This window comes from Mangrovibacter yixingensis (genome assembly GCF_020523985.1).
Taxonomy (GTDB): Bacteria; Pseudomonadota; Gammaproteobacteria; order Enterobacterales; family Enterobacteriaceae; genus Mangrovibacter; species Mangrovibacter yixingensis.
In genome coordinates, this window is the sequence record NZ_JAIVKM010000007.1 from 1 (window position 1) to 57,671 (window position 57,671).

At 49.0% G+C, this 57,671-nt stretch carries 49 protein-coding genes (1 of these 49 running past the window's edge); 34 read left to right on the forward strand and 15 right to left on the reverse strand.

Annotated elements, in window-relative coordinates; genetic code table 11:
* Window positions 1-288: 288 nt before the first annotated feature.
* The gene (locus LC084_RS18315; protein WP_226572701.1) at window positions 289-978 is read left to right on the forward strand and encodes a FadR/GntR family transcriptional regulator; all 690 of its coding nucleotides are present in this window, start codon (window positions 289-291) and stop codon (window positions 976-978) included.
* A 33-nt stretch (window positions 979-1,011) separates the two neighbouring features.
* Window positions 1,012-2,406, forward strand: a complete 1,395-nt coding sequence (gene mdtD / locus LC084_RS18320) for a multidrug transporter subunit MdtD (RefSeq protein WP_226572702.1) — start codon at window positions 1,012-1,014, stop codon at window positions 2,404-2,406.
* Here mdtD and rbsR read toward each other — a convergent pair.
* From rbsR to kup, 7 genes are all read right to left on the reverse strand, one after another.
* The gene (gene rbsR / locus LC084_RS18325; RefSeq protein ID WP_226573024.1) at window positions 2,403-3,386 is read right to left on the reverse strand and encodes a ribose operon transcriptional repressor RbsR; all 984 of its coding nucleotides are present in this window, start codon (window positions 3,384-3,386) and stop codon (window positions 2,403-2,405) included. The two genes, mdtD and rbsR, sit on opposite strands and share 4 nt — an antisense overlap.
* A 14-nt stretch (window positions 3,387-3,400) precedes the next feature.
* Complete coding sequence (gene rbsK / locus LC084_RS18330) at window positions 3,401-4,330, reverse strand: ribokinase (RefSeq protein ID WP_226572703.1); 930 nt, start codon at window positions 4,328-4,330, stop codon at window positions 3,401-3,403.
* Between the two features lie 67 nt (window positions 4,331-4,397).
* A complete protein-coding gene (rbsB, locus tag LC084_RS18335; protein ID WP_226572704.1) occupies window positions 4,398-5,285 on the reverse strand; it encodes a ribose ABC transporter substrate-binding protein RbsB in 888 nt (295 codons plus the stop codon).
* 26 nt (window positions 5,286-5,311) lie between these two features.
* Window positions 5,312-6,277, reverse strand: a complete 966-nt coding sequence (gene rbsC, locus LC084_RS18340; protein WP_036114049.1) for a ribose ABC transporter permease — start codon at window positions 6,275-6,277, stop codon at window positions 5,312-5,314.
* Between the two features lie 12 nt (window positions 6,278-6,289).
* On the reverse strand, window positions 6,290-7,786 hold the full coding sequence (rbsA, locus tag LC084_RS18345; RefSeq protein ID WP_226572707.1) for a ribose ABC transporter ATP-binding protein RbsA: 1,497 nt from the start codon (window positions 7,784-7,786) through the stop codon (window positions 6,290-6,292).
* Window positions 7,787-7,794: 8 nt separating this feature from the next.
* Window positions 7,795-8,214, reverse strand: coding sequence for a D-ribose pyranase (gene rbsD / locus LC084_RS18350; protein ID WP_110027812.1), 420 nt, complete (start codon window positions 8,212-8,214; stop codon window positions 7,795-7,797).
* 194 nt (window positions 8,215-8,408) lie between these two features.
* Window positions 8,409-10,280 (reverse strand): low affinity potassium transporter Kup, encoded by a 1,872-nt coding sequence (kup, locus tag LC084_RS18355; protein WP_226572709.1) that lies wholly within the window; start codon window positions 10,278-10,280, stop codon window positions 8,409-8,411.
* A gap of 391 nt (window positions 10,281-10,671) precedes the next feature.
* Between kup and ravA the strand changes: the two genes are divergently transcribed.
* The 15 genes from ravA (at window position 10,672) to LC084_RS18430 (ending at window position 25,189) form a co-directional block, all read left to right on the forward strand.
* Window positions 10,672-12,171: an ATPase RavA gene (gene ravA, locus LC084_RS18360; RefSeq protein ID WP_226572711.1), complete on the forward strand. Its 1,500-nt coding sequence runs from the start codon at window positions 10,672-10,674 to the stop codon at window positions 12,169-12,171.
* Window positions 12,165-13,622, forward strand: a complete 1,458-nt coding sequence (gene viaA / locus LC084_RS18365; RefSeq protein ID WP_226572712.1) for an ATPase RavA stimulator ViaA — start codon at window positions 12,165-12,167, stop codon at window positions 13,620-13,622. Before ravA ends, viaA begins: the two co-directional genes overlap by 7 nt.
* An 85-nt stretch (window positions 13,623-13,707) precedes the next feature.
* Window positions 13,708-14,166 carry a transcriptional regulator AsnC gene (gene asnC / locus LC084_RS18370; RefSeq protein WP_226572713.1) on the forward strand — a complete coding sequence of 153 codons (459 nt, stop codon included), beginning with the start codon at window positions 13,708-13,710 and terminating at the stop codon, window positions 14,164-14,166.
* Window positions 14,167-14,257: 91 nt separating this feature from the next.
* Window positions 14,258-14,707, forward strand: coding sequence for an FMN-binding protein MioC (gene mioC, locus LC084_RS18375; RefSeq protein ID WP_226572714.1), 450 nt, complete (start codon window positions 14,258-14,260; stop codon window positions 14,705-14,707).
* Window positions 14,708-15,082: 375 nt separating this feature from the next.
* Entirely contained in the window at window positions 15,083-16,972 is a 1,890-nt protein-coding gene (mnmG, locus tag LC084_RS18380) for a tRNA uridine-5-carboxymethylaminomethyl(34) synthesis enzyme MnmG (RefSeq protein ID WP_226572715.1), read from the forward strand.
* A gap of 74 nt (window positions 16,973-17,046) precedes the next feature.
* Complete coding sequence (rsmG, locus tag LC084_RS18385; protein ID WP_226572716.1) at window positions 17,047-17,670, forward strand: 16S rRNA (guanine(527)-N(7))-methyltransferase RsmG; 624 nt, start codon at window positions 17,047-17,049, stop codon at window positions 17,668-17,670.
* Between the two features lie 618 nt (window positions 17,671-18,288).
* A complete protein-coding gene (atpI, locus tag LC084_RS18390; RefSeq protein WP_226572717.1) occupies window positions 18,289-18,669 on the forward strand; it encodes a F0F1 ATP synthase subunit I in 381 nt (126 codons plus the stop codon).
* Window positions 18,670-18,677: 8 nt separating this feature from the next.
* Window positions 18,678-19,496 carry a F0F1 ATP synthase subunit A gene (gene atpB / locus LC084_RS18395; RefSeq protein ID WP_226572718.1) on the forward strand — a complete coding sequence of 273 codons (819 nt, stop codon included), beginning with the start codon at window positions 18,678-18,680 and terminating at the stop codon, window positions 19,494-19,496.
* Between the two features lie 50 nt (window positions 19,497-19,546).
* Window positions 19,547-19,786 (forward strand): F0F1 ATP synthase subunit C, encoded by a 240-nt coding sequence (gene atpE / locus LC084_RS18400; RefSeq protein WP_000429386.1) that lies wholly within the window; start codon window positions 19,547-19,549, stop codon window positions 19,784-19,786.
* 61 nt (window positions 19,787-19,847) lie between these two features.
* Entirely contained in the window at window positions 19,848-20,318 is a 471-nt protein-coding gene (atpF, locus tag LC084_RS18405; RefSeq protein WP_036114010.1) for a F0F1 ATP synthase subunit B, read from the forward strand.
* A gap of 14 nt (window positions 20,319-20,332) precedes the next feature.
* Window positions 20,333-20,866 (forward strand): F0F1 ATP synthase subunit delta, encoded by a 534-nt coding sequence (atpH, locus tag LC084_RS18410; RefSeq protein ID WP_226572720.1) that lies wholly within the window; start codon window positions 20,333-20,335, stop codon window positions 20,864-20,866.
* Window positions 20,867-20,878: 12 nt separating this feature from the next.
* The gene (gene atpA, locus LC084_RS18415) at window positions 20,879-22,420 is read left to right on the forward strand and encodes a F0F1 ATP synthase subunit alpha (RefSeq protein ID WP_226572722.1); all 1,542 of its coding nucleotides are present in this window, start codon (window positions 20,879-20,881) and stop codon (window positions 22,418-22,420) included.
* 51 nt (window positions 22,421-22,471) lie between these two features.
* The gene (atpG, locus tag LC084_RS18420; RefSeq protein WP_226572725.1) at window positions 22,472-23,335 is read left to right on the forward strand and encodes a F0F1 ATP synthase subunit gamma; all 864 of its coding nucleotides are present in this window, start codon (window positions 22,472-22,474) and stop codon (window positions 23,333-23,335) included.
* A gap of 31 nt (window positions 23,336-23,366) precedes the next feature.
* Entirely contained in the window at window positions 23,367-24,749 is a 1,383-nt protein-coding gene (atpD, locus tag LC084_RS18425; protein WP_226572727.1) for a F0F1 ATP synthase subunit beta, read from the forward strand.
* A gap of 20 nt (window positions 24,750-24,769) precedes the next feature.
* A complete protein-coding gene (locus LC084_RS18430; RefSeq protein ID WP_036113995.1) occupies window positions 24,770-25,189 on the forward strand; it encodes a F0F1 ATP synthase subunit epsilon in 420 nt (139 codons plus the stop codon).
* Window positions 25,190-25,569: 380 nt separating this feature from the next.
* On the opposite strand, the gene LC084_RS18435 is transcribed toward LC084_RS18430, so the two are convergent.
* Complete coding sequence (locus LC084_RS18435; protein ID WP_404808689.1) at window positions 25,570-27,744, reverse strand: right-handed parallel beta-helix repeat-containing protein; 2,175 nt, start codon at window positions 27,742-27,744, stop codon at window positions 25,570-25,572.
* A gap of 328 nt (window positions 27,745-28,072) precedes the next feature.
* On the opposite strand from LC084_RS18435, the gene glmU reads away from it, so the two are divergent.
* From glmU to LC084_RS18480, 9 genes are all read left to right on the forward strand, one after another.
* A complete protein-coding gene (gene glmU, locus LC084_RS18440) occupies window positions 28,073-29,443 on the forward strand; it encodes a bifunctional UDP-N-acetylglucosamine diphosphorylase/glucosamine-1-phosphate N-acetyltransferase GlmU (RefSeq protein ID WP_226572728.1) in 1,371 nt (456 codons plus the stop codon).
* A gap of 187 nt (window positions 29,444-29,630) precedes the next feature.
* The gene (glmS, locus tag LC084_RS18445; RefSeq protein WP_226572729.1) at window positions 29,631-31,460 is read left to right on the forward strand and encodes a glutamine--fructose-6-phosphate transaminase (isomerizing); all 1,830 of its coding nucleotides are present in this window, start codon (window positions 29,631-29,633) and stop codon (window positions 31,458-31,460) included.
* Between the two features lie 113 nt (window positions 31,461-31,573).
* Window positions 31,574-32,047, forward strand: coding sequence for an OsmC family protein (locus LC084_RS18450; protein ID WP_226572730.1), 474 nt, complete (start codon window positions 31,574-31,576; stop codon window positions 32,045-32,047).
* A 275-nt stretch (window positions 32,048-32,322) separates the two neighbouring features.
* The gene (gene pstS / locus LC084_RS18455) at window positions 32,323-33,366 is read left to right on the forward strand and encodes a phosphate ABC transporter substrate-binding protein PstS (RefSeq protein WP_226572731.1); all 1,044 of its coding nucleotides are present in this window, start codon (window positions 32,323-32,325) and stop codon (window positions 33,364-33,366) included.
* Between the two features lie 70 nt (window positions 33,367-33,436).
* Entirely contained in the window at window positions 33,437-34,396 is a 960-nt protein-coding gene (pstC, locus tag LC084_RS18460; protein WP_226572733.1) for a phosphate ABC transporter permease PstC, read from the forward strand.
* Window positions 34,396-35,286 (forward strand): phosphate ABC transporter permease PstA, encoded by an 891-nt coding sequence (gene pstA, locus LC084_RS18465; RefSeq protein WP_226572735.1) that lies wholly within the window; start codon window positions 34,396-34,398, stop codon window positions 35,284-35,286. Before pstC ends, pstA begins: the two co-directional genes overlap by 1 nt.
* Before the next feature lie 59 nt (window positions 35,287-35,345).
* Window positions 35,346-36,119 carry a phosphate ABC transporter ATP-binding protein PstB gene (gene pstB, locus LC084_RS18470; protein ID WP_036113974.1) on the forward strand — a complete coding sequence of 258 codons (774 nt, stop codon included), beginning with the start codon at window positions 35,346-35,348 and terminating at the stop codon, window positions 36,117-36,119.
* A gap of 117 nt (window positions 36,120-36,236) precedes the next feature.
* Window positions 36,237-36,962: a phosphate signaling complex protein PhoU gene (gene phoU, locus LC084_RS18475; RefSeq protein ID WP_226572737.1), complete on the forward strand. Its 726-nt coding sequence runs from the start codon at window positions 36,237-36,239 to the stop codon at window positions 36,960-36,962.
* 221 nt (window positions 36,963-37,183) lie between these two features.
* Window positions 37,184-38,506 (forward strand): substrate-binding domain-containing protein, encoded by a 1,323-nt coding sequence (locus LC084_RS18480; protein WP_226572739.1) that lies wholly within the window; start codon window positions 37,184-37,186, stop codon window positions 38,504-38,506.
* A 69-nt stretch (window positions 38,507-38,575) separates the two neighbouring features.
* Here the strand turns inward: LC084_RS18480 and LC084_RS18485 are convergent, their stop codons facing one another.
* Window positions 38,576-40,984, reverse strand: a complete 2,409-nt coding sequence (locus LC084_RS18485) for a DUF2309 domain-containing protein (protein WP_226572742.1) — start codon at window positions 40,982-40,984, stop codon at window positions 38,576-38,578.
* The gene (locus LC084_RS18490; protein WP_226572743.1) at window positions 40,984-42,354 is read right to left on the reverse strand and encodes an NADH-quinone oxidoreductase subunit L; all 1,371 of its coding nucleotides are present in this window, start codon (window positions 42,352-42,354) and stop codon (window positions 40,984-40,986) included. Before LC084_RS18490 ends, LC084_RS18485 begins: the two co-directional genes overlap by 1 nt.
* Before the next feature lie 109 nt (window positions 42,355-42,463).
* On the opposite strand from LC084_RS18490, the gene LC084_RS18495 reads away from it, so the two are divergent.
* Together LC084_RS18495 and LC084_RS18500 are read left to right on the forward strand one after the other, a co-directional pair.
* A complete protein-coding gene (locus LC084_RS18495) occupies window positions 42,464-43,345 on the forward strand; it encodes a LysR family transcriptional regulator (protein ID WP_226572744.1) in 882 nt (293 codons plus the stop codon).
* Between the two features lie 533 nt (window positions 43,346-43,878).
* Entirely contained in the window at window positions 43,879-44,904 is a 1,026-nt protein-coding gene (locus LC084_RS18500) for a virulence RhuM family protein (protein WP_226572745.1), read from the forward strand.
* Between the two features lie 279 nt (window positions 44,905-45,183).
* Here the strand turns inward: LC084_RS18500 and mnmE are convergent, their stop codons facing one another.
* From mnmE to rpmH, 5 genes are all read right to left on the reverse strand, one after another.
* Window positions 45,184-46,551, reverse strand: a complete 1,368-nt coding sequence (mnmE, locus tag LC084_RS18505; RefSeq protein WP_226572746.1) for a tRNA uridine-5-carboxymethylaminomethyl(34) synthesis GTPase MnmE — start codon at window positions 46,549-46,551, stop codon at window positions 45,184-45,186.
* 130 nt (window positions 46,552-46,681) lie between these two features.
* Window positions 46,682-48,322, reverse strand: a complete 1,641-nt coding sequence (gene yidC / locus LC084_RS18510; protein WP_226572747.1) for a membrane protein insertase YidC — start codon at window positions 48,320-48,322, stop codon at window positions 46,682-46,684.
* Window positions 48,323-48,324: 2 nt separating this feature from the next.
* A complete protein-coding gene (yidD, locus tag LC084_RS18515) occupies window positions 48,325-48,582 on the reverse strand; it encodes a membrane protein insertion efficiency factor YidD (protein ID WP_226572749.1) in 258 nt (85 codons plus the stop codon).
* Window positions 48,546-48,905: a ribonuclease P protein component gene (gene rnpA / locus LC084_RS18520; protein WP_036113957.1), complete on the reverse strand. Its 360-nt coding sequence runs from the start codon at window positions 48,903-48,905 to the stop codon at window positions 48,546-48,548. The genes yidD and rnpA overlap by 37 nt, the downstream gene beginning before the upstream one ends.
* Before the next feature lie 14 nt (window positions 48,906-48,919).
* Window positions 48,920-49,060 (reverse strand): 50S ribosomal protein L34, encoded by a 141-nt coding sequence (gene rpmH, locus LC084_RS18525; protein ID WP_000831330.1) that lies wholly within the window; start codon window positions 49,058-49,060, stop codon window positions 48,920-48,922.
* 607 nt (window positions 49,061-49,667) lie between these two features.
* Between rpmH and dnaA the strand changes: the two genes are divergently transcribed.
* The 6 genes from dnaA to LC084_RS18555 form a co-directional block, all read left to right on the forward strand.
* On the forward strand, window positions 49,668-51,050 hold the full coding sequence (gene dnaA, locus LC084_RS18530) for a chromosomal replication initiator protein DnaA (protein ID WP_226572751.1): 1,383 nt from the start codon (window positions 49,668-49,670) through the stop codon (window positions 51,048-51,050).
* Window positions 51,051-51,054: 4 nt separating this feature from the next.
* Window positions 51,055-52,155, forward strand: a complete 1,101-nt coding sequence (dnaN, locus tag LC084_RS18535) for a DNA polymerase III subunit beta (protein WP_064597262.1) — start codon at window positions 51,055-51,057, stop codon at window positions 52,153-52,155.
* A 326-nt stretch (window positions 52,156-52,481) separates the two neighbouring features.
* Entirely contained in the window at window positions 52,482-53,555 is a 1,074-nt protein-coding gene (recF, locus tag LC084_RS18540) for a DNA replication/repair protein RecF (RefSeq protein WP_226573027.1), read from the forward strand.
* Window positions 53,556-53,582: 27 nt separating this feature from the next.
* Window positions 53,583-56,000: a DNA topoisomerase (ATP-hydrolyzing) subunit B gene (gene gyrB, locus LC084_RS18545; protein ID WP_226572753.1), complete on the forward strand. Its 2,418-nt coding sequence runs from the start codon at window positions 53,583-53,585 to the stop codon at window positions 55,998-56,000.
* Between the two features lie 137 nt (window positions 56,001-56,137).
* Window positions 56,138-56,956, forward strand: a complete 819-nt coding sequence (gene yidA / locus LC084_RS18550) for a sugar-phosphatase (protein ID WP_226572755.1) — start codon at window positions 56,138-56,140, stop codon at window positions 56,954-56,956.
* A 68-nt stretch (window positions 56,957-57,024) separates the two neighbouring features.
* Window positions 57,025-57,671, forward strand: the 5' portion of a protein-coding gene (locus tag LC084_RS18555; protein WP_226572757.1) for a DUF3748 domain-containing protein. The gene runs 619 nt beyond the window's last position; only the first 647 of its 1,266 coding nucleotides appear in the window; it begins with the start codon at window positions 57,025-57,027; its stop codon lies beyond the right edge, outside the window.

Consider the following 57,671-nt stretch of genomic DNA (forward strand, 5'->3'; position numbering starts at 1 on the left):
CGCGGGCTGCGTATATTACGCTTTCCCGCTGCAGAGTCAAGCATTTATTTTCACTTAACTTTGCCTGACAGGCCGGTTTGTTTGCCGTTGTGCCGTGTCAGTGGTGGCGCATTATAGGGACTCTGCTCAGACAGGCAAGTAAAAATTTAAAAAAATTAACTAAGCGCACTTTTTTTCACCACCCCGATGAGAAATTCAGCAAATATGCTGTTATTTGCTGAATTAAACGCCATGAAAGAGTGCCGAGTGGCATACTAAAGCAGTCAAGATGCCTGAGGATTACCCCGCATGTCATTAAATGCACAACAACTGGCGGCCCAAAAAAACCTTTCCTGGGTACTGGCCGAGAAATTAGCCCGCAAAATACTGACTGGTGAGTATGAGTCAGGATCTATTTTACCTGGCGAAATGGAGTTAGGTGAACTGTACAGCGTCAGCCGAACGGCGGTGCGTGAAGCTGTAAAAACCCTGGCTGCAAAAGGTATGGTGCTTCCCAGACCACGTATTGGTACGCGGGTTATGCCCCGCAGCAACTGGAACTTCCTCGATAAAGAGTTACTCACCTGGTGGATGACCCAGGATAACTTCAGTGAAATAGTTAATTACTTCCTGATAATGCGTAATAGCCTTGAACCCCAGGCCTGTGCGCTGGCGGCAAATAATGGTACCGGTGAGCAAAAAGCCCGCCTGGCATCAACAATGGAAGATATGAAAGCACTACGAACTAAATATGATCGCGAAACATGGGTAGATATAGATACTACTTACCACGAACAAATTTACATCATGAGCGGAAATCCATTTCTTTCTTCTTTTGCGAACCTGTTCAGGTCTGTTTATTACAACTATTTTTCTTCTATTGCTAACAATGAAGTTATCAAACTCGACAGCCATCAGGCTATTGTCGACGCAATCATAAAAGGCGACAGTCAACAGGCGTTCATTGCCTGCCAGGCATTGCTGGCTGAAGATAAATAACCATACACCAGGCGTACAAACAGCAGGATTGGTATGCTCCATAAAGCTCGAAGCATGTCTGGCTTGCCATGGATAGCCGCGATGGCTTTCTTTATGCAGGCGCTTGACGCAACTATCTTAAACACAGCGCTTCCGGCTATTGCTCACAGCCTGAATCGTTCTCCCCTGGCAATGCAATCGGCGATTATCAGTTACACGCTGACTGTCGCCATGTTGATTCCTGTTAGTGGGTGGCTGGCAGACAGATTTGGTACACGCCGGGTTTTCATGATTGCTGTCACCTTGTTTACACTGGGTTCACTGGCATGCGCGCTATCCGGATCTCTGGGCCAACTGGTCATCTTCCGTGTCATTCAAGGGGTTGGTGGGGCAATGATGATGCCTGTAGCCAGGCTTGCACTATTGCGTGCTTACCCACGCAGTGAACTGCTTCCAGTTTTAAACTTTGTCACTATGCCCGGTCTGGTGGGCCCGATTTTAGGACCTTTACTGGGAGGGATTCTTGTTACATGGGCGAGCTGGCACTGGATATTTCTCATCAATATCCCGATAGGAATTATGGGGCTGCTTTATGCCAGAAAGTACATGCCCAATTTCACGACACCCCCAAGGCATTTTGATCTGCCAGGGTTTTTGTTATTTGGCCTGAGTTTGGTTCTTATCTCCAGTGGTGTTGAGTTATTTGGTGAAAAGATTGTTGAGCCCTGGCTGGCTGGCAGTATTACGCTGGGAGGAATCGCATTACTGCTAGGGTATGTGACTCATGCTCATAACCATCCGGCACCACTGATTGCCTTGCCTCTATTCAGAACACGCACATTCTCGGTAGGTATTTTGGGCAATATAGCCTCCCGCCTTGGTACCGGGTGCATTCCTTTCCTGATGCCGTTAATGCTTCAGGTGGGGTTTGGTTTCCCGGCGTTTATAGCTGGTTGCATGATGGCTCCAACAGCTGTTGGGTCTATTCTGGCAAAATCGACAGTGACACAAGTGCTGAGGAAATTCGGCTACCGCACCACACTGGTGGGAATTACCATTTTTATTGGCTTGATGATTGCCCAGTTCTCCCTGCAATCACCCGGTATGGCTCTATGGGAACTGATTTTACCACTGTTTATTTTAGGCATGGCAATGTCCACACAGTTTACGTCCATGAACACCATTACACTTGCCGACCTGTCTGATGAAGATGCCAGTAGCGGGAACAGCGTTTTGGCCGTTACACAACAATTATCCATTAGCCTGGGCGTGGCAGTCAGTGCTGTAGTTTTACGCTTCTATGCCGGATTTCCGCACCTTGATACCATTGCACAATTCCACCATACGTTTATGACGATGGGGTTGATCACAATGCTGTCTGGCGCCGTCTTTTTAATGTTGAAGAAGAAAGACGGGAGAAATTTAATTGCCAGAAAAATGCATGACTAGGCGGAACCTCTGATGATGAGTTCTGGCGTAAGCTGTAAACGCTGCTGCTGCTGTGCTGGTTCAGCCATACGATGAATAAGCACATCAATTGCCAGCTCACCCAATTCATCTTTTGGTTGATGAATAGTGGTGAGTGGCGGAGTCATATACTGCGCCAGTTCAATGTCATCATAGCCAATAACTGCCATATCCTGAGGCACAGACACTCCTGCCTGATACAGAGCCTGATATGCGCCAACGGCCATCGCATCATTACCGGCAAAAACAGCGTCAGGCCGCTCAGGTAACGCAAGTAATGACTGCATAGCCTGGTAGCCACCAGAAAACTCAAAATCACCGGTAATTTCATACCCTTCAGGGATAGTTAACCCAGCACGGGACATGGCAGCACGGTAACCGTCAAGACGGAGGCGGGAAGGTGTTTTATCTAATGGACCAGTAATGCAAGCGATACGCTGGTAGCCTTTGTCAATAAGGTACTGAGTGGCCATGTCGCCTCCCAGTAATGAGTTATCCTGAATCAGATCACTGGGGCCACTAAATGGCTCCCAGTCCATCATCACAATAGGAATTGCCGGGTAACGCGCAATAATAGCGGGGGAAGGTTGGTGTGTTTCAGTACACAATAACAGTAACCCATCGACACGCTTTTGCAGCAATGTTTCCAGGTTGCGGTTCATACGCTGTTCATTGCCCTCGGTATTACACAGCACCAGACTGTAGCCCCGTTCGAAACAACTCCGTTCCACGCCACGAACCAGTTCCGAATAAAACGGGTTGGTACTGGCGGTAATCAGCATTCCGATAGTACGGGTCTGGTTCAACTTCAGGCTTCTGGCCAGAGCCGAAGGCGCGTAGTTAAGCTGTTTGACAGCCGACTCGACCTTTTCACGCACCGGGTCACTGACATAGCGGTCATTGTTGATGACATGAGAAACCGTTGATGTGGAAACCCCCGCCAGCCGCGCCACATCTTTCATTGTCGCCACAAAAACTATCCTTGCTCAGAAAGAAAACGGTCAATCTCTTCACGCCATGGTACCGATGGCTGAGCCCCTTTGCGGGTTACCGCAATGGCGGCAGCGGCATGACCAAAACGAATGGCGTCCTGCAACTGTTTCCCTTCAATCAACGCAGTAACCAGCGCGCCATTAAAGGTATCACCAGCGGCAATCGTATCTACGGCTTTAACTTTGAATCCGGCAATACGTTCATTAATACTTCCGTCACTTACCCACACACCACGGCTTCCCATGGTTATCATGACGATACCAATGCCTTTTTCATGTAGCTTTTGTGCGGCTTTGGAGGCATCAGCTTCTGTTTCAACACGAATACCGGTTAATTTCTCTGCTTCCGTTTCATTAGGGGTAATAATATCCACCAGAGCCAGTAATTCATCAGAAAGTGGGCAGGCTGGAGCTGGGTTAAGAATAACAGTGGTATCGTTCTGATGAGCAATACGGGCAGCAGTAAGTACACTTTCCACTGGGGACTCCAGTTGCATCAATAATGCTGATGCACTGGCAATCAGTGTATTGTGCTTTTCTACCCGCTCAGGCGTTAGTGCGCTATTGGCACCTGCATGAATACCGATAACGTTCTCACCCTCCTGGTTTACGAAAATAAGCGCTACCCCAGTAGATTCCCCATCAACAGAATCAACCGGCGAAACATCAATGTTGTCGCTGGCTAACTGCTGACGTACTTGCTGACCAATATCATCGCCCCCAACACAAGCGATAAAAGAAATATTCGCGCCACTGCGGCCTGCAGCAACGGCTTGGTTGGCACCTTTGCCACCAAAGGCAACCTGATAATGCTGACCAGTTACTGTTTCCCCAGGCGTTGGGAACTGCGCAAGGTTAAGAATATGGTCCGCGTTGATACTCCCCAGAACAACAAGCTTCTCAGTGGTCTTCATTATCAGGATGTCCTTTTTAGTTGCGCCACCTTACAGGTGGCGCTGCCATGCTTTTCTTAATGTCGTGTTATTTGGTAACCAGTTTCAGATCCACCGGAATTTTAGCTTCAACTTTTTCGCCTTTAAGCACTTTATCTGCCGTTTCAACGCCGATAACGCCAATTTGCTCAGGCTGCTGGGCAACTGTGGCACCCATTTTTCCACTTTCAACCGCTTTGATACCGTCATCGGTGCCATCAAAGCCAACAACTAATACACCTGATTTCCCTGCGGTTTGCAGAGCACGTAACGCACCCAATGCCATTTCATCATTCTGCGCAAACACGGCCTGCACATCAGGATGCGCAGTCAGCAGGTTTTGCATAACGTTCAGGCCTTTTGTACGGTCGAAGTCTGCAGGCTGGCTGGCAAGAACATTAAATTTATGAGCAGCAACCGCCTGGGCAAAACCTTCACCACGTTCGCGCGCAGCAGAAGTCCCGGCAATCCCCTGTAACTCAATAACTTTGGCGTTATCGCCAAGTTTTTTCGCAATAAAGTCACCCGCCATTTTCCCACCAGCAACGTTATCAGAAGCGATGTGGCTAACAACAATGCCCTGGTTTGCCACACGATCAAGGGTGATAACCGGGATTTTAGCCTGGTTAGCCATTTTCACTGCGTTGCCCACAGCATCGGAATCAGTTGGGTTAATCAGCATCAGTTTAGTGCCACGTACTGTCAGATCCTGTACGTTAGCCAACTCTTTCGCCGGATTGTTTTGAGAATCCAGAATCACCAGGTTATAACCCAGTTTATTCGCCTCTTTTTGAGCACCGTCTTTCAGGGAAACAAAGAAGGGATTATTCAGAGTAGAAATAACCAGTGCGATGGTATCTTTTGCCATGGCATTTGCACTCACTGTCGCGCTCAAAGCAACAGCAGAAACGAGGGTTGCCAGTTTTTTCATATTCATATCAAGATGTCCTGTAGAGTAATGAATTACTGCTTTTTGTTGTCCACCAGCACCGCCAACAAAATTACAACCGCTTTGACGATCATCTGGTAATAGGAAGAAACACCTAATAAATTCAAACCATTATTCAGGAAGCCCAAAATCAGCGCGCCGATAAGCGTTCCCATAATGCGCCCTTTCCCGCCAGCAAGGCTGGTCCCACCGAGCACCACAGCGGCAATCGCATCTAATTCATACCCCGTCCCGGCAGTAGGTTGAGCAGAAGAAAGACGCGCGACCTCAATAATGCCAGCCAGAGAAGCCAGAAGGCCACACAGGGAATAGACAATAATCTTTACTTTATCAACACTAATCCCGGACAGACGGGTTGCGGCTTCATTACCACCCAGCGCATAGATGTAACGGCCCAGGCGCGTATGGTGCAACATATACCATGCAGCAGCGAACACGATTGCCATAATCCATACTGGCGTTGGGATACCCAGTGGGCGACCAATACCAAACCAGCCAAACAAGTCTGCGTTATCGGAAAACCCTGTGTTAACCGGGCTACCATTGGTGTACACCATGGTCACCCCGCGCAGTAACAGCATCATGACCAGTGTGGCAATAAACGCCTGCACCCGCCCTTTCGCAACAATCACCCCGGTAACGCCACCAATAGCCGCACCCAGCGCCAGAGCAGCAGCGATGGCAACCAGTGAATTGACTTCAATCCCCACAATGGATGCTGCCACAGCCCCCGTTAACGCCAGTAACGAACCAACGGACAAATCAATACCAGAGGTGAGGATAACCAGCGTCATCCCGACGGCCATAATGGCGTTCACGGAGGTTTGCTGGAGAATATTAAACAGGTTGTTTACTGTGAAAAAATTAGGGCTCATTGTAGATACAATGGCAATCAGCACCAGGAGCGCAATCAGCGATTTTTGCTCCATCAGCCAGGCCTTACTGAACCAACGACGGGATGGAATAGACTGGGTACTCATTTTTTGCTCCTGTTACACACGGGTAAGCTTGCCAACGGCGGCTGCCATCAAGACTTCCTGAGTGGCCTGCTCGCGTGTAAATACACCACCATGATGCCCTTCATGCATCACCATAATGCGATCACTCATACCAAGCACTTCAGGCATTTCAGATGAGACCAGAATGATGCTCAGCCCTTCCGCCTTAAACTGGTTAATAAGCTGATAGATCTCTTTTTTTGCCCCGACATCCACACCACGAGTCGGTTCATCAAGGATAAGGACTTTAGGGCGGGTCATCAGGCCGCGGGCAATCGCTACTTTTTGCTGATTCCCTCCGGATAAGAAACCAATAACCTGGTTCATTGATGGTGTTTTGATATTAAACAAGCGGATAAAATCACTGACGGCCTGTTGTTCATCTTTATGTTTCAGGCTGCCACCGCCATGGCTGAAGTAGCGCAGGGCAGTCAAAGACATATTCTCTTTAACGGACATCCCCAGCACCAGGCCATCTTTTTTCCGGTCTTCCGAGATATAAACGATGCCGTTCGCCAGGCCATCTTGTGGAGAGCGAGTAACCACCTCATGCCCATCAAGCGTGACATAACCACTGGTACGCCGCAGCGCACCATACAGCACTTTCATAAGCTCGGTACGGCCAGCGCCCATCAGCCCTGAAACGCCCAGGATTTCGCCTTTACGTAACGTAAAACTAATGTCATGCACACCTGGCCCGCACAGGTTATCCACTTTCAGGCGAACATCGCCTGGTGCATTATCAATATGCGGATACTGCTCTTCGAGTTTACGACCAACCATCATTTCTATCAGGCTGTCTTCTGTAAGCGAGCTGACTTCACGTTCGGCAATAAATTGCCCGTCACGAAACACGGTCACATCGTCGCAGATTTCAAAAATCTCTTTCATGCGATGTGAAATATATACAATGCCACGCCCTTGCGCTCTCAGCTCTCGAATGACATGGAACAACGACTCAGTTTCGGTATCAGTCAGGGCATCCGTTGGTTCATCCATAATGATGACTCGGGATTCAAAACTCAGCACCTTGGCGATTTCAACCATTTGCTGGTCGCCGATAGATAAGTCACCCACCAGGTAGTCACTGGTAAAACGTAAATTCAGGTGCTTAAGCAGTGCATCGGCTTCGCGATACATACGTTTCCAGTCAATACGCCCAACCCGGTTAACAAACTCGCGGCCAAGAAAAATATTCTCAGCTACAGTCAGTTGCGGGATAAGGTTAAGTTCCTGGTGGATAATACCAATACCCGCTTCTTGGGAATCTTTAGGCCCGCTGAATGTTGTCTCTTTTCCCAGCCAAAGAAGTTCTCCGGCATCGCGGGAATAGATACCCGTAAGCACTTTCATCATGGTGGATTTACCCGCACCATTTTCGCCCACCAGCCCCATAACTCGGCCCGGCCAGACATTTAATGAAGCACCTGATAAGGCTTTTACGCCCGGGAACGCTTTATCGATCCCTTTGAGTTGCAGTAACGCGTCCATAGAAACCCCTAAAAGGTCACGCCTGCGTGAAGAATAATATTCGCATACGGAGAACACTCCCCACTGCGAATGACCGCCTTACAGTCTGCGGTTTGTTTTTTAAATTTTTCATGAAGGACATAGGTCACTTCAATTTGATTCCCCTGGTGTTGCTGCAGCTGCCTGATTTGCTCAAGCAACGTTTCATGAAGAGTGGGATTGTGTTGCTTAATTTCTTCAGCCAGAGTCACTGCCTCAACCTGCATTTCTTGTATTACCACGCCAAAAACTTGCAAAAAGCCAGGCACACCATGAGTCAATGCCAGATCAATACGTTGGGTTGATGCTGGAACGGGAAGCCCGGCATCACCAATGGCGATAGTATCTGTATGCCCCAGACGGGAAATAACAGAAGAAATGTCAGCGTTCAGTACAGTGCCTTTTTTCATCTTTACACTCCATCAGCGAAACGTTTCGCTGAAAAGAGTTTAACGTCCTGAAAACGGGTTCAACAACAGATGAGTTAAAGAAATGTGATCGCTATCGAAACGTTTCGCTGATTTTAACTACGGCGTAAAGTGAAGCAAGTGACGGGAAAAGGAAGGCAAACACTGGCGTCCTTGCCAGCATCAAAGTACGCGCGTTAGATTTCGACCTGAGTACCCAGTTCGATAACACGGTTAGGGGGAATTTCAAATTGGTCTGGTGCCCGCAAGGCATTACGCTGCAACAAAATAAACAGCTTGCCACGCAACCGCAGATACCACGGGCGTTTTCCGCCAATAATCAAAGACTCATGAGACATAAAGAAAGAGGTTTCCATCATTCGGCAGGTTAATCCTTCCAGGCCGCAACGGTGGAATACTTCTTCAACATTTGGCGTTTCACGCCACCCATAACTGGAGACCACCCGCCAAAACGTGGGGGAAAGCTGTTCAATGGATACACGACGCACATTGTGAACATAAGGTGCATCTTCGGTACGCAGGGTAAGTAAAATCACGCGTTCATGCAGTACCTTATTGTGTTTAAGATTATGCAGCAGGGCGAATGGAATAACATTAAGCGCCCGTGACATATATACCGCAGTACCTGGTACTCGTACTGGCGGCGATTTTTCCAGGGAGGCAATCATAGCTTCCAGAGAGTTGCCATGTTCATGCATCCGGCGTAGCAGGCGAAAACGCTCGCTTTTCCAGGTTGTCATGACAATAAACATCAGCAATCCAAGGGTCAGCGGCAACCAACCACCAGACAACACCTTCTGCAAGTTAGCGGAGAATAAAGGAATGTCGACACACAGTAGTGTCACCAAAATGATACCCACCACAACTTTGTTCCAGTGCCAGTTTTTACGCGCCACGGTACAGGCAAGAATGGAAGTCAGTACCATTGTCCCGGTCACCGCTATCCCATAAGCAGCCGCCAGGTTACTGGAATGTTCAAACCCAATAATTACCAGCACAACCGCAAAATAGAGCATCCAGTTAATAACCGGAATGTAAATCTGCCCCGATTCCCGTTCTGATGTATGGATTATCTTCATGGGCGACAGGTAACCCAAACGTACAGCTTGCCGGGTTAACGAGAATACCCCAGAAATAACAGCCTGAGAGGCAATAACCGTTGCCAGCGTTGCCAGGATCAACAACGGAATCAGTGCCCAGTCAGGCGCTAACAAGAAGAAAGGGTTCTTGATGGTTTCAGGGTTTTTCAGTAATAAAGCCCCCTGACCAAAATAGTTCAATATCAAAGACGGTAACACCACCGCAAACCAGGCGATACGAATCGGCAGTTTGCCAAAATGCCCCATGTCGGCATACAGCGCTTCAACACCGGTAATAGAAAGCACAACTGCTCCCAATGCCAGGAACGACACTTCTTTATGTTCCATAAAGAAACGCACAGCCCAAATGGGATTAATTGCATTAAGAACTTCCGGATTAGCCATAATACTTCTGGCACCTAACACAGCGAGCACAGCAAACCAGGCCAGCATAATTGGCGCAAAAAGTTTGCCAACCATTCCTGTCCCATGCTTTTGAATCATGAACAGCAGTGTCAGAACAATAATAGAAAGAGGAACGATATAGGCATCCAGTGACGGAGCCGCAATTTCCAGGCCTTCAATGGCAGACATAACTGAAATTGCCGGGGTGATAACGACTTCCCCATAGAAAAAACTGCCGCCGATCAGCCCCATAATAACCAGAACTGACGTCAGTTTAGCCGTGGTATTACGCCCGGCAAGCGACATTAATGTCAGTATCCCCCCTTCGCCTGCATTATCGGCACGCATAACAAAAGTCAGATACTTAATGGAAACAACAAAAACCAATAACCAAAAAATCAGTGATAAAAAACCCAATACCGCGCCATATTCAACGCCAAAACCGAACTGACCGGAGAGACATTCACGCAGCGTATAAAGCGGACTGGTACCTATATCGCCGTAAACCACCCCGATAGCCGCCAGTGTGACCGCTGGCAAAGCCTGCTTATTTTCAGTGCTCATAGACTAATCTTTTCGTTTAGATTTAACTCGTGCGCTTAGTCCCTTGGCCCACAAAAAGCGCTCAGTATGCACGATTGTGAGAAAAATCGTACCCCTAAATCGTATCCAGTTAATTTAGCGCAAATAACTTATACACTGATTCCAGGCTTATTTTAGTATCTATAAGAAACAGCTATAGGCCACTATCATCTCAGTAAGGTCTGAATGATGTAGTGAATAACCCGGGCCAGACGTAACAACCATGAAGAAAAACCACGCTGTCTCAGCCCAGTCTTAGTGAAAAACGTTTATCACGAATAACACAACGAAAACCTGGCAATACTGCAGCATACAGAACGAAGCGTATATACTTCCGATACATCGCATTAATCGGGTGAGAAACAGATAAATTATGTCTCAAGCACATTTACTGGCAGAAAGAATTTCACGCCTTAGCCAGGCACTGGAAAAAGGCTTATATGAACGTCAGCATGCCATCAGGTTGTGCCTGCTCGCAGCGCTCAGTGGTGAAAGCGTTTTTCTGTTAGGCCCGCCGGGTATTGCCAAAAGCCTGATTGCCCGCCGCCTGAAGTTCGCATTCCGTCATGCCCGCGCTTTTGAATACCTGATGACCCGTTTTTCTACCCCGGAAGAAGTTTTTGGCCCGTTATCAATCCAGGCATTGAAAGATGAAGGGCGCTATGAGCGCCTTACTCAGGGGTATCTGCCCGATGCAGAGATTGTTTTTTTGGATGAAATTTGGAAAGCCGGGCCGGCGATACTGAATACATTACTCACTGCGATTAATGAACGCCGGTTTCGTAATGGTGCCAGTGAAGCCGCCATTCCTATGCGCCTTCTGGTTACAGCCTCAAACGAGCTACCTGAAGCGGATAACAGCCTGGAAGCACTGTACGACCGCATGCTTATTCGCCTGTGGCTCGATAAAGTACAGGAAAAAAACAACTTCCGGTCCATGCTGATAAGCCATCAGGATGAGCATGAAAATCCGGTAACAGAAGGCCTGCAAGTCTCAGACGAAGAGTTTGCTGAATGGCAAAAAGCCATTACTAAAATCCCCCTGCCGGATAACGTGTTCGAGTTGCTGTTTCAGCTTCGCCAGCAGCTCGAACAACAACCAGAATCCCCTTATATTTCAGACCGTCGCTGGAAAAAAGCCTTACGTTTATTGCAAGCCTGTGCCTTCTTTAGTGGGCGGGAACAGTTGGCCCCTATCGACCTTATCCTGCTTAAAGATTGCCTGTGGCACGATATGGACAGCCTCAAAATGGTCCAACAGCAAATAACGCTTTTGATGACCGGGGCAGCATGGCAACAAAACACATTGCTGAGAGAACTCAGCACTATCCAACAGCAACGGCTGGCACAGCAGCAAAAACAAAGTGAATACAATGCGCTTACCCTGATAAAACAACAGAATACTTTTTTTGGACGGCGCCAAAGTTATTCACTTCCCGAGGGGCTGGAAGCAACCACGCTGACACTGGTGCTCCAAAAGTCACTCAGGCTGCATGATATGAATGTCATTCATATTACTCTGGACCGAATGGCGATGGATCAGTGGCTACAGAAAGGCGGTGAAATTCGTGGCAAGCTGAATGGAATAGGTTTTGCTCAACCTTTACAACTTGAGGTCGATAATAAACAACACTTGGTGATTCGTGATGTCAGCATGCAGGGCAGCACGCTGGCTCTCCCGGGGAAACCGCAACAAGGGCTTCCCGATGATATCAGGCAACAACTGGATGACCTCGAAACCCGTTGGCGTAAGCAGCATGCGCTGTTTAATGAGCAACAAAAATGCCTGTTCATTGAAAGTGACTGGTTAGGGCAAATCGAGGCCAGCCTGCAGGATGTAGGCGCGCAAATAAAACAGGCTCGCCAATGCTGACGCTTTCCGCACTGGATACCATGCTGGCCATTAGTGAAACAGGGCTGGTGGAAGAATTAATAGTGACGCTCCTGGCAGCGCCACAGTTAGTTGCATTTTTTGAAAAGTACCCGCGTTTAAAAAAAGCGATTAAAAACGATCTTCCCCGTTGGAAGGATGAGCTTAAGTCACGGTTGAACAGCACATTACTGCCAAAACAGCTCGAACAGGAAGTCATGTTATTCCGTGCGGTTCAGCCACTTTCTACGGCGCAATTCAGCCAACAAATTCATGACATAACCCGGCAACTTACTGAAGTGGATTCGGCGTTTGCGCCTCAAGGGCTGAGTCTTTTAGCTGAAGCACCGCCTGTCACACCAGCATTGCATACCCTCTTTTTACAACGCTGGCGTGTCAGCCTGATCATGCAGGCAACAACACTGAACCACCAATTACTGGCGGAAGAACAAGATCGCCTCATGGCCGAGTTGCTTAAACGCCTGCAACTCACCCGGCAACTGGACCCATTACTTAGCGACAATGATCGTACATCAGGCCGTTTATGGGATATGAGCACCAGTAATCTTGCCACAGAGAATATCAGCCAGCTGATTCAATACAGTGAGTTCTTAAATGCCCAGCCTGAATTAATGCGCCTGGCGGAACAACTAGGCCGGGCAAATGCCGCAAAAAGTGTCCCTAAAGATCATGCACCACCAGAAATGACCCGTGTTATGGTGCGTGAACCGGCTACAGTACCAGAACAAATAGAAGGGCTTCACCAGAGCGATGATATCCTGCGGTTACTGCCGCCAGAATTGGCGGCACTGGGTATCTCCGAACTGGAATATGAGTTTTACCGCCGGTTACTTGAAAAGCAATTGATGACTTACCGCCTTCAAGGTGATGCATGGCGGGAAAAAATCGTCCAACGCCCTTCACACCAGCAAGAAATGGATGAGCAACCCAAAGGGCCGTTTATTGCCTGTGTCGATACCTCAGGCTCTATGGGCGGGTTTAATGAACAATGTGCAAAAGCATTCTGTCTGGCGTTGATGCGCATTGCGCTAAGAGAAGACCGCCGATGCTACGTCATGCTATTTTCCAGTGAAATCATCAGCTATGAACTCACCGCAGAAGATGGCTTGCAGCAGGCAATACGTTTTCTCAGCCAGCGGTTCCGGGGAGGTACTGATCTTGTAGGATGTTTTGAAGAAGTGGTGAAACATATGCAAACTGCACACTGGGCTGATGCCGATGCAGTGATCATCTCGGATTTTATTGCTCAGCGCCTGCCTGAAGAACTCATAAACAAAGTCAGTCAGTTACAAAACCAGCACCACCACCGCTTCCACGCAGTCGCAATGTCGCCTCATGGCAAACCCGGCATTATGCGTATTTTTGACCATATCTGGCAGTTTGACACAGGCCCTGGTACCCGCCTGGCCCGTCAGTTTAAACGCCATTTCTGATAGCGCAGGCATACCCTAACTTCTTTACTTTCTTTATTATGCCTGTAGCTAATACCAATAAAGCTTATCCCGGCTGGAATTGTTCATGGAAAACTACTCTCTCGATAATCTGGATCGCGACATTCTCAAGGCCTTAATGGCTAACGCCCGTACGGCTTATGCTGAGCTGGCCAAACAATTTAGCGTCAGCGCAGGAACCATTCATGTGCGAGTTGAAAAAATGAAGCAGGCCGGGATTATCACCGGAACCCGGGTTGATATCAGCCCAAAACAGTTAGGCTACGATGTATGCTGTTTTATTGGCATTATTTTAAAGAGCGCTAAAGACTACCCCTCGGCGCTAGCCCGGCTGGAAAGCCTTGAAGAGGTGACTGAAGCTTATTACACCACAGGCCATTACAGTATCTTCATCAAAGTGATGTGCAAATCTATTGATGCGCTGCAGCAAGTACTTATCAACAAAATACAGACCATTGATGAGATACAGTCTACGGAAACTCTGATCTCCTTACAGAATCCCATCATGCGGACGATCACCCCTTAATTCATACACGCCAAATACCCATATTATCCACAGGTAGATCCCATGCGATTCACAGCGTACAATACGCCACGGTTTGTTGAAGGCAGGAACCATGGCAGAAATAACGTTGGTAACAGGCAGTACGCTGGGCAGTGCTGAATATGTCGCAGAACATTTGGCTTCATTGCTGGATGCAGACGGGTTCACCACCCAGACACTCCATGGGCCGGAGCTGGGTAAACTCAATCAGTCAGGTTACTGGCTAGTCGTAACATCCACTCATGGTGCAGGTGATCTACCCGATAACCTTCAGCCTTTATATGATGCCATAGAAGCAACTAAACCCGATTTAAGCGGTGTACAGTACGGGGCAATAGGTATTGGCAGCCGTGAGTACGACATATTCTGTGGGGCGATAGATAAACTGGACACCTTATTACAGTCATGTGGTGCTCAGCGTCTTGGCGAACTACTGAAAATAAACATCCTGGAACATGAAATTCCGGAAGATCCGGCAGAAGAATGGCTGCTCTCCTGGAAAAATTTACTCCCAAGTGTGTAAAGATCGCGCAGTTAGCTGTGGATAAATCAGGGTAAAAGCTTGGATCAACCCGTAGTTATCCAATGTACAACGATCGTGTGTTTTTTGGGTTGTGAGTAAGTCATTAAACTGATCCCAGCTTATACGGTATGGGATCACCGATCATTCACAGCTAATGATCTAACCTAATCACCTGTATAAAAAGGTGAAAAATCACTTATCCACAACATCATGCGATCGTAATAAGAGATCATAATAAAACAGATCTCTATATAAAGATCTTCTTTTTAATACCTTCGATCCTGGTGCTTTCTCAATCGACTAAAGTTGAGTAGAATCCCCAGCCCGGGGCAAGAATCCTCTTTCGCAAATTCGCAACAGCGAGGCTTAGTAACCATGTTTTATCCAGATCCTTTTGACGTCATCATCATTGGCGGGGGTCACGCAGGGACTGAAGCAGCAATGGCTGCAGCCCGTATGGGCCAACAGACCCTTTTACTGACACACAATATCGACACTCTGGGGCAGATGTCCTGTAACCCGGCAATTGGCGGTATTGGCAAAGGACATTTGGTTAAGGAAGTGGATGCACTTGGCGGCCTGATGGCAAAAGCGATCGATCAGGCTGGTATCCAGTTTAGGATACTAAACGCCAGTAAAGGCCCTGCTGTCAGAGCAACCCGCGCTCAGGCCGACCGGGTTCTTTATCGCCAGGCGGTACGCACTGCTCTGGAAAACCAGCCAAACCTGATGATCTTCCAACAAGCCGTTGAAGATCTGATAGTCGAAAACGACCAGGTGGTTGGTGCTGTAACACAAATGGGCCTTAAATTCCGGGCCAAAGCAGTCGTGCTGACTGTCGGAACATTCCTTGACGGCAAAATCCATATTGGTCTGGATAACTATAGCGGTGGCCGTGCTGGTGATCCGCCATCGATACCTCTTTCTCGCCGTCTGCGTGAATTACCCTTGCGTGTCAGCCGCCTGAAAACAGGCACTCCGCCACGTATTGATGCCCGGACTATCGATTTCTCTGTGCTGGCTCAACAGCATGGGGACAACCCTGTACCGGTCTTTTCTTTCCTGGGTTCAGCAAGTCAACATCCACAACAAGTTCCTTGCTATATCACGCATACCAACGAACGCACTCATGACGTGATTCGTAATAATCTGGACCGCAGCCCAATGTATGCTGGCGTGATAGAAGGCATTGGCCCTCGTTATTGCCCATCGATCGAAGACAAAGTTATGCGTTTTGCTGATCGCAACGCACACCAAATCTTCCTGGAGCCAGAAGGGCTGACCAGTAACGAAATTTATCCTAACGGTATATCCACCAGCCTGCCATTTGATGTCCAAATGCAAATTGTTCGCTCAATGGAAGGTATGGCGAATGCGAAGATCGTTCGTCCTGGTTATGCCATTGAGTATGATTTCTTCGATCCACGAGATCTCAAGCCGACATTGGAAAGTAAGTATATTCACGGCTTGTTCTTTGCTGGTCAAATCAATGGCACAACTGGTTATGAAGAAGCCGCTGCTCAAGGGTTGCTGGCAGGTCTCAATGCCGGAAGATATTCTGCAGACCTGGAAGGGTGGTCACCACGCCGTGATCAGGCCTATTTAGGTGTGCTGGTGGATGATTTGTGCACGCTGGGCACTAAAGAGCCTTACCGTATGTTCACTTCTCGGGCTGAATATCGCCTGATGCTAAGAGAAGACAACGCGGACTTACGCTTAACTGAGACTGGTCGCGAGCTTGGGCTGGTGGATGATGAACGTTGGGCTCACTTCAACCAGAAATTGGAACATATTGAGCGTGAACGCCAGCGCCTGAAAGAAACCTGGGTTCACCCGGCATCTGAGCACGCAGCTGAAGTAAATTCACTGCTCAAAACGCCGTTGACACGCGAAGCAAGTGGCGAAGATTTGTTGCGCCGCCCTGAAATGACTTACCAGCAATTAACCTCGCTTTCTCAGTTTGCTCCTGCACTGGTTAATGATCAGGCTGCTGAGCAAGTTGAGATTCAGGTTAAATACGAAGGCTATATTGCTCGTCAGCAGGATGAAATTGAAAAACAACTGCGCAATGAGAATACGGTACTTCCTGCCACGCTGGATTACCGTCAGGTTTCCGGTTTGTCCAATGAAGTTATTGCGAAACTCAATGACCATAAACCGTCATCCATTGGGCAGGCATCCCGTATTTCAGGTGTTACACCTGCTGCAATCTCAATTTTGCTGGTGTGGCTGAAAAAACAAGGGCTGCTTCGTCGCACTGCCTAATGCTGATAAGATACAGATAACCATCTGGCCAGGGTTAACCTGGCCATTTTTTTATAGGTAACGTTGTGCTGAATATGCTGAACAAATTATCTCATCTGTTGGATGATGCAGATATTACTCTGTCCTCTCACCAGAAAAGTCAGTTGCTGGCTTATGTTGAACTGCTCAACAAATGGAATAAGGCATATAACCTGACTTCCGTGCGTAACCCTGAAGAAATGCTGGTACGCCATATTATGGACAGTATTGTGGTTGCCCCACATCTGTCAGGTCAGCGTTTTATCGATGTAGGAACCGGTCCAGGGCTGCCTGGCGTGCCTCTGGCGATTGTTTGCCCGGACTCACACTTTACCTTGCTCGACAGTCTGGGTAAGCGAGTTAGGTTTTTGCGGCAGGTTCAGCATGAGCTAAAACTGGAGAACATCACTCCGGTGCAAAGCAGGGTAGAAGATTTTCCTGCAGACCCGGCATTTGACGGTGTCCTTAGCCGGGCATTTGCATCGCTAACTGATATGGTGACCTGGTGTCATCATCTTCCTGCTGAAAATGGCTTTTTCTACGCTCTAAAAGGTGTGTTACCGCAGGATGAGATAGATAGCTTGCCACAGCATTTGGTTGTGGAGAAGGTTATTCCTCTGGCTGTTCCTGAGCTGGAAGGTGAGCGTCACCTGGTGATTATTCGACCAAAAAAAAATTAATATTTATCAAAAAAAGTGGAAATAGGATTGTTTCTTAATGGTTAAAAAAGCCATGCTAAATCAGGGTAATAGTTAGTTACAAGTCACACGAAATTAACATTTTATTTTCTAATTTTTTACTTCACTCTTTTTGTTAACTTTATAAATAGTAAACATGGAAAATATGAGCGAACAAAAGGTATAGTTTGTCGGGAAAGAGTGAAAGTTAAATTTTTTAGTTAAATGTCAATAAAAGGTTTTTATTGTGTTTGGGGCTCTTTTCTAAAAATATTTAAATAATGAACTTGTTTTTCATAAGGATATGTTTTTTGTTTTCCTGTTTATTCTTAAATTGATAAGCAGGAAATTGTTGGATTTGTGATCGGAGACACGCTTTTAACTACGTGGTTACCACTTAATTGGTAATTTTGGTGAACTGACTGAGGTTTGAACAAAACATTAGAAAAAAGGTGTACAGAAAATTATTTAAACATTTGTTCACCTTTTTGCTACTTATTGTTTGAATTCACGTGTCCGCCCCGTATAATTTGCTCGCTTTTTGGAACTTGACTCTGAGCCATAAAGACAGTTTTATACGACTCGCGACATACCTCAAAGGGAGCAGGAGTTATTCACGTTATGTCAGTGTCGCTTATGAGTAGAAACGTAGCGCTTAAGCTTCTGTTCGTTCAACTTTTGGCTTTGATAGCAAGTGGATTGCTTTTTTGCCTCAAAGACCCTGTATGGGGAGCTTCTGCTTTTGGTGGAGGCGTGGCGGTTTGGCTGCCTAACGTAGTTTTTATGATTTTTGCCTGGCGTCATCAGGCGCAAACATTTTCTAAGAGTCGTCTGGCCTGGTCGTTCGCCATTGGCGAAGGCATTAAGGTAGCGGCAACGTTTGCTATTCTGATTGTGGCGTTGGGTGTATTTAAGGCGGTTTGGCTGCCGCTGATAGTGACATGGTTATTGGTGCTGGTTGTACAGATACTGGCGCCAGCTGTAATTAACAACAAAGGGTAAGAGGCATCATGTCTGCAGGAGAAATCTCTACACCGCAGGAATACATAGGTCACCATCTGCATAATTTACAGATTGACCTGCGTACTTTCTCAATGGTGGATCCGCAAAACCCCCCGGCCACATTCTGGACGCTGAATATTGACTCCATGTTTTTCTCAGTGGTTCTGGGTCTGTTGTTCTTGGTTGTTTTCCATCGTGTTGCGAAGCGTGCAACGACGGGAGTACCAGGCAAATTCCAGACAGCGGTCGAATTAATCGTTGGTTTTGTTCATGGTAGTGTCAAAGATATGTACCATGGCAAAAGTAAGGTTATCGCTCCGTTAGCCCTGACAATTTTTGTTTGGGTCTTCCTTATGAACCTGATGGACTTGCTGCCCATCGACTTGCTGCCGTTTATAGCTGAGCATATCCTTGGTTTGCCTGCATTGCGTGTTGTTCCGTCTGCTGATGTGAACGTCACTTTGTCCATGGCATTGGGTGTCTTCGTACTTATTCTTTTCTACAGCATCAAAATGAAAGGCGTTGGTGGCTTTGCGAAAGAGCTGACGCTTCAGCCGTTCAATCATCCGGTGTTTATTCCCGTGAACCTGATTCTGGAAGGGGTCAGCTTATTGTCCAAACCGGTTTCTCTCGGTTTGCGACTCTTCGGTAACATGTATGCGGGTGAGCTGATTTTCATTCTGATTGCTGGTCTGCTGCCGTGGTGGTCACAGTGGTTGCTTAACGTTCCATGGGCAATCTTCCACATCCTGATCATTACGCTGCAAGCCTTCATTTTCATGGTTCTGACGATTGTCTATCTGTCGATGGCATCTGAAGAGCATTAATTTTACTAACACTACTACTGCGTTTTAACTGAAACAAACTGGAGACTGTCATGGAAAACCTGAATATGGATCTGCTGTACATGGCTGCCGCTGTGATGATGGGTCTGGCGGCAATCGGTGCTGCGATCGGTATCGGCATCCTCGGGGGTAAATTTCTGGAAGGCGCTGCACGCCAGCCTGATCTGATTCCTCTGCTGCGTACACAGTTCTTTATCGTTATGGGTCTTGTGGATGCTATCCCGATGATCGCTGTGGGTCTGGGTCTGTACGTGATGTTCGCCGTCGCGTAGTGAGCATTGCTTTAAAAATAAAGCAATATCAGAACATTAACTAGATAAGAGGCATTGTGCTGTGAATCTTAACGCAACAATCCTCGGCCAGGCCATCGCGTTTGTCCTGTTTGTTCTGTTCTGCATGAAGTATGTCTGGCCGCCATTAATGGCTGCCATTGAAAAACGTCAAAAAGAAATTGCTGACGGACTTGCTTCAGCCGAACGAGCTAAAAAGGACCTTGACCTTGCACAGGCCAACGCGACCGACCAGCTGAAAAAAGCGAAAGCTGAAGCTCAGGTCATTGTTGAGCAGGCGAACAAGCGCCGTTCTCAGATTCTGGAAGAAGCAAAAGCCGAAGCAGAACAGGAACGTAACAAAATCGTGGCACAGGCTCAGGCCGAAATCGACGCTGAACGTAAACGTGCCCGTGAGGAATTGCGTAAGCAAGTCGCTCAACTGGCTATCGTTGGTGCCGAGAAGATTATTGAACGTTCCGTGGATGAAGCTGCTAACAGCGACATCGTTGATAAACTGGTCGCTGAACTGTAAGGAGGGAGGGGCTGATGTCTGAATTTGTTACTGTAGCTCGCCCCTACGCCAAAGCAGCTTTTGACTTTGCGGTTGAACACCAGAATGTGGATCGCTGGCAGGAAATGCTGGCGTTTGCCGCTGAGGTGTCCAAGAACGAACAGGTGGCTGAGCTGATTTCAGGTGCATTGGCACCTGAAACGTTGGCTGCGTCGTTTATCGCTATTTGTGGTGACCAGGTAGATACTCATGCCCAGAACCTGATTAAGGTAATGGCTGAAAATGGGCGTCTGTCGGTTCTTCCTGATGTTCTTGAGCAGTTTGTTCTGTTGCGCGCAGCCCTTGAGGCCACCGTTGAAGTTGATGTGACTTCAGCCAGCGCGTTAAGCGAAGAACAGCTTTCGAAAATTAGCGCCGCGATGGAAAAACGTCTGTCTCGCAAAGTGAAGCTGAATTGCAAAATTGATAAGTCTGTAATGGCAGGTATTGTCATTCGTGCGGGCGATATGGTCATTGACGGTAGCGTCCGTGGTCGTCTTGAACGCCTGGCAGACGTCTTGCAGTCTTAAGGGGACTGGAGCATGCAACTGAATTCCACCGAAATCAGCGAACTGATCAAGCAGCGCATTGCTCAGTTCAACGTGGTGAGTGAAGCTCACAACGAAGGTACTATTGTTTCTGTAAGTGACGGTGTTATCCGTATCCACGGCCTGGCCGAGGTAATGCAGGGTGAAATGATCTCTCTGCCGGGTAACCGTTACGCTATCGCACTGAACCTGGAGCGCGACTCCGTAGGTGCAGTTGTGATGGGTCCGTATGCTGACCTTGCCGAAGGCATGAAAGTTAAGTGTACTGGCCGTATTCTTGAAGTACCGGTAGGTAATGGCCTGCTGGGTCGTGTTGTTAACACCTTGGGTGAACCTATTGATGGTAAAGGCCCGGTTGAGCACGATGGCTTCTCTGCTGTTGAAGCTATCGCGCCTGGCGTTATTGAACGTCAGTCCGTCGACCAGCCTGTTCAGACCGGTTATAAATCTGTCGATGCCATGATTCCAATCGGTCGTGGTCAGCGTGAATTGATCATCGGTGACCGTCAGACTGGTAAAACCGCTCTGGCTGTCGATGCCATCATTAACCAGCGTGATTCCGGCATCAAATGTGTGTACGTGGCTATCGGCCAGAAAGCGTCCACCATTGCAAACGTGGTTCGTAAACTGGAAGAACATGGCGCACTGAAAAACACCGTTGTGGTTGTTGCTTCTGCGTCTGAATCCGCCGCACTGCAATACCTGGCACCTTATGCCGGTTGTGCAATGGGCGAATACTTCCGTGACCGTGGTGAAGACTCCCTGATTGTTTATGATGACCTGTCCAAACAGGCTGTCGCTTACCGTCAGATTTCTCTGCTGCTTCGTCGTCCGCCTGGACGTGAAGCATTCCCTGGCGACGTATTCTATCTGCACTCCCGTCTGCTGGAACGTGCTGCGCGTGTAAACGCTGAATACGTAGAAGCCTTCACTAAAGGTGAAGTTAAAGGGAAAACCGGTTCACTGACCGCATTGCCGATTATCGAAACCCAGGCGGGTGACGTTTCCGCATTCGTTCCGACCAACGTAATTTCTATTACCGATGGTCAGATCTTCCTGGAAACCAACCTGTTCAACTCCGGTATTCGTCCGGCAGTTAACCCGGGTATCTCCGTATCCCGTGTGGGTGGTGCAGCGCAGACCAAGATCATGAAAAAACTGTCCGGTGGTATCCGTACCGCTCTGGCACAGTATCGTGAACTGGCAGCGTTCTCCCAGTTTGCTTCTGACCTTGATGATGCAACGCGTAAGCAGTTGGATCACGGCCAGAAAGTAACCGAGTTGCTGAAACAGAAACAGTATGCGCCGATGTCTGTTGCGCAGCAGTCTCTGGTTCTGTTTGCGGCTGAACGTGGTTACCTCAGTGATGTCGAGCTGGCGAAAGTCGGTAGCTTCGAAGCTGCACTGCTGGCATACGTTGACCGTGAGCACGCTCCGCTGATGCAAGAAATCGACCAATCTGGGTCTTACAACGATGAAATCGAAGGCAAGCTGAAAGGCATCCTCGATTCCTTCAAAGCAACCCAGTCCTGGTAACGTCTGCGGCTTGTCTCTCGGGGCAAGCCGTTAGGCATTGAGGAGAAGCTCATGGCCGGCGCAAAAGAGATACGTAGTAAGATCGCAAGCGTCCAGAACACGCAGAAGATCACTAAAGCGATGGAGATGGTCGCCGCTTCCAAAATGCGTAAATCGCAGGAGCGCATGGCGTCCAGCCGTCCTTATGCAGAGACCATGCGCAAAGTGATTGGTCACCTTGCAAACGGTAATCTGGAATACAAGCACCCTTACCTGGAAGAGCGCGAAGTAAAACACGTTGGTTTTCTGGTGGTGTCGACTGACCGTGGTCTGTGTGGCGGCCTGAACATTAACTTGTTCAAAAGGCTGCTGAATGAAATGAAAGAGTGGTCTGAAAAAGGCGTTCAGAGTGATTTGGCTCTGATTGGCTCTAAAGGCGTTTCTTTCTTTAATTCTGTTGGCGGCAATGTCGTTGCACAGGTAACAGGCATGGGGGACTCCCCTGCTCTGTCAGAACTGATTGGTCCGGTTAAGGTGATGTTGCAGGCCTACGACGAAGGCCGTCTGGACAAGCTTTACGTTGTCAGCAACAAATTTATTAACACCATGTCTCAGGTTCCGACCATCACTCAGCTGCTGCCTTTACCGGCATCAGAAGATGATGATTTAAAACGTAAATCCTGGGATTACCTGTATGAACCCGATCCGAAAGCGCTGCTGGATACCCTGTTGCGCCGTTATGTCGAATCGCAGGTTTATCAGGGCGTGGTAGAAAACCTGGCCAGCGAACAGGCCGCACGTATGGTTGCGATGAAAGCTGCAACCGATAATGGCGGCAACCTGATCAAAGAGCTGCAGTTGGTATACAACAAAGCTCGTCAGGCCAGCATTACTCAGGAACTCACCGAGATTGTCTCGGGGGCCGCCGCGGTTTAACCAGGTTTACGAATTACGTAGAGGATTCAAGATGGCAACTGGAAAGATTATCCAGGTAATCGGCGCCGTGGTGGACGTCGAGTTTCCTCAGGATGCCGTACCAAGAGTGTACGATGCCCTTGAGGTAATGAATGGTAAAGAGCGCCTGGTGCTGGAAGTTCAGCAGCAGCTGGGTGGTGGTGTTGTTCGTACTATCGCAATGGGTTCTTCCGACGGTCTGCGTCGTGGCCTGGAAGCGAAAGACATGGAACACCCGATTGAAGTCCCGGTTGGTAAAGCTACGCTTGGCCGTATCATGAACGTACTGGGTGAACCGGTCGACATGAAAGGCGACATCGGCGAAGAAGAACGTTGGGCTATTCACCGTGAAGCACCGAGTTACGAAGACCTGGCTAACTCCCAGGATCTGCTGGAAACCGGTATCAAAGTTATCGACCTGATTTGCCCGTTTGCAAAAGGCGGTAAAGTTGGTCTGTTCGGTGGTGCTGGTGTAGGTAAGACCGTAAACATGATGGAGCTGATCCGTAACATCGCGATCGAACACTCCGGTTACTCCGTGTTTGCGGGCGTTGGTGAACGTACCCGTGAAGGTAACGACTTCTACCACGAAATGACCGATTCCAACGTTCTGGATAAAGTATCCCTGGTTTACGGCCAGATGAACGAGCCGCCGGGAAACCGTCTGCGCGTTGCACTGACTGGCTTGACCATGGCTGAGAAATTCCGTGACGAAGGCCGTGACGTTCTGCTGTTCGTCGATAACATCTATCGTTATACCCTGGCCGGTACTGAAGTATCTGCTCTGCTGGGTCGTATGCCTTCCGCGGTAGGTTATCAGCCAACACTGGCAGAAGAAATGGGGGTTCTTCAGGAACGTATCACTTCAACCAAAACCGGTTCTATTACCTCCGTACAGGCGGTATACGTACCTGCGGATGACTTGACTGACCCATCACCAGCCACCACCTTTGCGCACCTTGACGCAACAGTGGTACTGAGCCGTCAGATTGCTTCTCTGGGTATCTACCCGGCCGTTGACCCGCTGGATTCCACCAGCCGTCAGTTGGACCCGCTGGTTGTTGGTCAGGAACACTATGATGTTGCCCGTGGCGTGCAGTCTATCCTGCAACGTTACCAGGAACTGAAAGACATCATCGCCATCCTGGGGATGGATGAACTGTCAGAAGAAGATAAGCTGGTGGTAGCTCGCGCTCGTAAAATTCAGCGCTTCCTGTCTCAGCCGTTCTTCGTGGCAGAAGTCTTTACTGGTTCTCCGGGTAAATACGTTTCGCTGAAAGATACCATCCGTGGCTTTAAAGGCATTATGGACGGTGAATACGATCACCTGCCGGAACAAGCGTTCTACATGGTTGGTTCCATCGACGAAGCCGTGGAAAAAGCCAAGAAACTTTAACGCCGTAATCGGAGGGTGATATGGCTATGACTTACCACCTGGATGTCGTCAGCGCAGAACAGCAGATGTTTACTGGTCTGGTTGAGAAAATCCAGGTTACAGGTAGTGAAGGTGAACTGGGTATTTACCCGGGTCACGCTCCGCTGCTGACTGCCATTAAGCCTGGTATGATCCGCATCGTTAAACAGCATGGCCATGAAGAGTTTATCTATCTTTCTGGCGGCATTCTGGAAGTACAGCCTGGTACGGTAACCGTGCTGGCTGATACGGCAATTCGCGGCCAGGATCTGGATGAAGCCAGAGCCATGGAATCGAAACGCAGAGCAGAAGATCACATTCGTAATTCTCACGGTGACGTGGATTACGCACAAGCTTCTGCTGAGCTGGCGAAAGCCATCGCCAAACTGCGTGTTATTGAATTGACCAAAAAAGCGATGTAACACCGGCTTGAAGCACGTAAAAAGCCAGCCTGGGCAACCCGGCTGGCTTTTTTATTGCGAGCTGAAGTTAGTTGAATATTGAAAATAAAACACTTTTTATTTTTTATGTGATCTACATCTCAAAAATCTTGATCGGACTGAACAAGAAGCGTACACTTCTTTTTTGTGAGCTGAGTCACAAAATTTAATTCACCGATTAGGATGCCACCATGAAACTGATTAACAAAATCATCGCTATTTTTAATAACATGAGTTTCTCATTTGGTACTTTCCATCTGTGATAGTTGTTCTTCGCTAGATCGCTGAAACATAGCTCTGCGAAGATATCCGGATAAAAAAAGGTCGCCCTGATGGCGACCTTTTGCATGTATTAAGCAGGTTTATTTGTTCTGCAGGAATACCCCTAAATCAAACGCACCATCCGTCTTACGTAACAGTGGTTCAGGCATCGTCAGTGATGAAAAATCTGTTGCCTTAATCTCCTTACCCGCACTGTTCACACTTTTCCCCTGGTGGATAAAGTAATTTGATTTATCCACGTCACCAGTAACTGCGTCGTCATACTTAGCTGGTGTGGTGCGTAGTGATTTGTTGCCTTTAAAGATCCCTTGAGTTTCAGGTCCACCGTAAGGGCTTGGTCGGAAGATAAAGTTAAAACGCTGGTTATCTACCGCGGTATTGTTTTCAACAACTAAGCGCCCAGGATTAAAGTTATCGGTGAAACCATCCAGGTGGTTGCCAATAGCAATACTATTGCGAATTTGGTGAGCGACAGGCTGGCCTTCACCGCCGAGCTTGAAACCGTTACTGGTATTGTTGCGTGCAATGGAATTCTCGATCACCACAACGCCATTCGGGCCGTCTTCAATTTTGTTAAATAAATCAAAACCATCATCCACGTTATTGTGGGCGTAACAACCCTCCAGCCGGTTCCCTTCCCCTACACGCATTTTCACTGCGAACCCATCGGCATTAATTTTTCCTGGGTCTTCATTGCCCCATGATTCAGAGTTAACGATACGGTTATAACTGGCCCACAGTGGGCGACCAATCTTATCTGGTGAGGAAATTTGAATACCTGTGTCATCGTTATGGTAAGCCGTTACATTCTCAACCAGGTTATGGCTACCGGTAATACGCAGGCTCTTGTCCGTCACATCAATGCCTTTAATGTCCCAGTAACTGGCCTCCAGCAAAACACCATGAATAACCGCTTTACCCTGCGCCACCAGCGTTTTGTGTTTATCTGCCAGCCCACTGGCTGAAAGCGGAATAGTGATACCGGCATAATCACCTGGCAACAGTACAAGCGTACCGCCTGGCGGCAGCATATTCACTGCAGAGGTTAAATCCAATGGTGAAGCTGATGTCCCGGTATTATCAGCTTTCCCTTGAGGGCTTGCATAAATACGCTCACTGGAACTGGCTGCGATTTTTTCTACCGCCAGCTTTTGGACCACGGATTTGTCTGGTGCATTTGCAGGCGTGAAGTTCAGGGAAAACTGGTTGCCGTTCGCAAGAGAAGCAGGTTGAGTCATCATCTCCCCGGCTTTTACGGTTTTATTAGCCCCGATCACCACTTCGTTTTGTGTGACTGACCAGGTGCCGTCGTAATTTGCCCGGGCCTGAACGACATAGTCATTACTGGCAGATTTATCAGAAGATGCAATTTGTGCTACGACAGGCCAGGGTTTTGCCACCCAGGCCGGAGAGGCTTTGGTTTCTGCGGGTGTGGTAGTCAGCGTGGCATCTGAAATAGTGATTTTGGCATTACGTGAAGCAAAGAACCCCACATAATAATGTTGTTTATCCTGCACTGTTACGCTGTCTGCACCTTTTACCTGCTGGCTTACCCAGTCATCCGTTCCTGCAGGTGCCCAGGAGGTGATATAGCCATCATTAGTGCGCTGTAATTTAAGGCGAAAAGTCTCATTTTTCGCCAGGCTGATTTGTTCTTTGTAGCTCTTTTTGGTGATAGCCGCACCAGCATTACCCCATGGCTGAGACACACCCTGTCGGTACATCGCTTGTATTTTTACCCGGTCTGCATCTTTGCGGTCCTGTGTCATAATTGCATTCATGACCATATTGGATGCCGATGGAAACTCTTCATAACCTGGCTTTAATGGATTCTGCCTGGGATTACCCAGAATATCGCGTACCAGTAACCCGGCACCTTCCTGAGCCGCGGGTTTTGCCCCATTCTCCGGGCCAAATTGATCAACTGTTACAGTTGCCTGCAAAGAGAAATTTTGGTCTGCGGGGAGTTGGGTATAGAAAAAAGTCAGCCCGTCGTGAGAGTTGGCTATCTTTCCGCCTCTGCTTTCAATGGTTACCGGCTGGGATAAATCCGCTTTGCTGGTGGAGTCCAGTTTTTTACCAGCAATAGTGACATCGTTAACCCCCACTTTTTCAGGCAGCACATTAGAGGAAAAATTCACATCCGTGGATTGTCCAAAAGTGATGGCATGCCAGATATGCGGTTGTTGTTGCGCGATAACTGGAGCTGAAAGTACTGCTCCACAGAGTGTTAGGGCAAAAGGAAGTTTCGACACTGTTGTCTCTCCATATTGATTTGCCCGCATTATTGCCAAAATGAAACGCTGTTTCTTTTATGTTTATCACAAAGGTTGATTTTTGAAATGATGTTTTAATACACAATATTAATAGTTTATTTTGAAACTAAAAATAAGTGTTAAACCATCATGTTACTTCTGATTTTTACAGCGTTTTAACGTAATTAACCGGGTGGAAAGGCTGATATTACGCAAGAAAAGCAAAACTATGGCGGATTTAGCAACAATGTGTTTTATGATGCAAAATATGTAGCATTTATAACGCTAAATCGTTTTACTTCTTTCATCGTAACTAGTCAGGACGCCTATGTTAAATCGTTCGATGAGCGTGGTTATCCTTGCCGCTGGCAAAGGCACCCGCATGTATTCCGACCTCCCAAAAGTTCTGCATAACCTGGCTGGAAAGCCCATGGTGCAGCATGTTATCGACGCCGCTACTCAAATAGGGGCAAATCAAATTCATTTGGTCTACGGCCATGGTGGTGATTTGCTGAAACAAACCCTCTCCGAACCCCGGTTAAATTGGGTATTACAAGCAGAGCAATTGGGTACAGGCCATGCAATGCAGCAGGCTGCCCCTGCTTTTGCGGACGATGAAGATATCCTGATGTTGTACGGGGATGTCCCACTGATTAGTGTGAATACACTGAAAAAACTGTGTGAAGCAAAACCAGAAGGTGGGATTGGCCTGTTAACGGTGACCCTGGATGACCCTACCGGTTATGGGCGGATTACTCGCGAAAACGGCAACGTAACCGGTATTGTTGAGCAAAAAGATGCCAGTGAAGAACAACTGAAAATTCAGGAAATAAACACCGGAATTCTGGTTGCCAGTGGCCGCGACCTGAAACGCTGGCTGGCAAATCTCAGCAACAACAATGCCCAGGGCGAATATTATATTACCGATATTATCGCCATGGCGTGGGCGGAAGGGCGCATGATTACGGCAGTGCACCCGGCTCGTTTGAGTGAAGTTGAAGGGGTGAATAACCGCCTGCAACTGGCTCGTCTTGAGCGGGTATACCAAACTGAAAATGCAGAGCGCTTACTGTTGGCGGGGGTGATGCTGCGGGATCCTGCTCGTTTTGATTTGCGTGGCAGTCTGGAGCATGGGCGTGATGTAGAAATCGACCCAGGGGTTATCATCGAGGGCCAGGTGAAACTGGGTGATCGTGTAAAAATTGGCGCGGGTTGTATTATTAAAAACAGCGTGATTGGTGATGATTGCGAACTCAGCCCGTATACGGTGATAGAAGATGCGCAACTTGCACCAGCCTGTACTGTTGGCCCATTTGCTCGCTTACGTCCAGGGGCTGAACTGGGCGAAGGCGCGCATGTCGGCAATTTTGTTGAAATGAAAAAAGCGCGCCTGGGTAAAGGCTCAAAAGCGGGCCATCTGACTTACCTTGGCGATGCGGATATCGGCAACAACGTCAATATCGGTGCAGGTACCATCACCTGTAATTACGATGGTGCCAATAAACACCAAACAAAGATTGGCGATGATGTGTTTGTCGGTTCAGATACGCAACTGGTGGCACCTGTCAGTGTCGCGAAAGGCGCTACCATTGGCGCAGGTACTACGGTTACGCGTAATGTAGGCGAAAATGAACTGGTTATAACCCGGGTACCACAAAGGCATATTGCTGGCTGGTCTCGCCCGGTTAAGAAGAAGTAATAACAGTATTCTCCGCGGTGGGTACCAGCTCATTGTGGAAGGGCGAGGATAAAAAACAACCCGCCCGCACGCAAAATGCGTGCAATAAAAATATACCCCCACTCTCTACAAGGCTCGGGGACCGGGAAACCGGATATACAGGTCAGCGACAACGCATGGCGTAATGCCATTATCAGGACTAAAAACTATGTGTGGAATTGTTGGCGCGGTCGCGCAACGTGATATTGCTGAAATCCTTCTCGAAGGATTACGTCGTCTCGAATACCGCGGGTATGACTCAGCCGGTCTGGCTGTGGTAGATAAAGAAGGGCACATGACGCGTTTGCGTCGCCTGGGGAAAGTACAAATGCTGGCACAGGCAGCGGAAGAACACCCGTTGCATGGTGGTACCGGTATTGCTCATACCCGTTGGGCAACCCATGGTGAACCTTCAGAAAGCAATGCGCATCCGCATGTTTCTGATTACATTGTTGTAGTTCACAACGGCATCATTGAAAACCACGAACCTTTGCGTGAATTACTGGTATCACGTGGTTATGTTTTTGTCTCCGAAACCGATACCGAAGTTATCGCTCACCTGGTTCACTGGGAAATGCAACAAGGTGGGTCATTGCGCGATGCAGTTATGCGGGCAATTCCGCAGCTCCGTGGTGCTTATGGCACGGTCATTATGGATATTCGCCATCCTGACACCCTTCTGGCAGCACGTTCAGGCAGCCCGCTGGTGATTGGCCTGGGCATGGGCGAAAACTTTATCGCTTCAGACCAACTGGCACTGTTGCCGGTGACCCGCCGTTTCATCTTCCTGGAAGAAGGCGATATTGCTGAAGTAACGCGCCGCAGTGTGACGATTTTTGATACCACCGGTAAAGAAGTAACCCGCCCGGATATCGAATCCAGCCTGCAATATGACGCTGGTGATAAAGGCGTATACCGCCATTACATGCAAAAAGAGATCTACGAACAGCCCAATGCTATCAAAAGCACACTGACTGGCCGTATTGCGCATAATGCCATTGATTTCAGCGAACTGGGGCCGCAGGGTGACGCACTGCTTGCTCAGGTTGAGCATATTCAAATCATCGCCTGTGGCACATCCTATAACTCCGGGATGGTTTCTCGTTACTGGTTTGAGTCGCTGGCAGGTATTCCTTGCGATGTCGAAATTGCCTCTGAATTCCGTTACCGCAAATCAGCTGTACGCCGTAACAGCCTGATGATCACTCTTTCTCAGTCTGGTGAAACTGCTGATACGCTGGCTGCATTGCGTTTGTCAAAAGAACTGGGCTACCTGGGGTCACTGGCCATTTGTAACGTACCAGGCTCTTCTCTGGTGCGTGAGTCTGACCTGGCGTTAATGACCAAAGCAGGCACCGAAATTGGTGTGGCATCCACCAAAGCGTTTACTACACAGCTAACAGTTTTACTGATGCTGGTGGGTAAACTCTCCCGCCTGAAAGGCCTGGATGCTTCTGTTGAGCAGGATATCGTGCATGGTTTGCAGGCACTGCCAAACCGCATTGAACAAATGCTCTCCCAGGACAAGCGTATTGAAGCACTGGCGGAGCATTTCTCAGACAAGCACCATGCGCTGTTCCTTGGGCGTGGTGATCAGTACCCGATTGCGCTGGAAGGCGCGCTTAAACTGAAAGAAATTTCCTATATTCACGCTGAAGCTTATGCCGCTGGCGAACTCAAACATGGCCCACTGGCACTGATTGATGCAGATATGCCGGTTATTGTTGTGGCACCAAACAACGATCTGTTGGAAAAATTAAAATCCAACATCGAAGAAGTGCGTGCCCGTGGCGGCCAGTTGTATGTGTTTGCTGATCAGGATGCTGGTTTTGCCAGCAGCGACAACATGCACATTATTTCTCTGCCACATGTTGAAGAGGTGATTGCTCCTATCTTCTACACCGTGCCGTTGCAGCTGTTGGCTTACCACGTAGCCCTGATTAAAGGCACCGATGTGGATCAGCCGCGTAACCTGGCAAAATCCGTTACCGTCGAATAATTATTTATTCGTTCTGCCTTACCTGTAAATTAAAGCCCATCTTCAGATGGGCTTTTTTATGCGCCAGGCACTATCTTTTAAACACACAAAAAGAGTCTGAAAAGGAGAACGTGATGAAACGTGTACAGCATCATTACGCTGTTAATGTTGAATGGACGGGTAATACCGGCGAAGGAACATCCTCTTACCGCACCTACAGCCGTGACCATATCATCAGTACTGGAGGTGGAGATAAAGCCGCCATAGCCGGGTCAGCAGACCCTGCCTTTTTAGGTGACCCAACCCGCTGGAACCCAGAAGAACTATTAGTTGCGGCAACATCTGCCTGCCATAAATTGTGGTACCTGCATTTATGTGCTGATGCCGGCATTGTGGTTCAGTCCTACACAGATAACCCGGAAGGCACAATGGTTGAAGAGCCGGAAGGGCGGTTTACTCAAATACAGTTAAAACCTTGCGTGACGATTCGTTCACAAGATGATGCAGAACTTGCCCGCAGCCTGCATCACGAGGCGCACCAACACTGCTTTATTGCTAACTCGCTCAATTTTCCGGTTTTCTGTGAGCCGGAAATCAAACAAGCCTGATCTGCCACCTGTTTTTTAGCCCCTGTTTATGTCCTTAAATCAAAAATTACGAGGATAATCAGCAGGGGCAATGAGCATGAATTATACTCCTCTGACAAGAATATGATGTTTTTATTACAGCGTTTATCCTTGATCTATAAGGATAAAAACAGGTAAAACGCTTGCTGTCATAAAACTGTAATATTTCATACATTTTACTGTCATCTGTTTGTCCTATTTTGCACAGCGTAATCATTCTAATAGAAGACAGACTCATTACCTCTGCAGGAGACATTATGAACATTATGCGTACCACCGTCGCAACTGTTGTCGCCGCGACCTTATCTCTGAGCGCTTTCTCTGCGTTAGCAGCAGCCAGCCTGACCGGAGCCGGGGCTACGTTTCCTGCACCGGTTTATGCGAAATGGGCTGACACTTACCAGAAAGAAACTGGCAATAAAGTGAATTACCAGGGGATTGGTTCTTCTGGTGGTGTAAAACAGATAACAGCTCATACCGTTGATTTTGGCGCATCTGACGCCCCACTGTCTGATGAAAGGCTGGAAAAAGAAGGTTTGTTCCAGTTCCCGACAGTGATTGGTGGTGTTGTTCTGGCAGTAAACCTGCCAGGCATGAAATCTGGCGAACTGGTGCTGGATGGTAAAACACTGGGTGATATCTACCTGGGTAACATCAAAAAGTGGGATGACCCGGCTATTGCCAAACTCAACCCAGGCCTGAAATTACCCGCTCAGAATATCGCTGTGGTTCGCCGTGCTGATGGTTCTGGTACTTCTTTTGTTTTCACCAGCTACCTTGCAAAAGTCAATGCTGAGTGGAAAGAGAAAGTTGGTACCGGAACAACCGTGAAATGGCCTACTGGCCTGGGCGGAAAAGGTAACGATGGCATTGCTGCTTTCGTACAGCGCTTGCCTGGCGCAATTGGTTATGTGGAATATGCCTACGCCAAACAGAACAATCTGGCTTACACCAAACTGGTGTCGGCAGATGGCCAGCCTGTTAGCCCAACGGAGGAAAGTTTCTCCAATGCGGCAAAAGGGGCTGACTGGAGCAAATCCTTTGCACAGGATTTGACTAATCAAAAAGGGGCTGATGTGTGGCCTGTCACTTCTACCACCTTTATTTTGGTTCACAAAGAGCAGAAGAAACCTGAAAACGGTATCGAAGTGCTGAAGTTCTTTGACTGGGCTTATAAGCAAGGTGGCAAAGAGGCTACAGACCTGGACTATGCAACCTTACCTGACAGCGTTGTTGAGCAGGTTCGCGCAGCATGGAAAACCAGTGTAAAAGACAGCGACGGTAAACCGTTGTATCAGTAATTTGGATGTTACCTTTCCCGGAAAATCAGCATAATAGCTGGCTTTCCGGGCTCAATCAGAAGAGTAATATATGGCTGCAACAAAGCCTGCGTTTAATCCCCCAGGCAAAAAGGGCGATATGATCTTCAGCGCACTGGTCAGACTGGCTGCGCTGATTGTGTTATTTCTGCTGGGTGGCATTATTGTCTCCCTTATCTTTTCCTCATGGCCAAGTATCCAGAAGTTCGGCTTTTCATTCCTGTGGACCAAAGACTGGGATGCACCGAATGATATTTACGGTGCGCTGGTGCCTATTTACGGCACATTAGTCACATCGTTTATTGCTCTGCTGATTGCGGTGCCAGTGAGTTTCGGTATTGCGTTATTCCTTACAGAACTCGCTCCGGGCTGGTTGCGCCGCCCACTGGGGATAGCCATTGAACTGTTGGCCGCGATTCCCAGTATCGTTTACGGCATGTGGGGGTTGTTCATCTTCGCACCCCTGTTTGCGACCTATTTCCAGGCACCCGTGGGCGATGTCCTCTCTGCTATACCTTTTGTGGGCGCACTGTTTTCTGGCCCTGCTTTCGGTATCGGGATTCTGGCTGCTGGTGTCATTCTGGCCATCATGATTATCCCCTACATTGCGGCTGTTATGCGTGATGTGTTCGAGCAGACACCTACCTTAATGAAAGAGTCAGCCTATGGTATTGGCTGCACCACCTGGGAAGTTATCTGGCGTATTGTTCTGCCATTTACCAAAAATGGGGTAATTGGCGGGGTGATGCTGGGGCTTGGGCGTGCGCTGGGTGAAACCATGGCCGTGACCTTCATCATTGGTAATACCTACCAACTGGACAGCGCTTCTCTGTACATGCCAGGAAACAGTATTACCTCTGCTCTGGCAAACGAATTTGCTGAAGCCGAATCAGGACTGCACGTTGCAGCATTGATGGAACTGGGCCTGATTCTGTTTGTTATCACCTTTATCGTACTGGCAATATCTAAGCTGATGATTATGCGGCTGTCTAAGAATGAGGGGGCACGCTAATGGCAACGTTAGAAATGCAAAATGCCCAGGCACTGGCAGAAACTCGCCGGAAAATGCAGGCTCGCCGCCGTCTGAAAAACCGTATTGCCCTTACCATGTCTATGGCGACCATGGCATTTGGTTTGTTCTGGCTTATCTGGATCTTGTTCTCGACCGTTACCCGCGGAATAGACGGCATGTCGCTGGCTCTGTTTACCGAGATGACACCGCCACCTAACACACCAGGCGGTGGGCTAGCTAACGCCCTTGCTGGTAGTGGCTTATTGATCCTCTGGGCAACAGCCGTTGGTACGCCTTTGGGCATTCTGGCGGGGGTTTACCTGGCGGAGTATGGGCGTAAGTCTGTTTTGGCTGAGATCATTCGCTTTATTAACGACATCCTGCTCTCTGCACCTTCGATTGTTGTCGGCCTGTTTGTTTACACCATTGTGGTGGCACAAATGCAGCACTTCTCCGGTTGGGCGGGGGTGATTGCCCTGGCGTTGTTGCAAGTGCCTATTGTTATTCGTACTACGGAAAACATGCTGAAACTGGTGCCGGACAGCCTGCGTGAAGCGGCTTATGCTCTGGGTACACCCAAGTGGAAAATGATTGGGGCTATTACCCTGAAAGCGTCTGTCTCCGGGATTATTACCGGGGTGTTGTTGGCCGTAGCCCGTATTGCTGGTGAAACCGCGCCATTGCTGTTTACCGCGCTGTCCAACCAGTTCTGGAGCACCGATATGATGCAACCGCTGGCGAACTTACCTGTCACTATCTTTAAGTTCGCCATGAGCCCCTTTGCTGAATGGCAGCAACTGGCCTGGGCCGGGGTTCTGATTATCACACTGTGCGTCCTGTTACTGAATATTTTGGCTCGCGTGCTGTTCGCGAAGCGTAAACACGGTTAATTCATTTTTAGCGTTGTCGCAGGGGCAACTTTGCGGCGGCGAATAAGGAAAAGAGATACATGAGTATGGCTGACAACAACCCGGGCAAAATTCAGGTGCGTAATCTGGACTTCTATTACGGGAAATTCCATGCCCTGAAAAACATCAACCTGGACATAGCTCAGAACCAGGTAACGGCATTTATCGGCCCGTCTGGTTGCGGTAAATCCACGTTGCTGCGTACCTTCAACAAAATGTTCGAGCTTTATCCGGAACAGCGTGCTGAAGGGGAAATATTACTGGATGGCGACAATATTCTTACTAACCGGCAGGATATTGCATTGCTGCGCGCCAAAGTCGGCATGGTGTTCCAGAAACCTACACCGTTCCCGATGTCCATCTACGATAACATCGCGTTTGGTGTGCGCCTGTTTGAAAAATTATCCCGTGCAGATATGGACGAGCGTGTGCAGTGGGCATTGACCAAAGCGGCCCTGTGGACGGAAACCAAAGATAAACTGCACCAGAGCGGCTACTCTTTATCTGGTGGTCAACAGCAACGTCTGTGCATTGCCCGCGGTATTGCTATTCGCCCGGAAGTGCTGCTGCTGGATGAACCCTGCTCCGCACTGGACCCTATCTCCACAGGGCGCATTGAAGAGCTGATTACAGAGCTCAAGCAGGACTATACCGTGGTAATTGTTACCCACAACATGCAGCAGGCTGCACGTTGCTCTGACTACACTGCGTTTATGTACCTGGGTGAGCTTATTGAGTTCAGTAATACCGATAACCTGTTTACCACACCGCAGAAGAAACAAACCGAAGACTACATCACTGGCCGTTATGGTTGATGTGTCTGGCAGTGTTGAAACTGAAAAAGCAACCCATTTGGCGGTGTTATCACCGCTTTGCTGTAAAGCAAGTGTGTTGCAATCTGACAAAGCCTGTCGGGCATAAAGGAGTTCTGAATGGATAACCTCAATCTCAACAAACATATTTCTGGTCAGTTTAATGCCGAGCTGGAACATATTCGCACCCAGGTGATGGCGATGGGTGGGCTGGTTGAACAACAGCTCTCCGATGCTATTACCGCAATGCATAACCAGGACAGCGAACTGGCAAAAAGCGTGGTAGAAGGCGATAAAAAGGTCAACATGATGGAAGTTGATATAGATGAAGCCTGTGTGCGCATCATTGCCAAACGCCAGCCAACCGCCAGTGATTTACGCCTGGTGATGGCCATTATTAAAACTATCGCCGAACTGGAACGTATTGGCGATGTTGCGGATAAAATCTGCCGCACGGCGCTGGAGAAATTTTCCCAGCAGCACCAGCCATTGCTGGTTAGCCTGGAGTCGTTAGGGCGCCATACCGTGCAAATGCTTCACGATGTTCTGGATGCCTTTGCCCGTATGGACATTGACGAAGCGGTACGAATTTATCGTGAAGATAAAAAAGTGGACCAGGAATACGAAGGCATTGTGCGCCAGCTGATGACCTACATGATGGAAGATTCACGCACTATTCCCAGTGTTCTGACTGCATTGTTCTGTGCTCGCTCCATTGAGCGTATTGGCGACCGTTGCCAGAATATTTGTGAATTTATCTTCTATTTCGTTAAAGGCCAGGATTTCCGTCATGTAGGCGGCGATGAGCTGGATAAATTGCTGGCGGGTAAAGACCCGAAAGAGTAATTATCTCGTGATTTTCATGTAGTCACTTTTCTTTACGCCATCCAGGTCCGGATGGCGTTTCTTTTTGTGGATGACATGCCACACCAGTGTTGCCTGGTTAGCTATGTTGTCATTACAGAAAAATACATAATTTATCCATAATTTTAATGTGGTTATGGCGGTTTAATGGCTCATCGCTTGCCTTTAAACGAGGCTCATGTCTACCACCAGGAGAAAATGACATGGCAACTTATGATGAGTACTTACCAGAATTACGGACTGCTTCGTTGTTCTGCGATATGACAGATGCTGAAATCCTTTTAGTGCTGAATGCCATGCAACCCCCCATCAAAAAAGGCCCTCCGCAAAAGCAAAAAATGGCAAATGGTGAAGAAAAGCTGAATACGTTTCGTATGGTGTTACGTAGCCATCCGGTGACACCTCTCGCTCCGCGCTACTTTAAATACGATATGCCGAAGTTTGGTGAACCTGGCATGTTGATGGCTGAGATCCCCGCTTTATCGCGAATGCAGGATTATGTTGTACCTCACGGCAGGCCTCATGGTGCTCCAGGGCGGCCGAAGCATACTCAGGAGATTGAAACTCTTGAGTTTACACCAGACATGATAACGGCGTTTTACAGTTCTGAATCAGCACCGGCTCAGGGTAAGATGCTACGGAATTTTTTGGGAATACTGGCGCAAAAAGTGTGTGATATTCGCCAGGAACTGTTTTTGTTACGTGACGGGCGCGACATGTATTCAGGGTTAACGCTTAAGACTGATAAGGTTCTTCATATTCGGTCTGCGGGTGTTGCTGCCAATGTGGTAAAAAAAGCGGTTCGTTTGTGGAATGCCATACATCCTGAACTTCCTGCGGAATGTATTATTGGCGGTTCAGTTGACCTGATACATCAGGTCAAGGATGGAGCACCTTGTGATGTGTTGGTTATGGCCGATGAAACGCTAATTAAATCAATGCTGATGCCAGATTATGTTACGGGCTACCGACTTTTTGCCGGAAATAAAATGGTGGTTATGGGGAGTGAGGAAAACCCAATATCTCGTGATGACTGGCAGGAAAAATTACTGGCACCAGATGCGACATTTGGTCATTTCAGCCCGTGGGGCGACCCTGGAGGCTATCGCGCCGTTATGGCTATGTTACTGGCAGAAAAAATACATCCCGGTCTGAGTAATAAACTGATGCAACACCCTGGTCATAAAGGTATGGCTCGGCTAGCTGAACCAGAACCACAGCCAGCCATGTATACTTTTGGCTATTATTCCATGGCTGTTAGCCGGAATTTGCCTTTTGCTGAATTACCACCTGAGATGGATTTATCCGCGCCAGCGCTGGCTGAAACATACGCTACAGCGGTTTTCGCTATTAATGCAGGCACGATAGTAACAGGCGCACCCATTGCCCATGCTGTGACAATTCCTGTTGGTGCAAACAATCCTGATTTAGCAAAGGCATTTTGCCAACTGTTTATGCAAAGTGATTTTTCGGCTGCGGGTTTCATCACGCGCAGTGGCGTTTATGGCGAAGATCCACTGGTGTAACCATTTGGAATAACAGGTTTTTACTTACCTGTTATTCACACTGGTTTACGCGCCTTAATAACAGGGATGTTATTTCACTTCAACCCACTGGTGCTGGTGGTACTGCCACACTTGCTGGTGTTCATCCAACTGGTACAGAAACAACCAGCCGTTATTTACCAGGTCCGCAACATCCTGGTGGCGTAACATAATCGCTTCAATTGCCGCTTGTGGGGCCTGAATAAAAGCACTTAACCGTACGGGTTGGTGGCGATACTGCTTCCCGTCATGAATCGACTGGTTTGATAAACCAATACGCAAATCCCCACCGTTACCTTCAAACACACCAATATGGCCGCCAACGACATTGTGCAGCAGCTTATTGCCACTGCCATATTTCTCTGGTGCTGTAACCGAGGCGTAATATTGCAGGTTGATCCAGTTCATCACCAACAGTGGCGCGGTCATGATTTTTTCCAGCTGGGTAAATTCCGGGTCTTCGCTGGCATGGTATTCGTGCAAAAACGCCCGCCCGGCAAAGTTCAGGTTGCGAGTCAGGCTACGGGGAGCAATAAACACCCCAGCGTTATTACACAAACCCCATTCTGGGCGCATTTGTGCCCAGTTGGTTGCGCGTTGTTTAAAGAACCTGCTGGCTGCATCGGCATCTGGTACATCAGTAATGGCGAATTGTGCCGCACGGGTGATTCTTGCCTGGTTGCCAGCTTCGCTAACCCAGAAGCACCACGGCGCATCAGGTGCATCAAATACATTGAGGTCATCCGTGGTCGTGTTGTGCATGGCTGCGTAGAAATGCGTATCATCAGGTATTGTCACACCAAATGCAGGCATCTCTGCTCTGACTGCTGAGTCATTTAACAACCAGGCCAGCACTTTGACATTCACTTCGCCAGTCTGGCCACCACAGGCACCACAATCAAGGCTGGATGACGTATGGTTATTGCAGGTTTGGCTACCATGCCCGCTTAGCAGAACCACTTTTGCTAACCTTTTGCTTATTCCCATCGCTTTCAGAATACCAGCACCCAACTCGGCTTTTTCTGTTGCCGTTAATGGTTGCTGATTGCGTTCCAGTTCCCATTCTTCGTTATTGCGAACATCGCGGTTGACGGGGTTCTCAGTACCGTGCTGTAACACAACACGCTTAAACAAACTAATCAGTTTCAGCAAACCACCCGCTTCAACCATACCCAGGTTGGATGACGGTTTTTCCAGGCTATTTTGCCAGCCGAGTTTGGTCAGACGTAAAATACGCTCTGGCTGCTTGTGGGTTTGCCGGGCGACTAAATTGGGTGCTAATAAACCCGGCAACTGTGGCCGGGAAAGGCTTCCATCCCAGGTTTGATAACGGATGGGGATACCAAAGAACCCGGCAAAACCTAATGTTTCAATCCCGTCATTTTGGTTTTCCAGTGCCCGACGCATGGGTTCTGAACGTACATCAATACAAAAAATCGCCTGTAATTCTGGCCGCTCCAGTTCACGAACCGGTTTTGCCGCTTTAATTTGCGCTATCCATGGGCGTTGTACACTAAGTTCCAGAGCTCGCTGCCACACCCAGAGTGGTGTCAGTTGTTGTTGGGCAAGGTGGTAAGATGCCTCAACATGGCTTGCCTGGTGGTGAATCGCCTGGCGAATCTCTGTGGCCGTTTTCTCATGGTGTTGGCGTAACCACTGCATTAATACGGTATCCCATGCCAGCAATATGGCACTTAACCCGAGTGTATGCGGCACATCAATATGCTGGTTTTCGAGGCCAGCCTGCCAGTCGAGCCATGACTGCCAGCCTGCCCAGCCTGATAACTGGTGCAGAGATGCCAGCATAAAGGCCTCCGCCCCTGCGCTATCTTCCCAGGTGTTTTGCCAGCGGTTACCCACTTCCTCAAGTAACTCGTTAATCGTCTTCGGCAGCGCACGGAAATAGGCCAGCAAATCCACCCCTAACAAGGTTTTAATGCCCTTATCCCTTGCCACGACTTCTAACCAACTTTGGTAAAGATGTTCACCATTTTTCCCTGTTGAATCGAACCGCTCCGGGTACTGATGGTAAAGTGCAATAAACTGACTTACCTGCTGAACTATCTCTTGTGCCCAACTGTGGCCTTGATCTGAAGGGATAATCTCATCCATTAACATCGCCAGCGTTTCCCAGCGGGTTATCAGGCTGGAATCGTTATGTTGCAGGTCTTCTTCCATCTGTGCGGGTGTCAGTGAACAGTGCAGCTCTGCCAGCGCCTTTGATAAATGCTCCGGGGTGATTTGTTTACCCCACAACTGGCGGTAATAGCTTTTATTCATCAACCCGGTAATGCCACAAATCACGGCTTGTTTCGCGAAAGCCTGCGCAATATTTTCGTGGCGCTGTTGCCACCAGGGGTTGACGGCGACAGACTGGTCTAGTGGCCACGCGGGTGCAATAGATGCAGCAACCTGCCGGGCGATACCTGACCAGGCCAGTTCTGTTGATTGTTCAGTCATTATTTGGCCTCCGTTTTTATCTGCTGCCAACGTGCATGTTGTAGTTCAATCAGTGATGCGCTTGGCCACAATTTCAGAGTTAACCGCGTAGCCCATTCATCAAGGTAAGCACCGGCATTGAGCCAGATAAACAAGCGCTTAACCCAGCTAATATGAGGCCAGTATTGCAAAGCCATGGAGAGGGCGAACAGGCTGAAGAACAGCAGGGCGACAAAACTGTCAGCATAAATATTTAGCGGAGCATCCATTCCCATCAAAATACTTAAATGGTGTTTTGCTGTGGTATAGAGCACCAGCAGCCCTGCAGCGAATGCCAGAGTGATGGCGATACGTGGCAGGCTGCCACTGTCCCATCGGCTAAGGCTTGGAAGGAGCAGCGCGCTGAGTGCAAACCAAATCAGCACTGTTGCCGCAAGGCTGGTCATCATGGCGAATTGCCACTGCGCAATACCAATCATGATAAGAGCGAAAGTGAGTGCCAGTGCCCAGTGGCGTACACGCGGCTTAACGCCACCCGCCAGTTTTGCCGCCAGGTAGTGGTTAACGGTATTTCCGCTGTTAAGAAAGGAAAACGATTTATAAAACGAGTGTGCAAACAGGTGTAACAGCGCCATTTCATATAACCCGAGGCCAATCTCCACCAGCATCAGCCCCATTTGTGAGCTGGTAGACCAGGCGAGCTTCACCTTTATGCTGATGCGTGTAGTGCTCACCAGTCCGGTAATGGTGGTGCTGATTCCGGCCAGAATTACCAGAAACCAGCATGCAGCCGGGCTTGCCGCCAGCACAGGGGAAAAAAACAACAGCAGGATACCGCCAAGGTTTACGATACCGGCGTGCAACAGTGCGGAAACTGGCGTAGGCGCTTCCACCACCTGAATTAGCCAGCCATGAACCGGAAGTTGTGCACATTTGATCAGCGCCACCGCAGCAAGTAACACGGCGGCAATAGTGAGTTGCGTACTGCCTGCAGTCCCTGCAGCGCGTTGTATAATTTCACTAATGGTGGCGGTGTGAAACTGGCTGTAGAGCGCAATAAAAGCCCCAGCCAGTAACACTTCACTCAGGCGGGCGAGCAGAAATTTTTTATGTGCCGCCAGTTGTGCCCTGGGGCGCTCCGGGTAGAACAGAATCAGTCGATGCAGGCACAGGCTGACACTCACCCATGCAGCCCAAAACAGAAGTAAGTGGTTACTGATGATCACCAGAACGACAGCGGTGATGGTCATCAGTAACGCGCGCAAGAAGCGGCCTCGTTCACTTTCTCCACTGAACGCCACCCAACTGTAACGCACGATAGTGATACCCAAAATGGCTATCAATCCCAGCAGCATCAGTTTGAGCGGTGTGACCATGAATAAAGAAAACATGATAGATCTCACATAATTGACAGTAGCCGTATTCTGGATTGTTGTTTAAATTAAGTAAAATATATATTAAATAAAAAAGCGTTCTGTTTTACAGAATGGTTGGAATCTAATGAGCCGACTCAATTACCATCACCTCTATTACTTCTGGCAGGTCGCCCGGCAAGGGAACCTGACTCAGGCTGCACAGAAATTACACATTTCTCAATCTGCGTTGTCCTCGCAAATCAAGCAGTTAGAGAAAAGCCTGAATGTTGATTTATTTATTCGGGAAGGCCGTAAACTGACTCTGACGGAGAGTGGCTACCATGCCATGAACTATGCCGATGAAATCTTTAAAAATGGTGAAGAGCTGGAACAACTGCTGACAACGGGTACCGCGTTACCCAGTGCGCCACTGCGTATTGGTATTCTTTCTACGATTTCACGTAACTTTATTGATCAATTCATCCAGCCATTGATTCAGCAGAATGACTGCCGTTTTTCACTGCAATCCATGAGCCAGACGGGGTTATTAAATGCAATGGCTGAGCTACAACTCGACCTGGCGCTCACCAATATTCCCGTCAGAAGTGCCAGCACCAATAACTGGCAAAGCCGGGTTCTGGCGCGCCAGCCGGTGGCGATTATTGGCCCACCCGGGCTCGCGTTAACGAAAGAATTTGGTGAAAGCTATCGCCACCAGCGTTGGGTATTGCCCTATGGTGAGAACCCGCTGCGTGCGGCATTTGATGCTTTTGCCGCACAATATCACTTGTTACCGGAAATAGTGGCTGAGTCTGACGACATGGCAATGCTGCGTTTGTTAACCCGCGACACTGGCGCACTGGCTGTAATGCCACCGGTGGTGGTGAAGGATGAGCTGGATTCCGGCGAGCTGAAAAGCTATATGCTGTTGCCTAATGTGTACGAAAATTTCTATGCGGTTTCCGCCCAACGGCGTGTAGTTCACCCCAAGCTGGGTATGTTGCTCAGGCCGCTGGTGGATGAGTAACTGCATGGCAATGGGTGCTTATCAATACTAAAAACCAGTATTAACAAATAGTTAGTACGAGTTAGTGAACGTTTACGCACAAGCATTCGCTAGCCTGTTTGTAAAACGTAGAATGCTCGTTTTGGTGAAGTCGCAGAGATAAAGAAAAGCCAAACGCGTTTAGTAATAAACGCTTTACCAGATGCGCTGTACTTCAAAGCAGCAGATACCCTGATATTCAAAAATCTGGCAACAATATCGAGCATTTTTAACGGTATTGATAAGCTGTACACAGAAGCAACAAAAGAAGAGGCTGAGCAGTTTTTAGATGCACAGTTTATAGCGCTCGGTAAAGACTACAACGTAGATAGCGTCTCCAAACCCAATAGAAAACGTATTGGCCTTGCTATGGCGACACTTGATGATATGTCGGCAGACGATAAAGCCAACATGCTTGATTACATCGACGGTTACTGTGGTGAACAGAAGTTTAAACTCTGTCACCTCTATGGATAAAAATAGCCACCCATCAGTAAAGTAAGAAGGTTGATTCAATGATTGATAACACCCCACAAGCTCCGCATGGTGAATTTGTCCTGTTTACCAGTGCCGATGGTAGAACTCGCGTAGAGTGTCGCTTTGAGTCAGATACCTTGTGGCTTTCACAAGCAATGATTGGCGAGCTCTATGGTAAGGCAAAAGCAACTATTAGCGAGCATATAAAAAATATCTTTGCGGAAGGCGAATTGGACGAAAATTCAGTTGTTCGGTTTTACCGAACAACTGCGGCTGATGGTAAATCATACAACGTTCAATACTTCAGCTTACCACTAGTATTGGCTGTTGGTTATCGCGTCCGTTCAAGCCGTGGTACTCAATTCCGCCAATGGGCAACACAAACCTTGGAAGAGTATTTGATCAAAGGATTTGCCATGGACGACGAGCGGTTGAAAAATCCCCCTGTTGGCCATTCTGCGGTGCCCGATTACTTTGATGAAATGCTGGAACGCATTCGTGATATCCGCGCCAGTGAGCGTCGCGTTTATCTGCGGGTGAAAGAAATCTTTACCATGGCTGCCGATTACGAGCCATCTAACCAAGAGACCAACCGCTTCTTCCAAATCATTCAGAACAAGCTGCATTATGCTTGTACGCATATGACCGCCGCTGAGCTTATTGCCAGCCGTGTGGATGCCAGTAAGCCAGATATGGGCTTAACCAGCTATAAAGGCGATGAAGTACGCAAGACAGACGTTACTGTTGCCAAGAACTACCTGCATGAAGACGAAATCAAAGAGCTTAATCGCATCGTCAATATGTGGCTCGACTTTGCCGAGGACCAGGCGCTGCGCCGCAAGCAGGTATTCTTGCAGGACTGGGCCGATAAGCTAGACCAGTTTTTAAGTTTTAATGATCGGGATGTATTAAGCGGAGCAGGAAAAATATCCAAGAAAGACGCTGATGAAAAAGCGAAATTGGAGTTTGACCGCTTTGCAGAACAGCGCCGTTGTTTAAAAGAAGCCGAAGGCGCACGGGCCAACATTGCAGCACTCAAAGCTATACTCAAAAAAGACCAATAGCCGCTATCTATCTGTTCAAAAGTGGGTAGTGACAACGGTGGAGAGAATAGTACACAAGCGCTGTTAGCGCGTAGGCCATTCTTATCTGGATTTCGTTATATCATGCTGATTTTAATTGGTTTTTATCATCTTGTGTGCCCTGTGTGCGCCAGAATTTATCTGTGGTGCGCACAGGGCGCAAGAATCGACAAAACCCTTCAAATCACTTCCTATCCCAAAAAACAAAATTATTTTAAAATCATAATGTTGTTTTGATTTGGTTTGATGCGTTTTACTCTTTTACTTCCCAATACAAAAGCTCGAAAAAATCCGCCCCAGCAGGTCATCGGAGGTGAATTCGCCAGTAATTTCGCTCAATGCCTGTTGTGCCAGGCGCAGCTCTTCTGCCAGTAACTCACCCGCCCAGGCACCAAGTAACTGTTCTTTACCTTGCTCCAGGTGTTGAGCCGCGGTTTCCAGAGCCTGCAAATGGCGGCGGCGTGCAAGGAAACCACCGCTTTCAGTGCTGGTATCGAAACCCATTGTGAGTTTCAGGTGGTCGCGCAGCACATCCACACCTTCACCATTGCGGGCAGAAAGCCGGATAAGTGAGTGGCCATTCACTTCTGTGAGGCCTGCTGTTTCACCGGTGATATCAGCTTTATTACGCACAACAGTAATGGGCAAATGTGCTGGCAAACGGGCAATAAAATCGGGCCAGATTTGTGCCGGGTCTGTGGCATCTGTGGTGGTGCTGTCGACCATAAACAGCACACGGTCCGCCTGCTCGATTTCCTGCCATGCACGCTCAATACCAATACGCTCTACTTCGTCACTGGCTTCGCGCAGCCCGGCGGTATCAATAATATGCAACGGCATGCCATCAATATGGATATGTTCACGCAGTACATCGCGGGTGGTACCGGCAATATCTGTAACGATAGCGGCTTCACGCCCTGCCAGCGCATTTAACAAGCTGGATTTCCCGGCATTGGGGCGCCCGGCAATCACCACTTTCATGCCTTCACGCAACAGGCTACCCTGGCGCGCTTCACGGCGTACCTGCTCCAGGTCGCTCATTACACCTGCTAATTCCGCTTCAATTTTCCCGTCAGACAGAAAATCAATTTCTTCATCCGGAAAATCAATGGCGGCTTCAACATAAATACGCAAATGCGTCAGGGCTTCCACCAGTTGGTTTACCCGGCTGGAAAACACCCCTTGCAGCGAGCCGACTGCAGAACGGGCGGCTTGCTCGGAACTGGCATCAATCAAATCTGCAATGGCTTCCGCCTGGGCAAGATCCAGTTTGTCGTTCAAAAATGCCCGTTCAGAAAACTCACCAGGCCTGGCAATGCGTACACCGGGAATGGACAGAATGCGTTTCAACAGTAAATCGAGGATAACCGGGCCGCCGTGGCCTTGCAGTTCCAGAACATCTTCGCCAGTAAACGAATTTGGGCCAGGAAACCACAGAGCAATCCCTTGATCCAGCGGAGAATTATCCACATCGCGGAAAGGTAGATAATCGGCATAACGGGGCTTAGGCAGTTTACCCAGCACGATTTTGGCGACGTCCTGGGCTTGTTTACCGGAAACCCGCAAAATACCCACACCGCCCCGGCCAGGGGGCGTTGCCTGTGCAACAATGGTATCGTTATGGCTCATAAGTCTTTCTCTGTGATGTTTCGTTTATTCCCCACCAGACTGTTGGTTCACAGTGGCGGCACGGCATAAAAATAAAGAAGGCGGTCATCTGACCGCCTTCTGTGGTGCTGTTATCCTGCGCTAAATTTTATCAGGATTTTTTCTTTTCGCGGCTATGCAAACCACGTTTTTCCAGCCCACGGTAAATCAGTTGCTGCTGGATGATGGTAACCAGGTTGCTGACGATATAGTACAGCACCAGACCAGACGGGAACCACAGGAAGAAGACTGTGAAGATGACCGGCATAAAGGTCATTATCTTCTGCTGCATCGGGTCGGTCACTGTGGTCGGTGACATCTTCTGAATGAAGAACATCGTCACACCCATCAGGATAGGCAGAATGTAGTACGGGTCCTGTGCTGACAAGTCGTGGATCCACAGAGCAAATGGCGCATGGCGCAGCTCAACGGAACCCATCAACATGTAGTACAGCGCCAGGAAGATAGGCATCTGAATAACAAGCGGGAAGCAACCACCAAGCGGGTTAACTTTCTCTGCCTTGTACATCGCCATCATTTCCTGGCTGATACGCTGTTTATCGTCACCCAGGCGCTCACGCATTGCCTGAATTTTCGGTTGCAGCATACGCATTTTCGCCATGGAGGTGTACTGCGCTTTGGTCAGCGGGTACATGATGCCACGAACGATAAAGGTAATAACGATGATGGAGAAGCCCCAGTTACCCAAGAAGCTGTGGATAAATTTCAGCAGTTTGAACAACGGCTGAGAGATAAACCATAACCAGCCATAATCCACGGTTAAATCCAGGTGAGGCGCAACTGCAGCCATTTTATCCTGAATTTCCGGGCCAACCCACAGGGTGCTACCCAGTGTGCCAGTCTGGCCTGGCTGAACAACAACCGGTGCGGATTTATAGTTAATTGCCGCAACACCATTGCCGAGATCTGCCGTCGAGAAGGTGTTTACACCTTTGGTATCTGGCACCCATGCAGTAGCAAAATATTGCTGCAACATAGCAACCCAGCCGCCTTGAGATGTGGTGTTCAGGTTCTCGTTATCTGCGATTTTATCGAATTTATATTTTTCGTATTTCGCATCAGACGTGGAGTAAGCCGCGCCGCGGAACGTGTGCAGAGCAAAGTTGTTGCTGCCAGTATCGCGGTGTTTTGGCAAGTTGATAGATTGTTTCAACTGACCAAATGCAGAGAGTTCCAGTGGTTTCTCCGAGGCGTTTTTCACGCTGTAATCCACTTTCACCGCAAATGAACCCCGTTTCAGAACGAAGGTTTTGGTGAAAACGTTACCTGCGGCATCGGTCCAGGTCATCGGAATAGACAATTCATCCTGGCCATCAGCCAGAACAAAGCTGTCACTATCCACACTGTACAGAGGACGTTCACCGTTAGACGGGTTATCCGGGCCATCGCGGCCGGTTAAGCCACTTTGTGCCTGGTAAACGAAATCAGGTGTAGTTTCCAGTAACTGGAAGGGTTCGTTAGAGCCCAGCTCTTTGGGATAAGTTAACAGCAGCGCCTGCTCAACATCACCACCACGCGTGTTGATGGTCAGAGAGAGGACATCCGTTTTAACTGTAATGAGTTTTCCCTGGCCACTGGCCGGTACGCCCTGGTCGGCGGCGCTACCCGCTGCGGTAGTCGTAGTCTGCGTGGTCTGTTGGGTCTGCGGAGCTTTATCTTGCTCCCAGGCCTGCCAGATCATGAAAGACACGAACAACAAAGCGATGATAAGAAGATTGCGTTGCGAATCCATCGTTAGTGTTCTCTGGTATCAAAAGGTCCTGGCGGGACGGGGTCGTCACCACCCGGGTGTAAAGGGTGGCATTTTAATACGCGTTTTATTGTCAACCAACTGCCTTTTACTAAACCAAACCTGCGCAATGCCTCAATTCCGTATTGCGAACAGGTTGGCGTGAAACGACAATGCGGCCCGAGAAGCGGACTAATCAGGCGCTGATAGACCTTTATCAGGCCTATCAGGAGCCGGGAGCCTGGCGACAATGACGGCGCCATAACTTTTCCAGTATTTCCATTAGCGTACGGTTATCGAGGTCGGCAATCCCGCGTTTCGCTACCACCACAAAATCCATGGAAGGCAGTTCATGCTGACGTAAACGGAAACTTTCACGCGTCAATCGTTTGATACGGTTACGCTCATGAGCGCGCCGAACATTCTTTTTGGCGACTGTAAGACCGATACGGGGATGCCCCAGCGAATTCAGGCGGCCGAGGATGGTGATTTGCGGCGTGCCAGCCCGTTGTGGCTGCTGGAAGACGAAAGTGAAATGATTGGGAGTTAACAAACGTAACTCCCTGGGAAAAGCGAGCTTAACCACTCAGGGGTTAGCTATTACTTAGAAACGGTCAGACGAGCGCGGCCTTTAGCACGACGACGTGCCAGAACCTGACGACCATTTTTAGTTGCCATACGAGCGCGGAAGCCGTGAGAGCGGTTGCGCTTCAGTACAGACGGTTGAAAAGTGCGTTTCATGGCGATTTCTACCTAAGCTTGGGAAAAAAACACTTACTTTTGCGTATGCCCGGACAAATTGCGAACGACTTACGCCTCAGTGTGGCTAAATAAAGAGGCAGGATTGTAATAATTGTACACTCCAGAGTCAATTCACTTTCCTTATTGCACACAGGTAACAGTAGCTTTTCGCTTGAAAAACAAACGAATTACCTGCAACAAAAACCGGAGCAATGACGCGTCGGGTCGCAAATTATACGGAGTCCGGTATAAAGCGCAAGGATCACTGGGATCTTTAATCAGATCACTAAAGGTAAATTTTGCTACGGGTCATTGAATTTTCCAATTTGTAGCTGAAATAGTGCCGCCACTAAGCTGGGATCGATTACACTGGATCAGTCAGACCGGGGCCTGTGGATAAATCACGAAGAAACTGTGAGAAACAGAAGATCTCTGGCCCACTTTACGCTATGATCCGCGGTCCCTTCTCAGGATCGGGATCCTGTAAAAGGGAAAACCGCAAATAGCGGTTCGCACGCTACCCAGAATCAGGGCTGTCGGCGTGTGTCAACAATCATGAATGTATCAGCCTTTGTCATTTATCGACTTTGTTCGAGTGGAGTCCGCCGTGTCACTTTCGCTTTGGCAGCAGTGTCTTGCCCGATTGCAGGATGAGTTACCCGCCACAGAATTCAGCATGTGGATACGTCCACTACAGGCGGAACTGAGCGATAACACGCTGGCCCTTTATGCGCCAAACCGTTTTGTGCTCGACTGGGTGCGGGATAAGTACCTGAATAATATCAACGGATTGTTAAACGATTTCTGTGGTGCGGATGCGCCGCAGCTGCGCTTTGAAGTTGGGGCCCGTCCTGTTGTTCAGCCTGTTGTCGCTTCTGCGGCAGCAGCGCCTGCCGTTGCGCCACGCCCGGCGGCGGCACCCGTGCGCCCCAGTTGGGATAACGTCCCTGCGCCTGCTGAGCCTTCTTACCGTTCTAACGTTAACCTGAAACATACGTTTGATAACTTTGTTGAAGGTAAGTCTAACCAGTTAGCTCGTGCGGCGGCCCGCCAGGTGGCGGATAATCCTGGTGGTGCATACAACCCGCTTTTCCTTTATGGCGGTACAGGTTTAGGGAAAACCCACCTGTTACATGCTGTTGGCAATGGTATTGTGGCGCGTAAGCCCAATGCGAAAGTGGTGTATATGCACTCAGAGCGTTTTGTCCAGGATATGGTTAAGGCACTGCAGAATAACGCGATTGAAGAGTTCAAACGCTATTACCGTTCTGTTGATGCCCTGCTTATCGATGATATCCAGTTCTTTGCCAATAAAGAGCGTTCTCAGGAAGAGTTCTTTCATACATTTAACGCACTGTTGGAAGGCAACCAGCAAATAATCCTGACCTCAGATCGTTACCCGAAAGAGATCAATGGCGTTGAAGATCGTCTGAAATCCCGCTTCGGTTGGGGGTTGACGGTTGCTATTGAGCCACCAGAGCTGGAAACCCGCGTTGCTATTCTGATGAAAAAGGCGGATGAAAACGATATTCGCCTGCCTGGTGAGGTAGCTTTTTTTATTGCTAAACGCCTGCGCTCGAATGTACGTGAGTTGGAAGGGGCACTGAACCGTGTTATTGCCAATGCCAATTTTACTGGTCGGGCAATTACTATCGATTTTGTTCGTGAAGCACTGCGCGATTTACTGGCCTTGCAGGAAAAACTGGTCACTATCGACAATATTCAAAAGACAGTGGCAGAGTACTACAAGATCAAAGTGGCCGATTTGCTGTCCAAACGGCGTTCGCGCTCAGTGGCGCGTCCCCGGCAAATGGCAATGGCGTTGGCAAAAGAATTAACCAACCACAGCTTGCCGGAAATCGGTGATGCCTTCGGTGGTCGTGACCATACAACAGTGCTTCATGCCTGCCGTAAAATCGAGCAGTTACGTGAAGAAAGTCATGACATCAAAGAAGACTTTTCCAATTTAATCAGAACACTATCTTCGTGACACTATGAAATTTACCGTTGAACGTGAACATTTATTAAAACCGCTCCAACAAGTGAGCGGTCCTTTAGGTGGTCGCCCGACGTTACCTATCCTGGGTAACTTGCTGTTGCAGGTTACGGAAGGGGCGCTGTCGCTGACTGGTACTGACCTTGAAATGGAAATGGTGGCGCGTGTTAGCCTGGTTCAGCCTCATGAGCCGGGGGCAACGACTGTGCCTGCCCGTAAGTTCTTTGATATTTGCCGTGGTCTGCCGGAAGGTGCGGAAATCGCTGTGACGTTGGAAGGCGACCGTATGCTGGTGCGTTCCGGGCGTAGCCGTTTTTCACTGTCTACACTGCCCGCGGCCGATTTTCCGAACCTGGACGACTGGCAAAGTGAAGTGGAATTCACCTTGCCTCAGGCCACAATGAAACGCCTGATTGAGGCTACGCAATTTTCTATGGCTCACCAGGATGTGCGCTACTACCTGAACGGTATGTTGTTTGAAACCGAAGGCGAAGAGTTGCGTACTGTGGCAACGGATGGTCACCGTCTTGCGGTATGTGCCATGCCCGTTGGGCAAACACTGCCTGCTCACTCAGTGATTGTGCCGCGTAAAGGCGTTATTGAGTTAATGCGTATGCTGGATGGCGGTGATACACCGTTACAGGTACAAATTGGCAGCAACAATATTCGTGCCCATGTCGGCGATTTCATCTTCACCTCTAAACTGGTGGATGGGCGCTTCCCTGATTACCGCCGCGTATTGCCGAAGAACCCGGATAAAACTCTGGAAGCGGGCTGTGATTTGCTAAAACAGGCGTTTGCGCGCGCGGCCATTCTTTCTAATGAAAAATTCCGTGGTGTTCGCCTGTATGTGAGTGAGAACCAACTTAAAATTACGGCCAATAACCCGGAACAGGAAGAAGCGGAAGAGATTCTGGATGTGACCTATGCTGGCACAGAAATGGAAATCGGCTTCAACGTGAGTTACGTGCTGGATGTGCTTAACGTACTGAAGTGCGAAAATGTACGCATCCTGCTTACTGATTCTGTTTCCAGTGTGCAGATTGAAGACGCAGCCAGCCAGACCGCGGCCTACGTTGTTATGCCTATGCGCCTGTAGAAAGCGGCGTGGGTTGTGGCAGAATAGAGCAATCAGTCCGAAGGCAAAGAGCTACATTGTGATAACCGCCTTCTTTCATTGCCGACAGATAAAAATCAATTAACTGATTTTTATAAATTTTTGTTAAAAACTCGAAACTTTATCAGCGGCAGGGTAATACGGTTCATCAGCCTGGGGTTATTTTATTTGTTATTCTGGCACGTTCAATACAGGCTTTTATTGGCGCTTCAGGCCAGTTGTTTATCTACCCCCGGTTCATGCTGGTTGCGGGCAGCCAGGCATTTACCGGGAAACGGCAACAAAAACACCCTGGTGATGCGTTAATCATGTCGCTGTCTCGTTTACTTATCAAAGATTTCCGTAATATCGAAAGCGCGGATCTCCTGTTATCTCCCGGCTTTAATTTCCTGGTCGGTGCCAATGGCAGCGGCAAAACCAGTGTGCTGGAAGCGATATACACCCTGGGGCACGGGCGGGCATTTCGTAGCCTGCAAACCGGCCGGGTGATTCGCCATGATCAGCCCGACTTTGTGCTGCATGGCCGGTTACAGGGTGATTCACGGGAAATCGCAGTCGGGCTAACAAAAGACCGCCTCGGCGACAGCAAAGTCAGAATTGATGGCACTGATGGCCATAAAGTTGCTGAACTGGCGCACTTAATGCCCATGCAGTTGATTACCCCAGAAGGTTTTACGCTGCTTAATGGTGGGCCAAAGTTTCGTCGGGCATTTATCGACTGGGGCTGTTTCCACGATGAACCGGCGTTTTTCAATGCATGGAGCAACCTTAAACGTCTGCTCCGGCAGCGAAATGCCGCGTTGCGCCAGGTTACTCACTACAACCAGTTACTTCCCTGGGATAAGGAACTGGCTCCGCTTGCTGAACAAATCAGCCAGTGGCGAGCGCAGTACAGTGAAGCGATTGCCGAAGATATGGCACAAACCTGCGCCCAGTTTTTACCCGAGTTTCACCTGGCGTTTTCTTTCCAGCGCGGCTGGGAAAAAGAGACGCCTTACAGTGAGGTGCTGGCACGCAGTTTTGAGCGCGACCGTGCGCTGACCTACACCTCTCATGGCCCTCACAAGGCTGATTTCCGCATTCGTGCTGATGGCGCACCTGTGGAAGATACCTTGTCGAGGGGGCAGTTAAAGTTGTTGATGTGTGCCCTGCGGCTTGCGCAAGGTGAATTTCTCACCCGGCGTAGCGGGCGGCACTGCCTCTACTTAATAGATGATTTTGCTTCTGAGCTCGATGACCGTCGGCGGGGTTTACTTGCCAGCCGTTTGAAAGCCACACAGTCACAAGTTTTTGTGAGTGCCATTAGCGCAGAACATGTGATGGACATGGCGGATAAAAATTCCAGGATGTTCGCTGTGGATCAGGGTAAAATAACGGATTAACTTAGTTTAAATGAGCGAGAAACGTTGATGTCGAATTCTTATGACTCCTCCAGTATCAAAGTCCTGAAAGGGCTGGATGCGGTGCGTAAGCGCCCGGGTATGTATATCGGCGACACGGATGACGGCACCGGCCTGCACCATATGGTATTCGAGGTCGTGGATAACGCTATCGACGAAGCGCTCGCAGGCTACTGTAAAGATATCGTTGTCACTATCCACGAAGATAACTCTGTCTCTGTGCAGGATGACGGGCGTGGTATCCCTACCGGTATTCACCCGGAAGAAGGCGTGTCTGCCGCTGAAGTTATCATGACGGTGCTGCATGCCGGTGGTAAGTTCGACGACAACTCCTATAAAGTTTCCGGTGGTCTGCATGGCGTGGGGGTGTCGGTAGTTAACGCCCTGTCCCAGAAACTGGAACTGGTGATTCGTCGCGATGGCAAAGTCCATAACCAGGTTTACCAGCATGGTGTGCCAACTGCGCCACTGTCCGTTACCGGTGAAACCGAAAAAACCGGTACCATGGTGCGTTTCTGGCCAAGCCTGGAAACCTTCACCAATGTGGTTGAATTTGAATACGAAATTCTGGCAAAACGCCTGCGTGAACTCTCCTTCCTGAACTCAGGTGTCTCCATCCGCCTGATTGATAAGCGTGTTGATGGTAAGCAGGACCACTTCCATTACGAAGGCGGTATCAAAGCCTTTGTTGAATACCTCAACAAGAACAAAACGCCTATCCACCCGAATGTTTTCTATTTCTCTACCGAAAAAGACGGGATTGGTGTAGAAGTTGCGCTGCAGTGGAACGATGGTTTCCAGGAAAACATTTACTGCTTTACCAACAACATTCCTCAGCGTGATGGCGGTACCCACCTTGCCGGTTTCCGTGCGGCAATGACGCGTACCCTGAACACCTATATGGATAACGAAGGCTACAGCAAAAAAGCGAAAATCAGCGCGACGGGTGATGATGCCCGTGAAGGCCTGATTGCTGTGGTCTCAGTAAAAGTTCCGGACCCGAAATTCTCTTCTCAGACCAAAGACAAACTGGTTTCATCGGAAGTGAAATCTGCAGTGGAATCCCAGATGAACGAGCGTCTGGCTGATTATCTGCAGGAAAACCCGGCCGATGCCAAAACCGTTGTCAGCAAAATTATTGATGCGGCCCGTGCCCGTGAAGCTGCGCGTCGTGCCCGTGAAATGACCCGCCGTAAAGGTGCGCTGGACCTGGCTGGTTTGCCAGGCAAACTGGCGGATTGCCAGGAGCGTGATCCGGCTCTGTCTGAACTCTACCTGGTGGAAGGGGACTCAGCGGGCGGCTCTGCAAAACAGGGGCGTAACCGCAAGAACCAGGCTATTTTGCCGCTGAAAGGTAAAATCCTGAACGTCGAAAAAGCGCGTTTCGACAAAATGCTCTCTTCCCAGGAAGTCGCAACACTGATTACCGCACTGGGCTGTGGTATTGGGCGCGATGAATATAACCCGGATAAACTGCGTTACCACAACATCATCATCATGACTGATGCTGACGTCGATGGCTCGCACATCCGTACACTGCTTCTGACTTTCTTCTACCGCCAGATGCCGGAAATCGTTGAACGTGGGCACGTCTTTATTGCTCAGCCTCCACTGTATAAAGTGAAAAAAGGCAAGCAAGAACAGTATATTAAAGATGACGAAGCCATGGATCAGTACCAGATTTCCATTGCGCTGGATGGTGCCACATTACACACCAATGCCAGTGCTCCGGCTTTGGCTGGTGAAGCGCTGGAAAAACTGGTGGCCGAATTCAACGGTACCCAGAAAATGATCCATCGTATGGAACGCCGTTATCCCCGCGCACTGCTGGGCGAGTTAATTTACCACCCAACACTGGCAGCTGATGACCTGTCCGACGAGCAGAAAGTGACCCGCTGGGTTTCCTCGCTGGTTGCGGAACTGACTGAGAAAGAACAGCACGGCAGCATCTGGAAATTCGATGTTCGTGAAAACACTGAACATTCCCGGTTTGAACCGATTGTTCGGGTGCGTACACACGGTGTGGATACTGACTATATTCTGGACCTGGATTTTGTTCAGGGTGGGGAATATAAACGTATCTTCACGTTGGGTGAAAAACTACGCGGCCTGATTGAAGAAGGGGCCTTTATCGAGCGTGGTGAGCGCCGTCAGCCGGTAGCCAGCTTTGAGCAGGCGCTGGACTGGCTGGTGAAAGAGTCCCGCCGTGGCCTTTCTGTACAGCGTTACAAAGGTCTGGGCGAAATGAACCCGGAACAGCTGTGGGAAACCACCATGGATCCGGACAGCCGCCGCATGTTGCGCGTCACCGTAAAAGACGCCATTGCCGCCGACCAGTTGTTTACAACGCTGATGGGCGATGCGGTAGAACCACGCCGCGCCTTTATCGAAGAAAACGCCCTGAAAGCGGCGAATATCGATATCTGATGACCGGTTTGCCGGGAAAAAGCCAGTGTATAACGCACTGGCTTTTTTATTCTTCACGCAAGTGAGCTTATTCCGCGTTGTTTTTGTGACCAAAGTCGCGTTACGATGCCCCTCCTGACCCATTATGGATTTCTGTCATGGCGATAAAACTGATTGCTATCGATATGGATGGCACCCTGCTTAACCCCGATAATGTGATTACTCCAGGCGTCCACCGGGCTATTAGTGCGGCTCGGGCAAAAGGTGTCATGGTTGTGCTGGCAACCGGCCGCCCCTACATCGGCGTAAAACGTTACCTTGAAGAGCTGGATATGCAGTCTGTGGGTGATTACTGCATAACCTATAACGGTGCGTTGGTGCAAAAAGCCGCCAGTGGTGAATGTGTTGCGCAAACCACATTAGGTTACGATGATTACCTTTATCTTGAAGGGCTTTCCCGCGAATTGGGCGTTCACTTTCATGCGCTCGATCACCACATTCTGTATACCGCCAACCGGGATATCAGCCGTTATACCGTACATGAAGCTGCACTGACAGGGATGCCTTTGCACTTTTGCGAAGTCGACCGTATGGACCCGGCTATCCGCTTTCCAAAACTGATGATGATTGACGAGCCAGCATTGCTGGATGAAGCGATTGCCCGGATCCCCCAGGAAGCAAAATCCCGCTATACCATTATGAAAAGCGCGCCGTTTTACCTCGAATTACTCGATAAACGGGTAAACAAAGGTGCGGGTTTACAGGCACTGGCCGAGCGTTTGCAGTTACAACCAGAAAATGTGATGGCAATTGGCGACCAGGAAAACGACATGGCTATGCTGGAGTACGCAGGTGTGGGCGTGGCGATGGGAAATGCCATTGAGCCAGTTAAAGCCATGGCGAATTTTATCAGTAAAACCAATGCTGAAGATGGTGTCGCCTGGGCAATAGAACAATTTGTCCTGGCTGCTGGCTGAGAAAACCAGGCAGCAAGCGCCCGAATCGATTACCCTGAGCCATTATTGCTTCAGGCCAGGGTAATCCAGTGAAACAAGTCACCTTCTCCCCCCGTCACCACCAGCTGACCAATATCAATACATGGACACCGGACAGCCAATGGCTGGTGTTTGATGTTCGCCCATCAGGCGCATCGTTTACCAGCGAAACCGTAGAGCGCACCCATATTCACACTGGTGCTACCGAAGTCATCTGGCGCGCGCAGCAGGGTGCTCATGTAGGGGTTATTACTGTTAACCCGCAATTGCCCGAGCGCTATGTGTTTATTCATGGCCCGGAAAACCCGGATGAAAACTGGCAGTATGATTTTCATCACCGTCGGGGTATCACTGTCTGTGATGATATGGCCGCTAACCTGGATGCTTTTTCCATTACAGCACCCTATTTCCCCGGCGCACTGCGTGGCGGCAGCCATGTGCATGTCTGGAGCCCGGATGGGCAATACCTGAGCTTCACTTATAACGACCATGTGCTGCATGAACGGGATCCTGCTCTGGATTTGCGCAATGTGGGTGTCGCGGCGCCTTTCGGCCCGGTAAATCCACCACTACACCATTCGCGTGAATATGCTGGTAGCCATTGGTGTACGCTGGTTTCCCGTACCACGCCAGAGCCCCAACCGGGAAGTGATGACATTAACCGGGCTTATGAAGAAGGCTGGGTGGGTAGCAAGGG

Excerpts from the sequence above, each read along its gene's own strand:
- atpG (WP_226572725.1), top strand. The coding sequence starts at position 22,472 with ATGGCCGGCGCAAAAGAGATACGTAGTAAGATCGCAAGCGTCCAGAAC.
- rbsK (WP_226572703.1), bottom strand. The coding sequence starts at position 4,330 with ATGAAGACCACTGAGAAGCTTGTTGTTCTGGGGAGTATCAACGCGGAC.
- rbsC (WP_036114049.1), bottom strand. The coding sequence starts at position 6,277 with ATGAGTACCCAGTCTATTCCATCCCGTCGTTGGTTCAGTAAGGCCTGG.
- atpA (WP_226572722.1), top strand. The coding sequence starts at position 20,879 with ATGCAACTGAATTCCACCGAAATCAGCGAACTGATCAAGCAGCGCATT.
- rbsR (WP_226573024.1), bottom strand. The coding sequence starts at position 3,386 with ATGAAAGATGTGGCGCGGCTGGCGGGGGTTTCCACATCAACGGTTTCT.
- LC084_RS18500 (WP_226572745.1), top strand. The coding sequence starts at position 43,879 with ATGATTGATAACACCCCACAAGCTCCGCATGGTGAATTTGTCCTGTTT.
- pstA (WP_226572735.1), top strand. The coding sequence starts at position 34,396 with ATGGCAACGTTAGAAATGCAAAATGCCCAGGCACTGGCAGAAACTCGC.
- atpB (WP_226572718.1), top strand. The coding sequence starts at position 18,678 with ATGTCTGCAGGAGAAATCTCTACACCGCAGGAATACATAGGTCACCAT.
- rbsD (WP_110027812.1), bottom strand. The coding sequence starts at position 8,214 with ATGAAAAAAGGCACTGTACTGAACGCTGACATTTCTTCTGTTATTTCC.
- atpE (WP_000429386.1), top strand. The coding sequence starts at position 19,547 with ATGGAAAACCTGAATATGGATCTGCTGTACATGGCTGCCGCTGTGATG.
- viaA (WP_226572712.1), top strand. The coding sequence starts at position 12,165 with ATGCTGACGCTTTCCGCACTGGATACCATGCTGGCCATTAGTGAAACA.
- glmU (WP_226572728.1), top strand. The coding sequence starts at position 28,073 with ATGTTAAATCGTTCGATGAGCGTGGTTATCCTTGCCGCTGGCAAAGGC.
- glmS (WP_226572729.1), top strand. The coding sequence starts at position 29,631 with ATGTGTGGAATTGTTGGCGCGGTCGCGCAACGTGATATTGCTGAAATC.
- mdtD (WP_226572702.1), top strand. The coding sequence starts at position 1,012 with ATGCTCCATAAAGCTCGAAGCATGTCTGGCTTGCCATGGATAGCCGCG.
- phoU (WP_226572737.1), top strand. The coding sequence starts at position 36,237 with ATGGATAACCTCAATCTCAACAAACATATTTCTGGTCAGTTTAATGCC.
- asnC (WP_226572713.1), top strand. The coding sequence starts at position 13,708 with ATGGAAAACTACTCTCTCGATAATCTGGATCGCGACATTCTCAAGGCC.
- mnmG (WP_226572715.1), top strand. The coding sequence starts at position 15,083 with ATGTTTTATCCAGATCCTTTTGACGTCATCATCATTGGCGGGGGTCAC.
- atpH (WP_226572720.1), top strand. The coding sequence starts at position 20,333 with ATGTCTGAATTTGTTACTGTAGCTCGCCCCTACGCCAAAGCAGCTTTT.
- LC084_RS18485 (WP_226572742.1), bottom strand. The coding sequence starts at position 40,984 with ATGACTGAACAATCAACAGAACTGGCCTGGTCAGGTATCGCCCGGCAG.
- rbsA (WP_226572707.1), bottom strand. The coding sequence starts at position 7,786 with ATGGACGCGTTACTGCAACTCAAAGGGATCGATAAAGCGTTCCCGGGC.
- LC084_RS18450 (WP_226572730.1), top strand. The coding sequence starts at position 31,574 with ATGAAACGTGTACAGCATCATTACGCTGTTAATGTTGAATGGACGGGT.
- kup (WP_226572709.1), bottom strand. The coding sequence starts at position 10,280 with ATGAGCACTGAAAATAAGCAGGCTTTGCCAGCGGTCACACTGGCGGCT.
- rpmH (WP_000831330.1), bottom strand. The coding sequence starts at position 49,060 with ATGAAACGCACTTTTCAACCGTCTGTACTGAAGCGCAACCGCTCTCAC.
- LC084_RS18495 (WP_226572744.1), top strand. The coding sequence starts at position 42,464 with ATGAGCCGACTCAATTACCATCACCTCTATTACTTCTGGCAGGTCGCC.
- recF (WP_226573027.1), top strand. The coding sequence starts at position 52,482 with ATGTCGCTGTCTCGTTTACTTATCAAAGATTTCCGTAATATCGAAAGC.
- LC084_RS18430 (WP_036113995.1), top strand. The coding sequence starts at position 24,770 with ATGGCTATGACTTACCACCTGGATGTCGTCAGCGCAGAACAGCAGATG.
- yidD (WP_226572749.1), bottom strand. The coding sequence starts at position 48,582 with ATGGCGCCGTCATTGTCGCCAGGCTCCCGGCTCCTGATAGGCCTGATA.
- pstS (WP_226572731.1), top strand. The coding sequence starts at position 32,323 with ATGAACATTATGCGTACCACCGTCGCAACTGTTGTCGCCGCGACCTTA.
- mioC (WP_226572714.1), top strand. The coding sequence starts at position 14,258 with ATGGCAGAAATAACGTTGGTAACAGGCAGTACGCTGGGCAGTGCTGAA.
- rsmG (WP_226572716.1), top strand. The coding sequence starts at position 17,047 with ATGCTGAACAAATTATCTCATCTGTTGGATGATGCAGATATTACTCTG.
- pstB (WP_036113974.1), top strand. The coding sequence starts at position 35,346 with ATGAGTATGGCTGACAACAACCCGGGCAAAATTCAGGTGCGTAATCTG.
- yidA (WP_226572755.1), top strand. The coding sequence starts at position 56,138 with ATGGCGATAAAACTGATTGCTATCGATATGGATGGCACCCTGCTTAAC.
- yidC (WP_226572747.1), bottom strand. The coding sequence starts at position 48,322 with ATGGATTCGCAACGCAATCTTCTTATCATCGCTTTGTTGTTCGTGTCT.
- rbsB (WP_226572704.1), bottom strand. The coding sequence starts at position 5,285 with ATGAATATGAAAAAACTGGCAACCCTCGTTTCTGCTGTTGCTTTGAGC.
- dnaN (WP_064597262.1), top strand. The coding sequence starts at position 51,055 with ATGAAATTTACCGTTGAACGTGAACATTTATTAAAACCGCTCCAACAA.
- mnmE (WP_226572746.1), bottom strand. The coding sequence starts at position 46,551 with ATGAGCCATAACGATACCATTGTTGCACAGGCAACGCCCCCTGGCCGG.
- pstC (WP_226572733.1), top strand. The coding sequence starts at position 33,437 with ATGGCTGCAACAAAGCCTGCGTTTAATCCCCCAGGCAAAAAGGGCGAT.
- LC084_RS18480 (WP_226572739.1), top strand. The coding sequence starts at position 37,184 with ATGGCAACTTATGATGAGTACTTACCAGAATTACGGACTGCTTCGTTG.
- atpI (WP_226572717.1), top strand. The coding sequence starts at position 18,289 with ATGTCAGTGTCGCTTATGAGTAGAAACGTAGCGCTTAAGCTTCTGTTC.
- atpD (WP_226572727.1), top strand. The coding sequence starts at position 23,367 with ATGGCAACTGGAAAGATTATCCAGGTAATCGGCGCCGTGGTGGACGTC.
- LC084_RS18315 (WP_226572701.1), top strand. The coding sequence starts at position 289 with ATGTCATTAAATGCACAACAACTGGCGGCCCAAAAAAACCTTTCCTGG.
- LC084_RS18490 (WP_226572743.1), bottom strand. The coding sequence starts at position 42,354 with ATGTTTTCTTTATTCATGGTCACACCGCTCAAACTGATGCTGCTGGGA.
- ravA (WP_226572711.1), top strand. The coding sequence starts at position 10,672 with ATGTCTCAAGCACATTTACTGGCAGAAAGAATTTCACGCCTTAGCCAG.
- gyrB (WP_226572753.1), top strand. The coding sequence starts at position 53,583 with ATGTCGAATTCTTATGACTCCTCCAGTATCAAAGTCCTGAAAGGGCTG.